We start from the raw sequence: 55,477 nt of genomic DNA, 5'->3' as shown, positions 1-55,477 counted from the left end.
TCCGATGCCACGCCGCGATGGTAATAGCGTGCCCCCTTCGAACCCAGCGTAACGATCAAATGCTCGACCTCTAGGTCGGTTACGGCCTGATTGGTCGCATCGCGTAGCTGCTCTGCCTCGATTTCATTGAGGATCAAGAAATCGAGATACGGTAGAACCGCTTGCACCGCTTCGGCCTGGAAGGGCGCAGCGGCATAGCAAACAGACAGTCCCAGCGCTCGGCCCATCTTAGCCGCTTCGACCTGTAAGTTGGTTTCGTTCTGCATCACCAGCAGATCACCTTGGGACGCCGAAGACAACGCTTGCCCCAATTGATCGTTCGATATGGCGTGGTTTGAACCGGGAAACAGGATGATGTTGTTCTCACCCTGCGCATCAACCGCGATGATTGCATGCCCAGTCGGCACATCGACTTCGGCAATATGACGAGTATCTACACCATATTCCGTCAGGCGATCCCTCGCCCAGCGTCCATCCGGCCCTACAGCACCGATGTGAGTCGTCCGCGCCCCGGCACGCGCCGAAGCGACAGACATATTCGCGCCTTTGCCGCCAAGAAACCGATCCAAACGATTTGCCGAGAGCGTTTCTCCCGGCCCCGGAAGATGCGGCACATCGTAGATCATGTCCGCATTAATCGAACCGAGATTCCAGATCGTCATGGTTTACCCGAGATATCGCAGGAGGCCAGAATGGCCATGTTCAGGATGTCATTAGCCGTGGAAACGGTCGAGCAGATCTGAATCGGCTTGTCGACACCAGAAAGGATCGGGCCAATAACGGTTGCTCCGCCCATCTCCTGCATCAGTTTGGTCGAAATCGATGCCGAGTGCCGCGCAGGTACAATAAGGATGTTCGCTGGTCCGGTCAGACGCTGGAACGGGTATCCCGCCTGCTGATCCACGTTTAGTGCAACATCCACTGTCATCTCGCCTTCGTACTCGAAGTCTACGCCACGCTTGTCCAGCACAGCCGGCGCGCGGTGCATTTTTTCTGCCCTTTCAGAGACCGGATAGCCGAAGGTTGAGAAGCTTACGAATGCAACACGAGGCTCCAAACCCATATGACGGGCCACAGCAGCAGACCGCTCGGCGATATTGGCCAAATCGTTCTCATCCGGCCATTCATGTACAAGTGTATCGCCAATCAGAACGATCCGCCCCTTATGCAGCAGTGCAGTTACACCCGCCGCGCCATGCGCTGCGTCGGCGTCGAATACGTGGTTGATCCGGTCGAGAACGTGTGCCGATTTACGCGTGGCCCCAGTCACCAGACCATCGCCATGACCATGCGCCAGCATTAGTGATGAGAACACATGCCGGTCGCGCGCAGCCAGCCGGTGAATGTCTTTACGATCAAACCCCCTACGCTGAAGGCGTTTGTAGAGAAAGTCGTTATAGGTATCGAGATGCGCGGTGTTGGCAGCATTGACCACTTCTAGCTCGCGAACCGCATCACCCAAGCCGGCCTCTTCCAGTTTTTGTTTCACGTCATCAGGACGGCCCACAACCAGTGCCTTGCCAAAACCAGAACGCTGATACGTAACCGCTGCACGCAACACGCGGGGATCGTCGCCCTCGGCAAAGATCATACGGCTTTGCGCCTGACGGGCACGCGCGTTCAGGCCGCGCAGGATGCTGGCGGTCGGATCCATGCGCGATTTGAGACTCAGCTCATAGGCTTCCATGTCGATGATCGGGCGGCGCGCAGCCCCGGTATCCATGCCAGCCTTGGCAACCGCCGGAGGGATACGGTGGATCAAACGCGGATCAAACGGCGTCGGGATGATGTAGTCGCGGCCGAACGTCAGTGATTTGCCGTAGGCCATAGCAACCTCATCCGGCACGTCCTCACGCGCCAGACGAGCCAGTGCGTGGGCGCAAGCGATCTTCATCTCGTCATTGATCGCACGGGCGTGGATGTCCAAAGCACCACGGAACAGATACGGGAAGCCCAGTACGTTGTTCACCTGGTTCGGATAGTCACTGCGCCCGGTGGCAACGATTGCATCAACACGAACCTCATGTGCCTCTTCCGGGGTGATCTCAGGATCCGGGTTGGCCATCGCGAAAATCACCGGATTATCTGCCATGCTGGCAACCATGTCCTGCGTAACAGCACCTTTGACCGACACGCCTAGGAATACGTCGGCACCCTTCATGGCATCTTCCAGCGTCCGCAAGTCCGTGGTGATCGCGTGGGCCGATTTCCACTGGTTCATGCCCTCGGTCCGGCCCTGATAGATCACGCCCTTGGTGTCGCAGACGATGCAGTTTTCATGCCGCGCACCCATCGCCTTGAGCAATTCGATACAGGCGATCCCCGCCGCGCCGGCACCATTTAGAACGATCTTCACGTCCTCGATTTTCTTGCCCGAGATATGCAGCGCGTTCAGCAAGCCGGCTGCACAGATCACTGCTGTGCCGTGCTGGTCATCGTGGAAGACGGGGATGTCCATCTCTTCCTTCAGGCGCTGTTCGATGATGAAGCATTCCGGCGCCTTGATGTCTTCGAGGTTGATACCACCAAAGGTCGGGCCCATCAGACGCACCGCGCGACAGAACTCATCCGGGTCTTCGGTATCCAGTTCGATATCGATCGAGTTCACATCGGCGAACCGTTTAAACAGAACGGATTTCCCCTCCATCACCGGTTTCGACCCCAGCGCGCCAAGATTGCCAAGACCCAGAACAGCTGTTCCGTTCGAGATTACTGCGACCAAATTACCCTTGTTGGTATAGTCATAGGCCGTCTCGGGCGCTTCGGCGATTGCTTCACATGGAACAGCAACACCAGGGCTGTAGGCCAGCGACAGATCGCGCTGGGTGGTCATTGGAACGGTGGCCTGCACCTCCCACTTGCCGGGGGTCGGGTCGAGGTGAAAGGCGAGAGCCTCTTCTTTTGTGATCTTCGTTTTGGGCATCTTAACGGTCGTTTCCATGACTTCAGGGCTGATGCGTCATAGCGCAGGAGGGGGCGCGCCTCAACGACAATACGTTTTCACCTTTCGTCGCGGGGGCCGGGTTTGTAAGGTCGCGCCCGGAATACGCCAGAAGGGGGCCGCTTTTGTCCACAGTCACGCCAATGATGGCGCAATATCTCGAGATCAAAGAGGCCCACGCAGATGCCCTGCTGTTTTATCGCATGGGTGATTTCTATGAGATGTTCTTCCAAGATGCTGTAAACGCGGCCGAGGCGCTGGATATCGCTTTGACCAAGCGCGGCAAGCACAATGGCGAGGACATCCCGATGTGCGGCGTGCCCGTACATTCGGCCGAGGGCTACCTTCTGACCCTTATCCGTAAAGGGTTCCGCGTGGCCGTCTGCGAACAGATGGAAAGCCCGGCTGAGGCAAAGAAAAGAGGCTCTAAATCTGTGGTTCGGCGCGATGTCGTGCGTTTGGTGACGCCTGGCACGTTGACCGAGGACGCGCTGTTGGAAGCTCGTCGCCACAACTTCCTCGCCGCATACTCTGAGGTTCGGGATGAGGCAGCGTTGGCCTGGGCCGATATCTCTACCGGTGCGTTTCACGTGATGCCTTTGACGTCGGTACGCCTCAGCCCTGAATTGGCACGGCTGGCTCCGTCCGAGTTGATCGTGGCCGACGGGATGGAACAGGCGTTGAATGAAACCACCCGCGATCTGGGCATATCGCTAACCCCCATCGGGCGCGCCAGCTTCGACAGCACGGCGGCGGAAAAACGCATCTGCGGATTGTTTCACGTAGGTGCTCTGGACGCCTTTGGTAATTTCGGCCGTGCCGAAGTTTCGGCCATGGGCGCGCTGATCGACTATCTTGAGATCACACAAAAGGGCAAACTGCCCCTTCTTCAAACGCCATTGAAGGAATCCGAAGACCGTGTGGTACAGATTGACGCCGCCACGCGCCGAAATTTGGAACTGACCAGATCCTTGTCCGGCGGGCGCGCTGGTTCTCTGCTTTCTGTGGTTGATCGCACCGTGACCCCGGGCGGCGCGCGTTTGTTGGAGCAACGCTTGTCCAGCCCGTCGCGCAATCTGGATGTGATCCACGCCCGGCTCGATGCTGTGAGTTTTGCCACTGAGGACAGCCTGATTGCCTCGGACCTGCGTGAAGCGCTGCGGAAAACGCCCGATTTGGACCGCGCCTTGTCGCGCCTTTCTCTGGAACGTGGCGGCCCCCGAGACCTGGCAGCCATTCGCAACGGTCTTTCGCAAGCAGTTGCTATTGCCGAGATTTGCGATGGCCAGGATCTGCCAGTCCTTTTGGCAACTGCCCTGCAGAACCTCGTTGGTTTTGACGACCTGCTGAACCTGCTGGACGAAGCGCTTGTCGCCGAGCCGCCCCTTCTGGCCCGTGACGGTGGTTTCATTGCCCCGGGTTTCGATTCCGAACTGGACGAGGCGCGCACCCTGCGGGATGAGGGCCGATCGGTGATTGCAGGATTTCAGCAGAAATACGCGGAACACACCGGCATCACCTCGTTGAAGATCAAGCACAACAATGTGCTGGGCTATTTCATCGAAACCACGGCCACCCATGCCGAGAAAATGCTGAACCCGCCGTTCTCGGAAACCTATATCCACCGCCAGACAACCGCCAATCAGGTCCGGTTCACGACGGTCGAACTCTCTGAGATCGAAACCCGTATTCTGAACGCCGGAAATCTGGCTTTGGAGATCGAAAAAAGGCTCTATAAAAGGCTTTCTGACGAAATTTTGGCCCTGGCGGCGCGTCTAAATCAGGCCGCCCGCGGACTGGCAGAGCTGGATCTGACCACCGCTCTGGCCGATCTGGCACGGGGTGAGAATTGGTGCCGCCCACAGGTAGATACCTCTCGCGCCTTCGATGTTCAGGGCGGGCGCCACCCGGTCGTGGAGCATGCACTGCGGCAGCAAAACGGGGATGCGTTCATCGCAAATGACTGTGACCTTAGTGCAGATGCTGGCGCGGCGATCTGGTTGCTGACCGGCCCCAACATGGCCGGTAAATCGACCTTCCTGCGCCAAAATGCCTTGATCGCGCTGCTAGCTCAAATGGGCAGCTACGTTCCCGCGGAACAGGCCCATGTTGGCGTGGTCAGCCAGTTGTTCAGCCGCGTAGGAGCCTCGGACGATCTGGCACGGGGCCGTTCGACCTTTATGGTCGAAATGGTCGAAACCGCTGCGATCCTGAATCAAGCCGATGACAGAGCCCTGGTTATTCTGGACGAAATCGGACGCGGCACTGCCACTTATGATGGTCTATCAATTGCTTGGGCCACTCTGGAACACCTGCATGCGGCCAATAAATGCCGCGCGCTGTTCGCCACGCATTACCACGAGTTGACGGCTTTGGCGGGCAATCTGGAGGGCGTCGACAATGCCACCGTTGCCGTCAAGGAATGGGAAGGTGAGGTGATCTTCCTGCACGAAGTCCACAAAGGCGCCGCCGACCGTTCTTACGGGGTGCAGGTAGCTCAATTGGCCGGTCTGCCGGCTTCGGTCGTCGACCGTGCGCGTGTGGTGTTGGATCAACTTGAGAAAACCGAACGCGAGGGCGGAAAACAAAAGGCGTTGATCGACGACCTTCCCCTGTTTTCGGCCGCTCCACCGCCGCCACCTCCGGCCCCGAAGGCCTCACCGGTTGCGGATATACTCGACGAGATCCTGCCCGACGAGCTGACCCCGCGCGAGGCTTTGGACCTGATCTACAAATTGAAAGAGGCGGCCAAATCCTGACCGCCTCAATTCATATTTGTTATTTCGCTACTTAGCTGGCAGGTGTCGACGAAACGCCGACCTGCGCCGGGCGCAGCAGACGATCGTGAAGCATGAAGCCTTCAGCCGAGACCTGAATGATGTCGCCAGCGCGGGTGCCTGGGACGGGTGCTTCGAACATCGCTTCGTGGATGTTCGGATCAAAGCGATCACCAACCTCGGGCGTGATTACCTCGATCCCGTGCTTTTGGAAAACGTCCTTCAGCGCGCGCATGGTCAGCTCGACGCCTTCCAGCAGACCGGCGGCAACTTCTTTTTGCTCATCAGTCGCCGCTTCGAGCGCGCGTTTCATGTTGTCGTAGACCGGCAGCATGTCGCGGGCCAGTTTCGACCCGCCATACTGCTCAGCATCACGGCGCGCTTTGTCGCCACGCTTACGCGCGTTCTCGGCATCGGCCAGAGCGCGCATAAACTTGTCCTTGTAATCATCACGCTCGGCGCGCAGCTCATCCAGCTCCAGCGCGTCATCGCTGAATTCCGCAATTTCTTCCGCCAGCTCTTCAGCCTCGGCCGTTGCGATATCGTCCAGAAAATCTTCGTTCTTGGGCTCTGCCATCTCTTACCCTCTAGCTCCGGTCGGATATCAGCTTGCCGACCAGTTGCGCCGTATAATCCACGATCGGCACGATCCGTCCATAATTCAGACGCGTGGGTCCGATAACCCCAACCGCACCGATTATCTTTCGATCAGCGTTCATATATGGAGACACCACCAAAGAGGAACCCGAAAGTGAGAAAAGTTTGTTCTCAGACCCGATAAAAATGCGCACACCCTCGCCTTCTTCGGTCAATTCAAGGAATTCCGCGATATCTCTTTTGCGTTCAAGATCGTCAAACAAGGTCCGAATTCGGTCCAATTCTTCGGTCTGACCCGGTTCATTCAGAAGATTCGCCCGCCCACGGACGATCAAACGGGCTGAGTCGCCTCCATCCCCATCCCATGCGGCCATACCGCTTTCAACCATCTCACGCGCCAGAACGTCGATCTCTTGCTTGCGGGCGTCGATCTGCTTCTGCATCTGACGACGCACTTCGCTCAGCGTGCGCCCCTCAATAAGCGCATTTAAGAAATTTGCGGCCTCGCGCATCGAACTGGGTGTCTGGCCCGGTGGCGGTGTGAAAAGGCGGTTTTCAACGTGGCCATCAGCAAACACCAAGACCACCAATGCGCGGTCATGGGCCAAAGAGACAAACTCAATATGCTTGATCTCAGACTCATGCTTTGGGGTCAAAACAAGCGACGCGCCGTGTGTCACGTGTGACAAAGCCGAGCCCACGCGATCCAGCATACCGCTGACATCGCCCGCGTTAGAGCCTAATGTTGCGTCCAGCTTCTGTCGATCATCTGCGCCGAGATCCCCGACCTCAAGCAACCCATCAACGAACATTCGCAGTCCCTGCTGCGTCGGAATCCGTCCCGCGCTGACATGAGGGCTGTCGAGCAGGCCCAAAAACTCCAGATCCTGCATCACGTTGCGTACGGTCGCCGCGCTGACTTTTTCCGATAAGGTACGCGTCAAGGTTCGGCTACCGACAGGCTCGCCGCTGTCCAAGTAACTCTCAACGATCAACCGGAACACCTCTCGTGACCGGTCATTCATCTCGTTCAGAATTTTACTTGCTTCACTCATCCGGGTTCCCCTGCTGGTTCGTCATTAAATAGCAGGCATATGAAAGGTCAATCGGGGTTGCATCGTAACGCCACGGGGCGTTATCCCCAACCCAGCAAACAAAGGATTTCCCATGCGACCCTCAGGACGTGATCTAAACGAAATGCGCCCAGTTTCAATCGAAACTGGCTTTACCAAACATGCCGAAGGTTCCTGCCTGATCAAAATGGGCGACACCCATGTACTGTGCACCGCCACAATCGAAGATCGTGTGCCACCGTTCATCAAGGGTTCGGGCCTGGGTTGGGTCACCGCTGAATACGGTATGCTGCCTCGCGCAACCAACACCCGGATGCGCCGAGAAGCCGCCAGCGGCAAACAAGGCGGCCGTACTGTTGAAATCCAGCGTCTGATCGGCCGTGCTCTGCGTGCCGGCGTGGACCGGGTTGCTCTGGGCGAGCGTCAAATCACAGTGGACTGCGATGTGATCCAGGCCGACGGTGGAACGCGCTGCGCCTCGATCACCGGTGGTTGGGTAGCCCTTCGCCTGGCGGTCAACAAACTGATGAAGACCGGTGACGTTATCTCTGACCCTCTGGTCGATCCTGTTGCCGCTGTTTCCTGCGGTATTTATGCAGGCCAGCCGGTTCTGGACCTCGACTACCCTGAAGACAGCGAAGCGGGCGTAGACGGCAACTTTATCATGACCGGATCGGGTAAGCTGATCGAAGTTCAGATGAGTGCCGAAGGTTCTGTCTTTAGCCGTGGTCAGATGGATCAACTGATGGATCTTGCCGAAAAGGGCGTTTCCGAGTTGGCTGCAGCCCAAAAGGCCGCCACCGCATGACCCGCAAGTTCGACAGCGACAAGCTGCTGGTGGCCACTCACAACAAAGGCAAGCTCGAGGAGATGGCGCATCTCCTCGCACCCTTTGGTGTGACGGTTGTTGGCGCGGCAGAGATGCACCTGCCCGAACCGGAAGAGACCGAGGATACTTTCGTCGGCAACGCCCGGATCAAGGCTCATGCCGCCGCGAAGGCCACCGGCCTGCCTGCCCTGTCGGACGATTCTGGGATCACTATCGATGCGCTGAACGGAGCACCCGGCGTTTACACCGCCGATTGGGCCGAAACTGGCAATGGTCGCGACTTCCTGATGGCAATGACGCGCGCGCATAACGAACTGGAGGCGAAAAACGCCCCTCATCCACGTACCGCTCAATTCCGCAGTACGTTGGTATTGGCCTGGCCCGATGGGCATGACGAGGTGTTTGAGGGTGTCGCCCCCGGCCATCTGGTGTGGCCAATCCGTGGCGAAGGTGGCTTTGGCTATGACCCAATGTTTGTACCCGAAGGCCATGACGTTACCTTTGCCGAGATGGATCGTTGGGAAAAGAACAAGATCAGCCATCGCGGCCGCGCGGTGGAGATGTTCGTGAAGGGCTGTTTTGGCGGATGATTGGCGCAACGGAGGCTTTGGCCTGTATGTGCATTGGCCTTTTTGCGAGGCCAAGTGCCCCTATTGCGATTTCAACAGCCATGTTTCACGTAATATCAATCAAAAACAATGGCTTAACTCGTATCTAAGTGAATTGCACCGCTCGGCCGCCGAAACACCTGACCGTGTTCTGAATACGATTTTCTTCGGAGGTGGCACCCCGTCCCTAATGGACCCTGACACCGTTGCTGCGGTCATCGACGAAGCCCGTGCTCTCTGGCGCCCTGCCAATGATATGGAAATCACGCTAGAGGCCAATCCGGGTTCAGTTGAGGCGGGCCGGTTTGCCGCTTATCGTGACGCAGGCGTCAATCGGATCTCAATGGGTGTTCAGGCACTTAATGATGAAGACCTGCGCCGACTGGGCCGCATCCACTCAGTAGCCGAAGCCCGAACAGCCTATGACATCGCTCGCACATGTTTCGACCGCGTGAGTTTCGATCTGATCTACGCCCGTCAGCATCAAACACTCGAAGCTTGGCAAGCTGAACTAACCGAAGCACTGTCGATGGCAATCGATCACTTATCTCTCTATCAATTGACGATCGAAGACGGCACCGCGTTCGGTGATCGCTACGCAGTCGGAAAGCTGCGCGGTCTGCCAGAGGATGACAGCGCAGCGGACATGTATCTGGCGACGCAAGAGATCTGTGAGGCGCACGGCCTGCCAGCCTATGAAGTTTCAAACCACGCCCGGCCCGGCGCGGAGTCGCAGCACAACCTGATCTATTGGCGCTATGGCGATTACGTCGGTATCGGGCCCGGTGCACATGGGCGCATCACACTAAACGGTCGAAAACTTGCCACGGAAACCTACTTGTCTCCCAATACTTGGCTGACGTCCGCTGAAAACGGATCCGGTGAGAAAGAACGGACACTGCTTTCATCGCAAGAACAGGCAAACGAGTACCTTATGATGGGGTTGCGTATCAAAGAGGGGCTAAATATTGACAGATACAATGCTCTCGCGGATCATCCTTTACCTCAAGACAGGCTTTCTGACCTGATGGAATTTGGCATGATCGAGCAAAACAATGATCGTCTGATTGCCACCAAGGATGGGCGTGCTGTCCTAAACGCAGTGATCCGAGAGTTACTGGGGTAGAGAATGCAATATGTCTGGGCCTTCTTGGGACTAATCTGTGTTGGGCTCGCTGTAGTTGGCGTTGTCCTACCTTTACTACCGACAGTGCCGTTTTTGCTTTTGGCCGCCTTCTTCTTTGCCCGGTCATCTTCACGCCTACACAACTGGCTGATCACGCATCGGTCGTTTGGGCCGATGATCGTGGATTGGCAAACCTCCGGTGCAATTCGACCAAACGCAAAAAAAGCGGCCACCATTTCGGTCGCCGCTGTGTTTGGATTGTCGATCCTTTTAGCCCTACCGCCTCACGTACTGATCATCCAGGCAGTGGTCTTGGGTTGTGTTATGGCCTTTATCTGGACCCGGCCTAACGGCTAAGCTTGGCGCAAAGATCGTCCAGTTGGTCCAGGTTTTCGTAAGTCAGAACCACCTGCCCCGTCTCGGTCCCCGCTTTGTGGTTGATCAAAACCTTCATCGCCAAAATCGCCGAAAGATCCTTTTCGAGGGCTCGCGTATCCGCGTCCTTGCCCGCGTTCAGGTCTCTGGAGCGCGGAGTTGCTTTCGTAGGATCAGCCTGCTGCTTTTTTACCAGCGCTTCAGTCGCTCGTACTGAAAGCCCGTCCCGAACGACGATCTTTGCCAATTCAGACGGGTTTTCAGCCGTTATAAGCGCCCTAGCATGACCTGCGGACAGCTTCCCTTCGATGACCAGCGTCTGAACGTCTATAGGCAAGGACAACAAACGCAGCAGATTGGCGATGTGGCTTCGGCTTTTACCAAGCGCTTCGGCCAATTTTTCCTGGGTGTGGCCAAAGCGATCCATGAGCTGTTTGTAACCAGCCGCCTCTTCAACGGCATTCAGGTCAGCGCGCTGAATGTTTTCAATGATGGCTACTTCCAACACCTCAGTGTCGTCGAATTGCCGAACGATAACCGGTATGTCATGCAGCTGCGCCATTTGGGCTGCACGCCAACGTCGTTCCCCGGCAACGATTTCATATTCGCCACCGCTGACTTCGCGCACGATCAGAGGCTGGATAATACCTTTTTCTTTAACTGAGGCTGCCAGTTCATCCAGTTGTTCGGGTAAGAATGTTCGCCGGGGCTGGTTTGGATTGGCGCGCAATTTTTCGATCGGCACCTTCATATCCGGCCGACGCGGTTCTGATGGTGCAAAACCTTCAGCTTCCTGTGTTACGTCTGCCATCAGGGCGGACAATCCCCGGCCCAAACCTCTTGGTTTTGTTTTTTTGGCGGCCACTGAGCCCTCCTCACTGCCGTCTAGGCGGCAATATTCTTATTCTTTTGAATGACTTCACGCGCTAAGTGTCGATATGCCATGGCTCCCAACGACCCTGAGTCATATTGCAGAACCGGCAAAGCGTATGACGGCGCCTCACTGACCCGTACATTTCTGGGTATCTTGGTTTTAAATACCATCTCACCCAGATTGTCACGCGCATCCTTTTCGACCTGACGGGACAAGTTGTTGCGGTTGTCATACATGGTCAACACAACACCTTCGATTCTAAGGTCAGGATTCGCTGTTTGACGAACCTCTCGGATTGTCAACATAAGCTGCGAAAGTCCCTCCAACGCAAAGAACTCGCTTTGTAGCGGAACCAGGACAGAATGGGCAGCCACCATCGCGTTTACGGTCAACAGGTTCAAAGAAGGGGGGCAATCTATCAGAACAAAATCCAGTTCAAACTTGTCGATTGCCGTTTGACGCAAAGCATCATGGAGCAGATAGCTTCGTTTTTCGTTTGAAATAAGTTCGATATCAGCAGAGCTGAGATCCACAGTTGCTGGAATTACAAGCAAACCATCTATTTCCGTCTCTTGAACGACGGCCTCCAAAGGAGAGTCATCCAAAATCAGGTCATAAGTCGTCCAATCCCGATCTTCGACCCCTAACCCGGTTGATGCATTACCCTGCGGATCGAGGTCCACGACCAAAACCCGACAACCAGCCTCTGCTAAACCAGCAGCAAGATTGATTGCTGTTGTCGTTTTTCCCACCCCACCCTTTTGATTGGCAACCGCAATAATCCGGGGCCCAGAGGGACGAGATAGATCAACCACGCGAAACTCCTTTGATCCTTAGGATAACTGCTTGGGGTTCAGTTAAACTTGTAATCGGCTCACAGTCGAATTTCCATTCCCCACGCGCCTCATCAAGCTCTTTTTTCCAATTTGCGCCTTTAGGCAACAGAGCAATACCAGCTTCACCTAAATGTCTGTCACAAAACGACATTAAGGTTTTCAGATCAGCCAAGGCCCTCGCAGAAAGGACATCTGAATTCAAGGGTTCAACGGATTCGATGCGTTTCGAGATCACAGTGCACTTTACACCACATTCCCTTGCAACATTACGAAGGAAAGCGGACTTTCTCTGGTCGCTTTCAACAAAAGTAAACTGTGCATCTGGCGCTTTTTCTACCGCCATAATTGCGCATACCATTCCCGGGAACCCCCCGCCACTTCCCAGGTCAGTCCAAGTCTTGAAATTCCCCGCACATCGGAAAACCTGGACGGAATCCAATATGTGACGTGTCCAAATTTCATTCAGGCTGTTCCGCGAAACCAGGTTAATCTTCGGATTCCAGCGTTTTACCAACTCAACATAGGTTTCCAATCGAGCCATTGTTTCACGTGAAACATCGAGCTCGTTGAAGATATCTTGGTTCATGCCTTCCGAACCTTCTGCTCACGCCTCAGCTTTGCAAGTAACAATGTTAAAGCTGCTGGTGTGACTCCTTCCACCCTACTCGCCTGAGCAATAGTAGACGGCCGCGCCTGAGAGAGCTTTTGCTTCATTTCAGATGAAAGGCCTTCCAACGTGAAATAGTCGAAATCACGTGGAATTTCATAAGCTTCATCACGTTTCATAGCTTCAACGTCTTTTTGCTGACGTGCGATGTAGTTTGCATACAGAGCATCCCGCTCGACCTGTAGCCGAGTACTTCTGTCCACATGATCCAAGTCTGGAATAAGGGGTACCAAATCGTCAAAACTCACATCTGGAAATGCAAGTATCGCCATACCATCGCGACGGTTTCCATCTTGATTGACGTTTATACCAACCGCTCGGACCTCTTTCGGAGTAAAAGTCCGTTCGGTTAACTTAGATTTCGCCGAATCCAGCCTTTTCATTTTTCCATCGAAGTGGATCTGACGTGTCTCTCCCACACATCCAAGCTCAACTCCAATCGGCGTCAATCTTTGATCTGCGTTATCCGCCCGCAAAGACAGCCTAAACTCGGCCCTCGATGTAAACATGCGATAGGGTTCGGCCACACCACGTGTTGTCAGATCATCAATCATCACCCCGATATAGCTGTCTGCCCGAGTGAAATGTATCGGTTCGCGTTCAAGAACATGCAATGCAGCGTTTAGTCCAGCAACTAAGCCCTGAGCAGCAGCTTCTTCGTATCCGGTAGTGCCGTTAATCTGACCGGCCAGATACAGCCCGGGAACCTCTGGTAAAGACAAGGAGGACGTCAGTACACGCGGATCTACATAGTCATACTCAATTGCATAACCTGGTTGTAAGATATCCGCTTTTTCCAACCCCTTGATCGATCGGACGTACTCCAATTGGACTTCTTGCGGCAACGAAGTTGAGATTCCATTGGGATAAATGGTGTGATCATTCACACCTTCGGGCTCAAGAAATATCTGGTGCGAATCCTTTTCAGCAAACCGAACAATCTTGTCTTCAATTGATGGGCAATATCTGGGGCCTACCCCATCGATATGGCCTCCATACATGGCAGATCGCGATAGGTTGTTTTGAATGATCTCATGCGTTTGCGCATTGGTATGTGTGATTCCGCAGGATATTTGGGGTGCGATGACCTTGTCAGAAAGAAAAGAGAACAGAGCTGGATCATCATCCCCATCCTGTTTTTCGAGATCTGACCAATCAATTGTACGCCCATCTAATCTAGGTGGTGTTCCTGTCTTTAGTCGGCCAAGTGGTAACTTAAAGCTATCTAGCCGCTCCGCCAACTTCACCGACGGACGGTCGCCCATTCGCCCACCCGGTTTAGAAACGTCACCGATGTGAATAACACCGCGCAGGAAGGTGCCAGAGGTCAATATCACTGCACGGGCGCGAATTTCACTCCCATCACTTAGCTTTACGCCCTGCACTGTCTGACCGGTCATCAAAAAGTCAGTCACTTCACCCACGACGACAGTCAAGCCTGACTGATCTCGTGTCTCCTTTTGCATAGCAGCGCGGTACAAAGCTCGGTCAGCTTGAGTTCTTGGGCCTTGCACGGCAGGCCCCTTGCGCCGATTCAATAGACGAAACTGAATTCCAGCCTGATCTGCGATACGCCCCATAACTCCATCTAGAGCGTCAATTTCCCGGACAAGATGACCTTTACCCAAACCACCTATTGCAGGGTTACAGGACATAACTCCGATATCCCCTTCGGATATTGTCACTAGCGCTGTTTTCACACCCATACGTGCAGCGGCATGTGCAGCTTCGGTCCCGGCATGTCCAGCACCAATTACAACGACATCAAAGTCTGAATGTTTCACGTGAAACACTCCCTATTTCCCGAGACAGAAGCTTGAGAAGATTTCGTCAAGCAGGTCTTCAACGCCAATTCTACCTACCAAAGCTTCAAGTGCTCGGATGGCAGTTCTTAACTCTTCCGCAGCGATATCATACAAGTCCGGCCCTGATTCCAGAACAGCCATTGCTGCGCCCAGAGAGTCTCGGGCGCTATTCAACGAAACTCTGTGCCGTTCACGGGTTGCGATACCATGACTTGTGGTTCTTTCCTTCAAAATACACGATATCTGGGCAATCAGTCTATCTATGCCCTGACCGGTTTTACCCGATATACCGCCCTCTGCACCTTCTCGAAGGTCGGATTTCGGGAGCAACTGAATGTCATCCAGCTCCTTGACCACGCCAAGCTCACTTGGATCTTCCGTCAGGAATACTCGTAAGTCCGCAGCCTCGGCCCGTTTCCGAGCCAGCTCGATACCCAAGCTTTCAACATGGTCCTCGGTTTCCCGCAAACCAGCGGTATCCAACAAGGTGACAGGCAAGCCACCAAGGTCCATACGAACTTCGATCACATCGCGCGTTGTACCCGCATATTCCGAAGTGATCGCAGCCTCTCGTCCAGCCAATGCATTCAGTAAGGTCGACTTTCCCGCATTTGGAAGGCCGACAATGGCAACCTCGAACCCCGTCCGGATACGCTCGGCAATTTTCACGCCTTCTGCCTCGCGCTGCAGATCCTTCATGACACCGGTCACCAATGAACGCACCTCGGGGGTAACATCCGTTGGAACCTCTTCATCCGCAAAGTCGATGACAGCTTCCAGCAGCGACGCAGCCCGAATAAGGTCTCGACGCCAGCGTTCAGCTAGCCCACCCAACTCACCGGCCAGAATAGTTTGTGCCTGTTTGCGCTGCGCTTCGGTTTCAGCATCAATCAGGTCAGCCAGCCCCTCGACCTGAGTAAGGTCCATCTTACCGTTCTCAAGGGCACGGCGGGTAAATTCACCTGGTTCGGCAAGTCGCAGGCCATTTACTTCGGACAAGCTGCGCATCACCGCGTTGACTGACGCCGTACTCCCATGAATTTGCAGCTCGGCCACATCCTCACCGGTGAAACTCGCCGGGGCCTGAAATGTCAGAACCAACCCATCATCAAGCCGCGATCCATCGTCGGCATACAAAGACCGAACCCGCATACCACGAGGTGGCAGCGGGCTTCCGGTTAAACCGGTCGCAGCTGAATGCGCTTGAGGACCAGAGAGGCGGATGACCGCCACCCCTGCTTTGCCTTGTGCGCTGGCCAAGGCGAATATCGTATCCATTCGAAGGCCTCGCGTGGTTTTAAGACCTGTATCAGGTGTTCATCGAGTCGAAGAACTCACCGTTCGTCTTGGTTTGCTTCAACTTGGACAACAGGAACTCGATCGCGTCGGTAGTGCCCATCGGGTTGAGGATACGGCGCAAGACAAATGTCTTAGCCAGGTCGCCCTTGTCGACCAGCAGATCCTCTTTCCGGGTACCAGACTTAAGAATGTCGATCGCTGGGAACACACGTTTATCAGCAATCTTACGATCCAGAACGATTTCCGAGTTACCGGTGCCTTTGAATTCCTCAAAGATCACTTCATCCATACGGCTACCAGTGTCGATAAGAGCGGTCGCAATAATGGTCAGCGAACCACCCTCTTCAATGTTCCGCGCGGCACCAAAGAAACGCTTGGGCCGTTGCAGCGCGTTTGCGTCCACACCACCGGTCAGAACTTTACCCGAGGACGGCACGACAGTGTTAAAGGCCCTACCAAGTCTTGTGATCGAATCGAGAAGAATAACAACATCTCGTTTATGCTCGACCAAACGCTTGGCTTTTTCGATGACCATTTCCGATACGGCCACGTGGCGTGTCGCTGGTTCGTCAAAGGTCGAGGACACAACCTCACCCTTCACCGACCGCTGCATGTCGGTCACCTCTTCAGGGCGTTCGTCGATCAGCAGAACGATCAGGTAACACTCCGGGTGGTTCTGTTCGATCGAGTGCGCAATGTTCTGCAGGATCACCGTCTTACCGGTCCGCGGCGGCGCCACGATCAACGAACGCTGACCTTTGCCGATCGGCGCAACGAGATCGATCACACGGGCCGATTTATCTTTGATGGTTGGATCCTCGATCTCCATCTTCAGACGCTCATCGGGGTACAGAGGCGTCAGGTTGTCGAACAGAATCTTGTGTTTAGCTTTCTCAGGCTCTTCAAAGTTGATTTTCGTCACTTTGATCAGAGCGAAATAGCGTTCGTTCTCGTCTGGTGCCTTGATCTCACCTTCGACGGTATCTCCGGTCCGCAGAGAGTGCTGACGGATCATGTCAGGCGAAACATAGATATCATCAGGACCCGGCAGATAGTTCGCTTCTGGCGAGCGCAAGAAGCCAAAGCCGTCTTGCAGCACTTCCAACACACCATCGCCGCCAACGGTCCAGCCCTCATCCGCGCGTTCACGCAGAATCTGGAACATCATCTCGCCTTTTCGCATGGTCGAGGCGTTTTCGATTTCCAGCTCTTCGGCCATCGCCAGAAGGTCTTTGGGGCTTTTGGCTTTTAGGTCGGCCAGATTCAGGGCTTCAGTTGTCATGATATATACCTTCACCGCTGACAGCGCGGCACGAAGTGGAATTTCAGTACGGAAGATACGCCGCCCGGACGGGCGTGTTGATCTCTACATAAGCGCGACAGCCGCCTGAGTCAAACAGGCCCTCAGAACTTCAGAATGACCGCGAGAACGATGGCAGCCATCAGAATGGTCGGAACCTCGTTCATCATGCGGTACTGCCGTCCAGTGAGCTTATTTTGGCCTTCTAGGAAGTCTTTACGGCGCGCCATAAGCCAATGATGAAACCAGGTCATTCCAATCACGGCTGCGCCTTTAACCCAAGGCCATGACCAATCCCAACCGACTATGCCTGGCGTAAAGACCATAATCAGTCCGCAGACCCACGCCACGATCATTGCAGGCCGCATGATTACACGCAGCAGTTTCTCTTCCATTTCAAAGAAGATGGTTTCAGCGCCGTCAACCGCTTGGGCTTTTTCTACGTGATAGACAAACAGTCTGGGCAGATAGAACAGGCCAGCCATCCACGAGATCACGGCCATGATATGCAAAGACTTCACCCACGGGTAAATCGTGAAAAGAAGATCAGTCATTCTGGCTCCGAACGTTGCTCGGAACTCTCCCTAATAAAAAAATAAGAAAAGAAAAAGGAAGATGGTTTTGTAGGGTGAACAAAATCCGTGGATTACTTTTTTACACATGTGTTTTCCCCAGGTGGACAGAATTCCACGATATTTGAATGATTCTGTGAGTTTAAAAATTTTTCGTTTTTAATCAATGTATTAGATTTGATCAAAGGTTTTGATCTTGGGGATAACTCTTTGGGTAATCCGGGAAATCAGGATTATCCCCCCTTTCCGACTTATCCTTGTCCCGGATGGACAGCGTTCGAGCGACTCATGGAAGTTTTTCGCGAAATTCCCGGGGTTGCGTGTCAATCTGAAAACCATACAAACCGTCCCAGAACGCTCAACGATTTGCACACGGGGTTTTCCACATGTCTGTCCCCATCATTCTGGCCTCGGGATCAACCATTCGCGCGCAATTGCTGGAAAACGCAGGAGTGCCGTTTTCCGTTCAGGTCGCGCGCGTGGACGAAGATACCATGAAACGCGCGCTTTTGGCCGAAGATGCGCCGCCTCGCGACATTGCCGATGCACTGGCCGAGATGAAGGCGCGCAAGATCAGCGACAAGGTGCCCGGAGCAATGGTTCTGGGCTGTGATCAGGTTTTGGACTTTGAAGGGCAGTTGCTGTCTAAGCCCAAAACACCTGAGGACGCATTGGCGCAACTCAAAGCCATGCGCGGCAAAAGGCACATGCTTTTGTCAGCGGCCGTGATCTATCAAAATGGCGAGCCGATCTGGCGACACGTCTGTCAGGTGCGCCTGCGGATGCGGATGAGCTCTGACGCTTATCTGCGCGACTATATCGACCGCAATTGGGATAGCATTCGTCATGCTGTCGGGGCTTATAAGCTAGAAGAGGAAGGCGTTCGCCTGTTCGCTACCATTGACGGCGACTATTTTAATGTCTTGGGTATGCCTCTGTTGGAGCTTCTCAATTATCTGGCCGTTAAAGGGGTGATCGACCAATGACGAAAAACCGTATTCCGCTGGCCGGGGTGATTGGGCATCCGATTGCGCATTCGAAATCGCCGCAACTGCACGGGCATTGGCTCAAGACTTACGGGTTGCCCGGGCACTATATTCCGATGGATGTCGCTCCGGACGACCTGCCAGAGGTTTTACGCACTTTGCCAAAGGCCGGTTTTGTTGGTGCAAATGTTACGGTTCCTCACAAAGAGGCGGCGCTGCGCCTGGCGGATTTCGTCTCAACGCGGGCCAAAACGATTGGCGCAGCAAATACACTTGCGTTTGGGGAGGACGGCAAAATTTATGCCGACAATACAGACGGCTATGGATTTATGGAAAATCTGCGCAACGGGGCACCGGACTGGACAGCGACCGATGGACCGGCGGTTGTCTTTGGTGCAGGTGGTGCGGCCCGGGCTGTATTGCAAGGTTTGCTTGAGGCGGGCGTGCCTCAGATCCTGCTGACCAACCGCACACGGGCCCGCGCGGATCAGTTGGAACAAGAATTCGGCGACCGCATTAAAGTGGTTGAGTGGGTGCAGGCAGGAAATGTCATTGAAGAAGCCGAGTTGGTTGTGAATACCACCTCTTTGGGGATGCAAGGTCAGCCGGAATTGCGCGTACCGCTGGATGGTTTACAGCCGGGCACAGTGGTTACCGATCTGGTTTACGCGCCGCTGCAAACACATCTTTTGAAAACTGCGGAAGAGGTTGGATGCACTACGGTCGACGGCCTGGGTATGCTGCTGCACCAAGCCGTGCCCGGCTTCGAACGTTGGTTTGGTACACGCCCCGAGGTGACTGATGACCTGCGTGCGGCGGTATTAGGATGAGCTTTGCGCTTGGCCTGACAGGCTCAATCGGGATGGGTAAAAGCACGACGGCGCAGATGTTCGTCGATGAAGGTTGCGCGCTGTGGGACGCGGACGCAGCCGTTCATAGGCTTTATTCAAAAGAAGGTGCTGCGATTGAACCGATGCGCGCGGTGTTTCCCGAAGCCATTGTTGAGGGCGGTGTCAGCCGAGACGCGCTGAAACAAATCATTGGGCGGGATCCAGCTGCGCTGAAAAGGATTGAGGCTATCGTACACCCGCTGGTCGCTGCCGATCGGGCAGCGTTCAAAGTGCAGGCAACGGCTGATATCTTGGTATTTGATATACCCCTGTTGTTTGAAACCGGGGGTGAGGCAGCAATGGATGCTGTCGCTTGTGTTTCGATCCCGGCCGATGAACAAAAACGCCGTGTGATGGAACGTGGCACAATGACCGAAGAGCAGTTTGAACAGATCCGCGCTAAACAAATGCCGAATGATGATAAGTGCGCACGGTCGGACTATGTGATTGTGACGGATACGCTGGACCACGCCCGCGAGCAGGTGCAGGATGTGGTCAGGCAAATACGGGCAGGTTTGGCAAATGCGTGAGATTGTACTCGATACCGAAACCACAGGGTTCGACCCAGAAAGCGGCGACCGGATTGTTGAAATCGGTGCAGTTGAGCTTTGGAACCACGTAGCAACGGGTGAGACATATCACGTCTATATCAATCCCGAACGATCGATGCCCGATGAGGCGTTTGGCGTGCACGGTATTGGCCCCGACCTGTTGGAAAACCCGCGTCCGCCGGAGAATGGTGAGGTGACGCTAAAGGATAAGCCGGTTTTTTCTAAGGTGGGTCAGGGCTTTCTTGATTTCATTCAGGATTCCAAACTGGTGATCCACAACGCGTCCTTCGACATGAAATTTCTGAATGCGGAACTCAGGTGGATGGGTCTACCGCAGATTCCGATGGATCAAGCGCTGGATACACTGGCGATCGCACGAAAACGGTTTCCTGGTTCTCCAGCGTCATTGGATGCGCTTTGCCGGCGGTTCAACATCGACAACACAAACCGTGTATTGCACGGGGCGTTGCTCGACTCGGAAATCCTGGCCGAGGTTTATCTCGAACTGATTGGCGGGCGGCAGCCGGACTTCGGTCTATCAACTACTGTGTCATCAGGCGCAGGTGGGCAAGAAGACTGGCGGCCCACAACGCGGCCAACCCCCCTTGCGTCAAAGATTACTGACGAAGAGTGTGCCGCGCATGAGGCTTTTGTAGAGAAATTAGGCGAAAACGCCTTGTGGTCCCGCGCCTGAGAAAATCCCGGCGCGGGTAAACCATTTAGGCTTCGGCGGTCTGGGCTTCGGCTTGGCGGCGCATCAGCTCGTTGCGGTAGAGGCTGACAAAGTCGATGTTGTCTAGGTTGACTGGCGGATAGCCACCGTCGCGCGTGATGTCGCTGACAATACGACGCAAGAACGGGAACAGCATCCGTGGGCATTCGATCAGCAGGAATGGGTGCAGTTGATCCTCGGCCACGCCTTCGATGTGGAACAGGCCACAATAATCGATCTCACACAGGAACAGAACATCTTCCAAGCCTTTGGCCTTGGAGGTCAGTTTCAGTTTGATCGAGACTTCGTATTGATGCTCAACCGAACGCTTTTTGGCGTCGAGGTTCACCTGAACCGCAATTTCGGGCTGAACGTCACCGGAAACGCCTTTTTGCGCCATCACATTTTCAAAGGACATATCGCGAATGAATTGTCCCAGAACACGCATCTGGACTTGCGGGGCGGCCTGTGCCGCGGTGTTTTCTGCAGGGCTTTCGTCAGCCATGGATCTACTCCGAAAATGAAATTCGTCACTGCTTAACAAGTTGGGCGCGTCACCTCAATGCTAGTGCGGCCCTTCAACCCATTTGGACGGTTTTGAGCGGTTTTCACGGGGGCGTACCTCGGTGAATTCACCATCAATCACATCATCCTGGTCAAACTGAGACGGTGCGCCACGGAATTGTGCCCCAGTACCCATTTGGAAATGTGTTATGGTGACTTTTGACTTCAGATAGCGGAATACGCCAACGCGAACGCCGGGGATGAGCAATGCGAAACCAACCGCGTCGGTAAAAAATCCAGGCGTAAGTAGCAAGACACCCGACAACAAGATCATAGCGCCATGAGCCAGAGGTTCGGTCGGATCATCCAATTCGGCAAAGGATCGCTGAAGATTTGCCAGCGCCATGCGACCTTGTGTCCTGACTAAAGCGGTGCCCAAAATTGCCGTTAAAACCACGATCGCAAGGGTTGGCCACAGGCCGATTAGGCCTCCAACCTGAATGAACAGGGCGATTTCGATGATTGGAACCAACAAAAATGCCAAGAACAGATACATTTGCGCTATCCTATACCAGAGGTCGGGCGGTGGACTTGCCACGAAGTGTCACCTACATAGTGGCATGAGGCTGCGTATACAAAGCCGCAGTCTGAAAAGAGGATGAAATGAACGAACCGATGATCCAGTTGCTGGTCCTGGCCGGAATTGCCGTTTTCCTGATCCTGCGCCTGAAAAGCGTGCTGGGCACGCGTGAAGGTTTTGAAAAACCTCCAGTTCAGCAGCAGCCTGATACACAGAGCGCTCGTCGAGACTTTGAGGTGATCGAAGGCGGCCCGGATCACGACATTACAGACCATGTCGCCGAAGACAGCGAACAGGCACAAACTCTGACCGCGATGAAGCGGGTTGAGCCGAGTTTTTCTGTCAGCGAGTTTGTGCAGGGCGCGCGTGGCGCCTACGAAATGATTGTCATGGGGTTCGAAAAAGGAAACCTGGATGAAATCCAGCCTTTCCTGTCCGAAGAAGTGTTCGACACCTTTGTTTCGGTAGTGGCCGATCGTGAAGATAAGGGCCTTACAATCGAAGCCGAGTTTATCGGGGTCCGCGAAACGTCGCTGGCAGATGTCAAATTCGACAAAGATACCAATCAGGCCGAGATCACCATGAAATTCGTGGGTGAACTGACTTCGGTTGTGCGGGATCGTGGTGGCGACATCATCGAAGGCAACCCGAATACCGTCAAACGCCAAAAGGACAGCTGGGCCTTTGCCCGTGTCATGGGCGCGGATGATCCGAACTGGCTGCTTGTTGCCACGGACGCATGATTGCCGCACTCCGGTCGCTCTTACTGGTGGGCGCGATGACCACCGCAAGCGCCGCCGGAGCCGAGGCGACGCGCTCTATTCTGTCGTTTGACGACCTCGAAGGTTGGGCCGCTGATGATCACGGGGCGGCCCTTTCCGTTTTTCTGAACACTTGTGGCGATCTCAACGATCCAGACTGGCGCGCCCTTTGCGGTGTCGCGAGGACTTATGAACCTGAAGCAGCACGATCGTTTTTCGAGCTGTTTTTTCGCCCGGTTCTTGTTGAAGACGGTGAGGATGCGTTGTTCACCGGGTATTTTGAGCCCGAGTTGGATGGATCACGAACACGGACTGACCGTTTCAAGTACCCGATCTACAAAATGCCACCTGAGGCACGTTCTGAAGGTCCGTGGCTGAGCCGTCGGGAAATCCTGACCGGGGATGCTATGACCGATCGGGGGCTGGAAATTGCATGGGTCGATGACCCGGTTGAACTGTTCTTTTTACAAATTCAGGGCTCGGGCCGTATTCGCTTGCCGAATGGCGGAGCGTTGCGGGTGGGGTATGGAGGAGCGAATGGGCATCCCTACCGCTCCATCGGAACTGAACTGATCCGGCAAGGCGCGTTGGGTGCACACGAGGTCAGTGCCCAGATGATCCGTGCATGGGTGCGCAAAAACCCTGAGGCAGGTGCCGAGCTCTTGTTTCACAACCCCTCATACGTGTTCTTTCGTGAGGTTACCCGCGTCGCACCTGAATTTGGGCCACTGGGCGCGATGAACCGATCGGTCACCACTATGCGCAGCATCGCCGCCGATCCGGCCTACACGCCGTTGGGGGTTCCGGTTTGGGTCGAAAAAGACGGCAAGACACCCCTACGCCGACTGATGATTGCGCAGGATACAGGCGCGGCCATCAAGGGTGCACAGCGAGCGGATATTTTCTTTGGCACTGGGGATGAGGCTGGTCAGGCTGCTGGACGGTTGAAAGACCCAGGGCGCATGGTGCTTTTGTTGCCAATTCAGCGCGCCTATGCCCTTGTGCCGGATGACTTCTGATGACACGGCGCAAACTGACAGAAGAAGAGATCGAGCTATGGCGCAAGGTCACGAAGCAAGCCGAACGCCTGCATCCTGATTTACCTCAGTCCGTGCATCCAACCACTTTGCCCAAGCCCAAACCCAACAAAGCACCGAAGCTCCGCGTTGAAGGGTTTGAGGTCGGTCAAAATGCCCAGTCAAAATCCGCCCGACACGCTTTGAAGCCCTCGGTGACGGATAGTTTGCGTGCAAGCCCGGTGCAAATGGACACCAAGGCATTCGGACGAATGAAGCGTGGCAAGCTAAAGCCAGAAGGTAAGCTGGATCTTCATGGTATGCGTGTCGATACGGCGCATCCGGCGTTGATCAGGTTCGTTCTTACATCACAGGCGCAGAGTAAACGATTGGTGCTGGTGGTGACCGGCAAAGGGAAGGACCGTGACGAACCCGGCCCAATTCCGACCCCCCGCGGGGTGTTGCGAAATCAGGTGCCGCATTGGCTATCGATACCGCCACTAGCGCAGGCTGTGTTGCAGGTTACACCCGCACATATCAGTCACGGTGGTGATGGGGCTTATTACGTCTATTTACGGCGCAATCGTTAAAGCGTGCGTTTGGCCCGGGCGATGCCTATCCAGGCTAATGCGCTGACCAGCAGGAAAAACACCCCGATCCATAGGAATTGTGTATTCAGGGAGACACCGCGGTCGATCAGCACGCCCGTCAACCCAGGGCCGATTGCCGACCCCAAAACCATCACGGCTGTCGCCAAGGCTTTGATCGCGCCAAGATGTTTGGTGCCATAGAACTCGGCCCAAAACGCACTTGGTAAGGTGTTGTTTGCCCCGACAGTCAGGCCAAGAAACGCCATTGCGATTAAGGCGCCACTGATTGAGCTTGTGACCGCGAGGAGTGCGAAACCAACGGCCATCGGCAGTTGATAATATGGCATCATTCTCGCCGTTCCCCACTTATCCAACCCCCAACCTGCCGCAAACATCGAAAGCAGAGATACGCCGGTATAGACCGGAAACAGGGCCACCAGCTCAATATGTTGCCAACTCTTGATGTCGGCCAAATGCACCTGATGAAAGAAGAAAGCAGTTATAAAAGCAGAAGGTCCAAGCAGCGCCGGGGCCATGAACCAGAATAACGGATGGAACAGCGTGTCTTTCCGGTTCCAGTGTTTGTCCTCCATACCGGTGGCAGAGTATTCGCTGGATAAACTTTGCGGTGTTCGTTCTTTCCTTAGTAACCGCAGTAATACAGGTATCCCCAGCAGGGTAACCAACGAAGCCGCAACCCATAGCCATCGCCAGCCGAAAACGGTCATGGCCGCCACAAAAATTAGCGGCAACAAGGCCTCACCAATGGCAAAGCCGATCGATGCGATCGACAGCGCCTTGCCACGCGTGGAGGTAAACCAACGTGCCATGGCAACCTGTGCCAGGTGAACGCTCATACCCTGCCCGAACAAGCGCAGCAGAAAGATCACTATCGGTAGCAAGACCAGCCAGTGGTTTACGGCCATCGCCAAGGCCGTCGCCGCAAGCCCGACCAGTACAACAGGGCCTATCACCCTTACGCGGAAGATGTCCGTCAATCCTCCGGCCCAGATCATTACGATGGCCGAAACCGTTGTCCCGAGTGAATACAGCGCACCCCATGAGCCGTGGCTCAAGCCAAATTCAGTGCGGATCTGGCCCGAAAAGATCGAGATAAAAAAGGTCTGCCCGAAACTTGATAAAAAGGTAAGAAGGGCACCTGCGCTTAGCCAGCTTGCGTTTCGGAGCAGATACCAACGCAGGCTGAAGGTTGTCACGGGGTGGTCACCTCGGCCTGTCCGGTTTCAGTTAGGACAATCTCGGTTGCGCCATCGGGGTTACGCTGATTGCGCGGTACCAGAACATCGATCCCTGCCCGTTCATTTGGCCCAAAGGTGTTATTTACCCGTCGGACCGAACTAAGGATTGCCAACAAAGCCGGAGAGGTGGCTGCCACGAAATGCGAGGATTCCGCATCGCTATTGAACGCCGTTGTGTCGATCACGTTGATGGGAAATTCCTCCAAGGACTCGACAGAGCTGATGTTACCTAACCGCTGGCCCTCGGCCGTTCCACGTAACCGTGCTGAGATATTCAGGATTTTGTCTTTCTGCGACACCATAACAATAAAGGGATCGGGCGGCGTATTGATCCGTTCCATTTGCGAGCGGAACAGATCCACATCCAGATCAGGCGATATCAAAACCACCCCTTCAATATTTCTGTTGGCCCAGCCGGGTTCTTGCAACTCGGCCTGCCGCATCATCTCCATCGACAACGCGCTACCCATGGAATGCGCTACAAGAAGGACGCGTTTGACACCCATGGATTTCAATTCGCGAATGGTTTGTTCTAACCCGTCGCGTGCAAACAGCATACTGTCCAGATCATAGGCATAGCCGTAACCCGTGGCACGGCTGGGCCACGAATAAACAAGGATTGATCCGGGTATACCAATATCGTGAGACAGTTGGGCTGCGCGGAAGATAGTTTCCGTCTGCGTCGAGTTGTAACCGTGGACAAAGATCGTCACGTCGTCTTGTCCACGCAGATGCGCCCGTAAATCCTGTGGCCCGTCCAATTCGGTTATGTCGGCCAGTACGAATTCTTTTTTTGGATTCGGATTCGCATAAGAGAATTTCAGCGTCCCCGGGGTGTGCGATGGAGGAATGGAAACCTTTGTTTCCAAAAACTTCAACGATTCACCGCGCTGGAAGCCGTATGAGCCGTCCGCTTCGCGGGCGCGGGTTGTGCTGGCAAACACGGTTTTGGGCGTTCCAATGGTCAGAGCCGTGGGAACGGTTTCCGTAATTGTCCTGTCCACACACGCGGTCAAAGACAAGGATGCAATCAGAATAATACAATAGCGAAGCACGGGCAGTCCTCAGAGCCTTTTGCGCTAAGCTATCGAATTCTGGCCCCACGTCCAGCGACATGGGGCGCGAGAAACGGCGAAAACCGGCTGGCCGTGTTACAGAACGTAACGGCTGAGGTCTGTCGATTTAGTCAGTTCGCCAAGATTGTCGTCCACGAATTGTGCATTCACAGTGATCTCGGCACCGGCCTGATCTGGTGCGGTGAAAGACAATTCTTCGAACACCCGCTCCATCACGGTGTAAAGTCGCCGCGCACCGATATTCTCGACCGACTGGTTCACATTCGCCGCGATGCGAGCGAGTGCAGCGATACCGTCATCAGTAAAACTTACGGTGACTTCTTCTGTGCCCATAAGGGCGGTGTACTGAAGCGTCAGCGCGTTGTCGGTCTCGGTCAGGATGCGTACGAAATCTTCTTCGGTCAGCGCGCGCAGCTCGACCCGGATCGGCAGGCGGCCCTGAAGTTCGGGCAACAGGTCTGACGGTTTGGCGATGTGGAACGCGCCCGATGCAATGAACAGGATGTGGTCGGTTTTCACTGGGCCGTGCTTGGTGGAAACAGTGGTTCCCTCGATCAATGGCAGCAGATCGCGCTGCACACCTTCGCGGCTGACATCGCCGCCGCGAGCATCTGAACGAGCGCAGACTTTGTCGATTTCATCCAAAAACACGATGCCGTTCTGTTCGACCGACTCCAATGCCACTCGGTTCACGGTTTCATCGTCCAGCAGCTTGTCAGCCTCTTCGCCTATCAGTGCATCATAGCTTTCGGCGACGGTCATGCGTTTCTTGACGGTGCGACCGCCAAACGCTTTGCCGAAGATATCGCCCAAATTCATCATTCCCATCTGACTGCCGGGCTGGCCAGGCACATCGAACATCGGCATCGGATTTGAGGTGTCGGACAGTTCCAACTCAATCACCGTGTCGTCCAGCTCTCCAGCTTTCAGTTTCTTGCGGAACATCTCGCGGGTGCCTTCGCGGGCGTCGGTGCCTGCGATGGCTTCGATCACACGGTCCTCGGCGGCTTGGTGCGCCTTGGCCTTCACATCCTCGCGCATGAATTCGCGGGTCTGGATAATGGCGGCGTCGGCCAGATCACGCACGATCTGTTCCACGTCACGGCCGACATAACCGACCTCGGTGAATTTTGTGGCCTCAACTTTGATAAAGGGCGCACGGGCCAGTTTGGCCAGGCGACGACTGATCTCGGTTTTACCGACGCCGGTGGGGCCGATCATCAGAATGTTCTTTGGGTACACCTCATCGCGGATGTCATCTGCCAGTTGTTTGCGGCGCCAGCGATTGCGCAGGGCCACAGCCACGGCACGTTTGGCATCTTTCTGGCCGATGATGAAACGGTCCAGTTCCGAGACAATCTCGCGCGGGGTCAGGTCGGTCAAAGCGCAATCCTTTCGGTCGGCATAGCAAAACTTGGGCTTAGGTAATCACGTGCACAGCGAAAACAACCAAGCCTTTTTCATTGGCTGCGTTGGTTAGCAATGCCCTACCGGGTTTGCAAATGCTTTCCATAGGTGAAATGCGCGCGCTCTGTTACAGTGTTTTCAAGGCGTTGAGGGTCAGGAGCGCGGACATGACAAAAATTGCCAAGATCACCCTGCTATTTGTTGTGTTTGTAGATCTGATTGGTCAGGGGCTTGTCTTTCCGATCATCAATTCGCTGCTCATGGAGACGAAATCCGGTTTCTTGCCCGAAAGCACACCGGATGGACGTCGCCATTTTTACTATGGGCTGGTGATCGGGTGCTTTTTCCTGTCGTGGTTCCTTGGTGTGGTCTACGTCTCGAAGGTCTCGGACTCCATCGGACGCAAAAATGCGTTATTGGTCTGTTTGGGCGGAGCGTTGGCAGGTTATGCCATCACCATCGTCTCGCTTTATATGGATAGCCTGCTGTTGTTGATCTTGGGGCGGTCGATCACCGGCTTTACTGCTGGCAATCAACCCATCGCTCAGGCGGCGATGATTGACGGCAGCACCGATGCTGCCGATCGGGACCGAAACATGGGGTATATCGTGACAGGGGTCAGTTTTGGCCTTGTGGGTGGCCCGATCATCGGGGCGGTTCTGTCGGATTCGGCGATTTTAGGCAGTTTCGCCACGCTGAAGATGCCGTTCTATGGCGCATTCGTTCTGGTGCTGATCGCCATCTTCCTTGTGCTGTTCTTCTTCAAAGACACGCGAACCGAACGCACGGCTTTCGTTTTTCGCCCACGCGACATCACCGACAGCCTGATTGCAGTGCGCGGGCATCCTTTGGTTCTGAAAATCCTGCCGGTCTATGCGTTCTTTATGATCGCCAACGTCACTTTCTATGTGTTCGTCGACAATTTCCTGACCAGCCGGTTTGGTTATGGCGTGATCGGCGGCAGCATGGCGATGGTTGTGATCGGATTTGCGCTGGCCTTTTCCAGTACTTTCCTTGTGAAACCCGCACAGGAGAGGTTCAGCAAGCACCAGATCGTTTATACTTCGCTGATCATCATGGTGATCTGCGGAATTGCCTTTGCTTTCAGCCCCAGTGGTGTTCTGAGCTATGTGCCGGTCTTCTTCTTCTATTTCTTCTTCGGTGTCTCGTACCCAACCCTGCTAGGGTTGTTCTCGTCGAGCGTCAGCGAGACGGATCAGGGTTGGGTTATGGGTGTGACCACAGCCGTATTTTGCCTCGCCGGAGGGGTAATGTCCCTGATCGGCGGTGGGTTGATGAGCATCGACATACGCGTGCCGTATTACATCGTGATCATCGCCGCGATCTTTGGCCTGATCGGGATGCACCGCCGTTGGAAAGGGAAAGAGATCAAGGCGCTGTTAGCCTGAGATCGTCTCAACCGTCAGATTGCCATTGGTGTAAACGCAGATATCAGCGGCAATTGCCATCGCCTCACGCGCAACCTGTTCGGCCTCTTTGTCGCTGTCCATCATCGCGCGTGCCGCTGCGAGGGCAAAGTTGCCTCCCGATCCGATGGCCGCCACGTTGTGTTCCGGTTCCAGCACATCCCCCGCCCCAGTGATCACCAGCAGGTCCTTGCCGTCAGTGACGATCAACATCGCCTCAAGCTTTTGCAGGTATTTGTCGGTGCGCCAATCCTTGGCGAGTTCGACCGAAGCGCGGGCAAGTTGACCTGGTGTGGCCTCTAGCTTGGCTTCCAGCCGTTCCAGCAGGGTGAACGCATCTGCTGTCGATCCGGCGAAACCAGCAACAACTTCGAACCCACCCGGAGACAAGCGGCGTACTTTGCGGGCGGTGCCCTTGATTACAGTCTGGCCCAGGCTGACCTGTCCGTCGCCGGCAATCACCACATGGCCATCTTTTTTGACGCCAATGATCGTTGTGCCATGCCAACCGGGAAAATCGCTGTCTGCCATCAGGGCCTCCGTTTTCAACTGGCATCTTATATGGGCCGGACCCGTCCGCAGCGCAACAGTTCACAAACTGCTCAAAAGATATGCAAGAATCGCAATTCGGGGTTACCGGACTAGCAATTGTGAGACTCAGCGCTTGGTACTAAATGAAACCTACAACCGACGAAGGGTCGGCTGTTTCAGTTTTAAGGAATGCGCAAATGGCAACCACCGCAAAAATCCATGCGCCGCTCGGAGCAGCTACCATCCTGCATGTAGTGGACGCTTTTACTTCAGCTTTCGAAAAAGCAGCTGAGTGGAATGGAAACCGCAAGACACGCAAAGCTCTGTCGGAACTGAGCGATGCACAGCTTGACGATATTGGCCTGTGCCGCGCGGATATCAAAAAGATCTGATCCGCGATCAGTACGACCGCAAAAAGATGAGCCGCTCGCCTGAGCGGCTTTTTCTTTTTCAGCTTTGTATGTATTTGCCGGACTGATCTGGCAAAAAGGCCTCGACCGCAGCCGTCGCTATAATGTGGCGAGTACCGGCCTCGCTGTCTTTTACGTCCAGACCGCCTTTGACGGCCCGAACCTCGGCGCGCCCACGGGGTAGATCGGCAGCGACGACATCACAATCCACACGGTTTGGCTCTTGTACGCCAATTGTTACTAAGACGCGCATCTCCGTATGGTCGATGCCCAGCTTGGAAAACAGGGTGATCGAAGAATGGTGCAGCGCGTCCTGCACAGCCCTTCGTGCGGCCTTGGTATAATCTTGCCCGTAAAGGTCGTTGCCGGTGCCCATCTCTAGAATGATGCGTTTTTCGGTCATGCTACGGCCTCCATGTCGAACGAAACGATTACAGCCGCATTCGCAATGACGGTGCACCCTTCGGTGTGAGGTTTTTCAATATCCAATCCGCCTTGAGTGACCGTGATATTTGGCTGACCGTAAGGAAAAATGGCCTCAAGCGCCCCGTGGTCCACCTTTTCAGGTTTTTGCACCCCGATTTCGGCATCAATGATCATCGCTTCTTTCGGAAACCCGAACAGCTCGGCCATGTTGACCGAATTGTGCCAGAGCGCATCCTTGATCGCACGTAGCGCGGCCTCGGTATAGTCTTCACGTCTTAGCGACGTGCCCATCCCGAATTCCACAAGAACCCTTGTTTTTGCCATCTGTGCCTCATCCGCTGTGTGCGATTTAACTTACCGGCCAAGGCAACCCGAAATCGCGCCGGCATTCAAACATAAAACGCATTGATTTCGCGGCGATCCGATTTGCGTCAGCGCACTGGATCGTGGGATTCCTTCATAGAAACCAAACAACACTGGTATTCCGCATCCTCACGTGACAAGACAAAGAGAATATATGGAATTTACCTTCGGCGGAGCTCGAATGCTGACCACGCCCGGACCTGACATGACGACCGCTGACCGACGTGTTTTTCTGGCTGAAGTCATCAGACCTTATGATCTGGGCTACAAACTTATCCGCGTCGGTGAGTTTGGGGACGGCGGGTATCTATTACCCAATGATCTGGAAGAGATCGTCGCTTGCTTCTCGCCAGGTGTTTCCCTGCAGTCCAGTTTTGAAATGGATTTGGCGAAACACGGAATTCCGTCATTCATGGCGGATGGTTCGGTTGATGAGCCGACGCTGAAAGTGCCGGGTTCGTCTTTTATCAAAAAACACCTGGCAGCCAAAACGGGACCAGATGTGATTTCACTTGAGGATTGGATGTCAGAATGCGCGCCACAAGAGGGCGACATGATCTTACAGATGGATATCGAGGCGTCTGAGTACCCTGTTCTTTCCACCCTGCCCCTCGAGCTTTTGAACAGATTTCGCATTGTCGTTCTCGAACTTCACCGCATTCCGTCAATCCTGATGAAACCCGGTGCATTCCAACGGGCCTACCCGGCCCTGGCCGCGATAAAAGAAGGTTTCGCCTGCGCTCATATCCACCCGAACAATGCCTCCGGCACTGTTGAGGTCGACGGTGAAACCTTTCCGCGCGTGATTGAGGCAACGTTTGTGCGGAAAGATCGTGTGAAGCAGTATGTTCCGGCGACGCAGTTTCCGCATCCGCTGGACCGACGTCACAGGCCGAACGGGCCGGTGTTGGAATTGCCTCAGGAATGGGTCCGTCCAGAATTGGACAAAGCCTAGTCAAACGAAAAACGGGCACCGCATTGCGATGCCCGTCTTCAGAATGTGATCAGATCAGATGGATTCGTCGATCCAGCTTTGCAGAGCAGCTTTAGGAGCGGCGCCTGCGCGGTTCGAAACAACCTGACCGTCCTTGAAGATGAACAGCGCTGGAATACCGCGCACGCCCATGGCGGCTGCAGCATTCGGGTTGCTGTCCACGTCTACTTTGGCGATTTTCACCTTGCCACCGTATTCAGCGGCCAGCTCTTCCAGAGCGGGGCCGATCTGTTTACAGGGGCCGCACCATTCGGCCCAGAAATCGACAACAACGGGGATGTCTGAATTCTTGACTTCGGCGTCAAAGGTGTCGTCGGTTACGGCTACGGTCGACATTTTCTGTCTCCTGAATGGGGTAAACTCGGGAACAGAACGTAGGGGCCGAGCATAGCAAGGTCAAGATATCTGGGTGCGGCTCAGTGCATCCGTCACAAGATCGTGTGGCAACCACATGAGGTCCGCGGTGCGCGTCCACAAGATGGCCGTGCGGATATCTCGGCCCGGATAGATCTGGGCCAGCGCCTGAGCATAAGCGCCCATTTGGCGTAACAATCCCTCGGGGCAGGCTTTAGGGTGGTCGGGTACGGTAGCATTTGATTTGAAATCAACCACATGCACCTCTGTATCGGTTACGATCAATCGATCTATTACACCATGCACGCGACGTCCGTTCAGGTCGGCCGACACCGAAACCTCGGCCAACGCGTGGTCTGCAAAAACAGATTGCAAGTGTTCTGCTGTTAGCACGGTTTTCGCCTCGGTCAGCAGTTCCAGACGTTCTGCTTCCTGCATATCGGGCAGAACCCGAGCGCAGAGCTGAGGCCAGCTTTCTTGCGCGATCGAGGGCAAATGCTCCAGCAGCAGGTGAATGCGCGTTCCACGCAGCTTGGCGGCTTCTTCATCCTGCCCGCTATCCCCCGGCAGGGCCTTTGCACCACCCAGGTCGGACGGGCTGAGAGTGTCTAGAGCGTGATCCGGTGTTGCGGCAGGGTTTTGGAACGTCTCTGGCAGCTGCGTTTTGGCAACCGCGGTTTCAACTTGTTCCACAAGCGGCAGCGCATCCCAATTCGCATGTGATAGCCGCAGGGTTTCGGAACCCTGCAATTGAGTGGCCCCTGCCCGTGCCATTGCGGCCTCAATCATCTGATACCAACTGGTTCCATCCTTGCCGACATCCCCTGCAGCACCAACAATCAACCACTTTTCGGCCCGTGTTAGAGCCACATATAACAGGCGAAGCCGTTCATTCTCTTCCCTTGCCCGCGCTTCGGCCCGCGCTTGTACAATCAGGCTCGGAGACGCATCTGCCGGTACTTTCCAAAGAGGTGTGCCATCACCGACCATGATTTCAGCATCGCGCGGAGCTTGTCGCTTGCCAGTATCGGGCAGGATCACGATCGGCGCTTCCAACCCCTTTGAGCCGTGTACCGTCATCACTCGGATCATGTTACCAACGCCGCTCATTTGGCGTTTGATTTCCAGATCATCCGTCTGCATCCAAACCAAAAACCCTGTCAGGCTCGGGATGTCTGTTCGCTCATAAGCTAAAGCCTGCGAAAGCAGCGCATTTATACCGTCTTCTGCCTCAGCCCCTAACCTACCCAGCAGTTTTCGCCGCCCGTCATGACGGGTGAGGATACGTTCGATCAAGTCATAGGGGCGCAAAAAATCGATCTGACCACGCAAGTCGTTGAGAATTTCCATCGTTTCTGGAAATTCTTCAGCCCGATGGCGTAGTGCAGCCCAAAGGAACTGTTCCTGTCGGCGGTGGGCTAGATCGAAGAGCTGTTGTTCCGTCCAGCCAAACAAAGGTGACTTCAAGACGGTCGCAAGGGAAAGGCTGTCTTCGGGTGTTGCCAAAAAGCTTAGCAATGCTGCGAGGTCTTTGACCGCCAACTCCGCGCCGACCTTCAAGCGGTCCGCTCCAGCGATAGGCAACCCCTCAGCCTTGCAGGCGCGGATTATCTCGGCAAACAAGTCCGAACGGCGTTGAACGAGAATAAGGAAATCACCCGGCTGCACCTTGCGCCGCACGAAGCTACCGGGTGTTTTGCCATCTTCGGGGATCGTTTCGCCGGTTTCGATCATAGTTCTGATCGACCGGGCCACCTTTTCAGCCAGAATTACGGTGTGATGCCGTGCGCCGGGGCGATCAACCGGATCGGTCCAATCGCCCTCGCTGTCCTCATCTACCTTCTCAACCACTGGCCACAGATCGACACGGCCGGGTAGGTCAGCCTTAAATGCGCGGTGTTGGCTTTCCTTGTGGAACCCGGCCTCAGCTTGGTTTTCGAACAGAATATCGACTAAGGAAAGGATCGCGCTGGAGGAACGGAAAGAGTACTCTAGCGTAGAATCCCACAATTTAGAGCCTGATTCCGCCAGTCTGCGTCCAAATTCCTGCTGCATCCGATCAAAGGCCTGAGGATCAGCACCCTGGAAGGAATAGATCGACTGTTTCTTGTCGCCGACTACGAAAATCGTGCGCTCGACCCCGGATCGGGCCCCTTCCCCACTGGTGAATTCCTGCGCCAGTTTCTCGACTACGTCCCATTGGTCGGGGCTGGTATCCTGTGCTTCGTCCACCAGAATGTGGTCGATACCGCCGTCCAAACGGTAAAGCACCCACTCCGCAACTGCTGGGTCGTTCAATACTTGTCGGGCGCGCAGGATAAGGTCGTCGAAATCGAGCCAGCCGCGCCTCTGTTTACGACGTTCATATTCGGGCAGAAAAGCGGTGACAAAACGGTGCAGAACATGAGTTTTGCGAGCAGCGATTAACGCCAACCTGTGCTCGCGCGCAGCTTCGAGCCGTAACATGAAGGCTTCGAGCTGAGGTATTTGGCCAGCCAGTGCGCCTTCACGCAGAGCTTTGGTGGGAAAGCTGTTAGTTTTCGCTACAAAGGGTTCTTTAGCCGACTTTCCAGTCAGAAAGACGCCTTCTAATAGAGGTAAGCTACTGATCCGGGCTTCAGTAAACGCCGACAGCTTGGCGGCGGCTTTCGCATTGTTACCGCCACTTTCGGTTAACGCGGGCAGGATCGAGCGTATCAGATCGACCTCACCGCCCAAAAAGACGCGCTCTAGCAAGGCGTCCTCGTTAAACCCCTCGGGTAAATCGAAACGGTGCAATAGGTCGGGCCAAGACAGCGGCTGAGCAAACAGGTTGCGCTTATGGGTTATCGCGGCCGTCAGATTGTCGAAACCTGTATCAGTGACGAACCGTGCCACGTCTTCGATCAATGTGGCTTGCGGGCCTTCGGCAAAGCTTTCCACGATTTCTTCGCGCAACAATGCAGCAGCCCGGTCTTCCATCTCGGAAAACTGAGGGCTGACCCCGGCCTCCAGAGGAAAGCGCCGCAACAATGAGGCGCAGAATGAGTGGATTGTCTGAATCTTCAACCCGCCGGGCGTTTCAATCGCGCGGGCAAACAAAGTGCGTGCCTGCGCGAGCCTGTCAGGGTCGATCACGCCCGGTACGCCCAGATCAGTCAGCTGCGCCAGCAGAGCGTCATCCCCCAGCATCGCCCATTCACCCAGTCGTTTGAACAGGCGATTCTGCATCTCACTGGCCGCGGCCTTGGTGTAAGTCAGGCAAAGGATATGCTGCGGTTGAACCCCGTCCAGCAACAAGCGCGCCACCCGATCAGTCAGGACCCGGGTTTTGCCCGATCCGGCATTTGCCGCCAGCCAGGTCGAGGCATCGGGCCGTGCGGCTTGTACTTGCCGCTCGGTAGCGTCGTTGCGGGCGTTCATTTCAGCACCTCTGGGTCGGTTTCATCGGTACGATCCCATTCGCCGAAACGTGCCAGATGATCATAGTCGCCAATATCAGTGTCCTTGTGCAGCATCCGGCGGGATGTGAACCCCTGATCAGGCTCTAAATAGGTTGAAATCAGCTTTTTTAGCTCTGAAAGAACCTTTTCGGGCGGTTCCTTGGCAAGTGGAGCTGCCACCTCTTTGTATGTGCCCCCCATGCCGATAAAGACGGCCTCAGCCACTGAGATCGGGTCGATACCTTCGATGCCGCCCTGCTCTGCAATCGCGGCTTCGATCAACAGCTGTTTATCGAATTTTGACTGTTGGCTTTCGGTTGGAGGCGCACCGGTTTTATAATCCACAATCCTCAGCGCTCCTCGGCTGTTGTGGTCAATACGATCCGCCCGCCCTGCGATAGTGAAGTCTAATGGTGACAGCACCAGTTTCATTGCGGCTTCAAAGGCTACGGGTCCTCCATCGCCGCGTCGCGCAATTTCGGCACTCAGGAAGTCGTCGGCAATTCGTTCTAATCGAGCTAGCCAAAGCTTTCGTGCGGTGGGCCAAGCGACGTGGTGATCCAAAAGGCTTTCTGCCCGTTTCAGGAAATTGTCACGGTTCAGCAAAGCTGTATCCAAAACACTGTCTTTGACAAAGTGTTCAAGTATCTCGTGGATGACGATCCCTCGTAGCAATGCGTCCGGCGCCTGTACCAGTGGGTTCAGCGGCCGCAACCGCAGCACATGTTTGGCGTAGATCGCATACGGATCTCGGATCAGGCGTTTGATTTCGGTAACGCTCAGCTTGCGTGGCCGTGCGGTAACTGGCGGGCGAGGAGACGGTCGCGGGGCAGGTTCGATCCGTGGCGCGTTTTCCAGTTCCTCGGACCAACGCAGGTACTGTTGTCCTCGGGCGCGCATTGCGGAAAGCGCCTCGGGACCACCCTGCTCTGGCAATCCCTGTAATAGGTTCGTCATCCGGTTTAACCACCGCGATGGAACGGTTTCAGCGTCATCAGACCGCGTTGCACGCGTCAACCAGACTTCGGGCGCGCCGACGGCCTGTTGAAAGTCATGCGCCGATAGACCAATGCGGCGTTCAGGCAGCAGCAATCCGGCTTTGTCGCGCATCTGGCGATTCAGCCATGGGTCGGGTGCTGCGGCTTCGGGCCAACTGCCTTCGTTCAGGCCGCCGAGAATTAGCAGATCAGCCCCCTGTACGCGCGCCTCGAGTGTACCCCAGATCATGATATGGGGATGAGGCGCGTCGCGGTCCCGAACTTCCTCGCCGGCCAGCAGAGCCCCTAGCAGATCGGCAAAATCATGAGCGGTCATTGGGCCGCCATATTGCGCCTCATCTTCCAGTGCTGTCAGAACCGAATGAGCTTTTTGACCGGCGTTCTTGTCCCATAGCGTGCCGGTTTCACCCTCGCTGCCAGCTGAAATCGCCTCGGCCAGAGCACGTAGGCGAGATACCCAATCCGACAACGCCAACTCACCCGTTACATGTTGATCGCAGAAATGGGTCGTGAGCCAATGCATCCAGCCCTCGGGTACTTCTTCGCGAATGGCGAAGGCTGTGAGGCTGGCGCTATCTGGAAAAGGAGGGCCGTAGCACCTCAGATCCAACTCTAGGTCTCGGCTATGCAGCAAATGTGCACCGCGATCCCCACCACCGTGGCAAAGCGGGTGTTTCAGCAGGGTCAGAAGCGCTTCGCCCTCTAGCCGGCGTGAAAACAGGCCCGCCACATGGCGCAGAAACCGACCGGGAGGAGACAGCTGCAACGGCAAACCCGCACTGTCATCTGGTAGAATGTTCCACCGATCCAGCGCGGCGCTAACCTGGCGGGTCAGCATTCTGTCCGGGGTAATCAACGCAGCGGTTTGACCGGTCTCAGCCGCTTCTCGCAATCGCAAAGCGATGGCTAGTGCCTCGGCCCGAGGAGATTGTGCTTCGACAAGTGTCAGGTCTTTGGTGGCACCGTCCAGATCGGTCAAACGCGGACCTTCAGACATCCAGGCATCGGTAATCGGCGCGGGTCGCAAGGCTAGTGAAATCAATTTGTTACGCGCAGGTGAGGGCGCTTGATCATCTGTCCAACGGTGAACTTGGTCAGGCTTCATTTCCAGCCGGTTCAATAACTTACGGAACCGATATTGCGGATGATCTTCCGAGGTCAGCGCATCGTCTAGGCCCATCCAGACGTGAACCGGCTGATCGAAATCATAGCCCGGCAGAATCAAAGCACCCTGAGGTAGTTGCGCCACAGCTTCCATCAGCATCAGAGTGGTACCGCGCGATCCGGTCGAACCTGCGAGTATCACAGGGTGTTGGGGTGGATTCACCTTCCATCGGTTAATCAGATTTTCCACAACGCGCCGTTGCCGAGCCTGAGCATCGAGCGCGTCAGGGCCAGAGTCGATAAAGTGATCAGCAATTCCGATAAATGCCTGCGCACGCGCCCAGTGGCCGGACATATCACTTACATCCAACTGGCGGATCGCATCGGGTGAAACACCTTCGCCCTGCATCTCGTCGATCAGGGCAGCCAAGCTGTCGGACAAATCAAAAAGCGATGAACGGGCCGCGAGATCAGGTTGTTGTTCCAGTAGCTTGGCGATCAGTTGCGTCAGCTCTAACCGGCGTCGCAGAGGTGGGATAGCGGGTGGAATCCGCGCCAGATCAACACTTTCACCCAGGTCTGTCACCAGAGATAAGCGTGGCAACAGGCAGGCCGATCCTTGGTCGAACAGATCACGCACTCGACGTGCCATCCGGCGGGTGTTCACGACCAGTTGCACCTGGGCCATAACCTCGGGCGGATGATCGGCGCAGCGCTGCTGCAGTCCTTCAACTAACGCTTTGGGAAAATCCGAACCGGGCGGAACTGCAAATACACGTGGCGTGGCGCTGGGCTTAAACATCTGCAATTAGCGCTTCGGCCAAAGCGATCCCTTCGGGGCGTCCGACATCACACCATCGGCCGGGATATGTGGTCGCAAAAAGCCGGCCGTCACTATGCATCTGGTCCCACAACAGATTTAACGAAAAAGCTTTGTCCGAAATTGCGTGCAGACCACTGGTCTTCAGAATCTGAACTCCACCATAAACCAGACCAGGTCCGCGGGTGATCCGCCCATCATCATCAGCGGTGAAGTCACCTTTGCCTGCATGTCCAATAGTTTGATCGATTGGCACGCACATCAGCAAGGCATCCATCCGATCCGGATCCCATGCCTCGCGCAGCAGGGTCAAAGGGTTTGGCCCGGACCAAATCGCATCAGTGTTCAAAGTAAAAACCGGGCCCGATCCTAGCAGCGGCAAGGCAGCACGCAGACCACCTCCTGTTTCAAGAATCTCGGGCTCTTCACGCGATAGCAAAACACCTTTGGGTGCTAGATGGGCCTCAAGCTGATCAGGCAGGTAATGTAGGTTTGCCACAACCCGGTCCGTGCCCAAATCGCTAACCAAGTCCAACGCGTGGTCGATTAGGGGGCGACCTGCGACCTCAATCATCGGTTTGGGACGATCTTGTGTCAGGGTGCCCATGCGAGTGCCGAACCCGGCAGCAAACAGCATGACGGCCTCAGGGTTTGGGCTCATGATTGCGTAAGCCTGCTCAGGTTCTCGGGCGTCGGCGATGGTAGCGACTGGCGTATCAGGTCAGCGATGGTCACCAGCGAGGGGTGTTCCAGATCGCGCATTAGGTGTGCCCATGTGACCGGAATTAGATCGACATATTGCGGCTTGCCATACTCGGTAGCTAGGCGTGCAAAAACACCCAAAATACGCAGGTTACGCTGCGCACCAAGTACGGCGTAAGCGGTACGGAAGTCATGGTCATTCATGCCTGTAGCGGCGACGTAGCGGCTGATCATCTGCATTTCGGTGCCCGGGCTCACATCGCGACGCACATCCTGCAACATCGAAACTAGGTCATAGGCTGGGTGGCCCAGCATGGCTGTTTGGAAATCCAGTAGCCCGACCCTTGCCACTCCGTCTCGGTCGGGCAACCAAATCATGTTTTCGGCGTGATAATCGCGTTGAACGACGACTTTGGTACCGGAAGTTTCCTTATGCAGGATGTCTGAAAAGCGAAGTTCGAACCGCTCGCGGATGTCCGGGTCATACTGACCCAAAATAGCCTGCGCGTATTTGGTAAAAGACAACGCTGCCATTTCAGTCATCAGGGTGGGGTCGTAAGACGGCAGCGAAAGCGTCGGAGCATCGTGCAGTGTGACCAACACGTCTGTGGCGGCCTCGTACAATTCACGCTCTTTTTCAGGGTGCTTTTTCAGGACGCGGGCGAACAGGTCATCGCCCAAATCTTCCAGCAGCAGAAACCCGTATTCGGTGTCTTCGGCATAGATTTCAGGAGCGCTGAGACCAATGGATCTCAGGTAATTTGCCACCCGCACAAAGGCCTCGATTGGTTCGTTCTTCTCGGGGGGAGAATCCATAAGAACTGCTGTTCGCCCTGTTTTCGGATCGATCAGGCGCTCATACCGTCTGTCTGACGCGTCGCCAGCCAGCGGTTCCCGCGTGGCGTTGGCCCAAGGTGTCTGCGCAATTAGTGCGTCGGCCAAAACTGCCCGGTTTGTCATACGGCGCTCTCCAACTTTTGGTGCCATCGTGGATCAGACCAGGATAGGGTCAAAGTACGTGTTTCCATCGTATCAGGGTCTGTTTCAAAGATTAGTTTCAGGGCGCTGTCGGGTGTCAGCGGACCCAGTTTCCCTGGCCATTCGATCAGACAAATGGCGTTGTCGAACGCTTCGATCAGGCCAAGTTCTTCAACTTCTTCAACGGCCGTCAGGCGATAAAGGTCACAATGCCAGACTTCCCCGGCTTCTGTGTCATAGGCCTGAACCAGAGTGAAGGTTGGTGAGGGGACGTCTTCGCGCACATTCATCAGCGATTGAATAAGGCTGCGCGAAAAATGGGTCTTGCCGGCGCCGATCTCGCCTTCAAGCAGCAAAATGTCCCCAGGCTTTAACTCCGCGCCCAGTCTGGTCGCAAAGGCAGCGGTTTCCTCGGGGGAATTCAGATTGATCGAACGGGCGTGCAACGTCATGGCGCCACAATGACTGCGCGCCCGACTGGCTGCAACCCGGTTCAGGCGCTGATTTGCCGTATCTTTTGAGTTGTATGTTCGCGTTCGACGACTTCAAAGCGAACTATTGTTGCGCTGTTCTGCAAAGGACAGACTGTGCACGCCAATTCGGTGCCATTCCGCATGCGAAGATCGGCTGACCATTCAGCGCGATTTTCCCTCATTTCAACAAAGTCGCGGATCTCACCCAGAATTGGCGTGGCAGCGCAAAGTTCCTGCCAATTTCGCGTCACTTCTAGTACGGAGTCTGGTTCGAACCCGGTTTCATCAGTGTCGCCCCACAGCCTCTGATACGCAGTGTTCGTCAAGGCCAGCGTGCCATCATCACCGAAAACGGCAATCGCGTCCGCCAACTTGTCCAATACGGATTGCATCAGGTCCATTTCTGATCGGAATCGGCGGGTCAAGGTGATTTCGGCGGTGATATCCTCGAACAGAAAAGCGACAGCTCCGTCAGGATGGGGGCGACCGCTGACCGAATAAACGGAACCTGAAGGAAGAGACCATGTTTCCTGATAATTCCCGTCTTCTGCAGCTTCGAGCAGATCGTTCATTTGATTGCGCCAGCCGCGGTAGTTCTTAGGTTCCGGCATCATTTGTTGGTCGCGCAGCCTGTCAAAAAAACTCGATAGGCTGGGACGGCAGCTCAGGAAATCTGGGGGCAGGGTGGTCAGATCAATCAGCGCAGGGTTGAACAATGCGAGTTGGCGGTTGCGATCAAAAATAGCCAGACCAATAGAGAGCTGTGCAAAGGTCTTTGTCATGGTCTGCACGAATTTGCGTTGTGTTGTTTCCGCGGCAACGATCGCATGGATATCGACCGCGTAGCATAGGTGACCTTCGGCGTGGTCGACCAGCGTTAGGTCGAACCAGAGTTTGCTTTCGCTACTTTCAGATGAGATCGAGACACGGGTCTTGACGCTTAACCTCGTGTCATCGCCCAGGTCCGGAAACAGGGGTGCCGTCAAATCGGTATCTTGCCCCCGAACCTTACGCACCAGCGCCACGTATGCCGCATTGCACCAACGAACGTTATTCTGGTGGTCCAAAAGCCAAACCGGGTAGGGCGCCTGTTCCATTGCAAGGCGGATAGGGTCGTTTGCAGCGCGCTGAACCGCCGGCTGGTAACCTGCGCTTTGACGCAACTGAACCCTAACAATGCCGTCGATCCATTCGCACAGGACGTCATTTTCAACCGAGCAATCTATGGCAGGAATGACGCTATTGCCTGTTTGCCGCACAAGGTCGGGTGTTTCTGGAAAGGTTGGGAAATCACGTTGTAGCAGGCGATGCAGATCCCGCCAGTTGCGCACAGCTTCGAACCCTTCCAACGCGATGTCAGAATGACTGATCAGCCTGTCGCCATCAAAAAGAAACACCGCATCATACAAGGATGCAGGTGAAGACAAGCCAAAGTTGTCACCCTGTTGCCGTCGGCGGGGCAAAAGCCATTGAATTGCAAGGCTGGCAGACATCAGGCTGATGGCGGCCAGAATGATCCAGTTGACCATGCGCTCTCCGGTACTGAAACCACAAAAAGGGACTATGCATTGAATTGGTTAACGGGGTCTTAACCGGAACTCGCGAAGGGGTCGCAGCCTTAAACCTCGATATGTTTGTTTGCTCCCGATGGAACGGGGGTATCCCCGGTTTGTGCATCCACCAGCTTCCTTGGCCATGACACCCGTACAATTGCCCCCCTTCGCTCGGGGTTGTCAGACAGCGTCTGATATGGGTCCATTCCGTTTGCAAAGTCCAACTGACCGCCGCTGCGTTCCAGCAAGGTTTTGGCGATAAACAGGCCTAAACCCATACCTTCGTATTCCGGTCTGGTACGGTCAGTTTCACTCCGCCTACGCCGAACAAACGGGTCACCAATGCGCCCAAACATATGAGGTGGAAAGCCGCGCCCGTCATCCATGATTTGGATAGTGATCCTGTCTGTAGTCCATTCTGCCGACACCCAGACGTTGCCACGCGCGAAATCAACAGCGTTTTGAATCAGATTGCGCAGGCCGTGAATAATTTCGGGTTTGCGCAGTATTGACGGTTGCTGAACATCCCCATCCCCAACAGGGCCTTCGTCAAAATGAAGCCGCTTTCCCCTGTTGATATGAGGTTCGGCTGCTTCGTGAATAACACTGGACAAGGGGGCCTGGCGTAGATGAAGGTCGTCTTTGCCTGCTCGTCCCATATCGCGCAGGATGTCACGGCACCGATTGGCTTGTTCTCGGATCAGGGCGGCGTCTTCTTTTAGATCTGGCCGGTCTTCCAATTCTTCGATCAGTTCCGAGCTTGTAAGTTTAATCGTGGCCAGCGGTGTACCAAGTTCATGCGCTGCGGCTGCGACGACGCCACCCAGGTCAGTCAGCTTTTGCTCGCGCGCCAGTGCCATATGTGTCGCCGAGAGCGCCTCGGACATCGATTGCACTTCTGAGCTGACGCGATGGGAATAGGCACCCAGGAACACAATGGCGATTACAATAGCGGCCCAGTTGCCAAAGAGAAGAATGTCTGGGATTTCCAGAACGACCCCTTGATCGGTGCGCAACGGCAAGTGAAATTCTGCCAGCAAGGTGGTCAGGACTATGGCAACGCCTCCTACGATCAAAGTTGATCGGGTGCTCATCACGCTGGCTGAGATTGTCACCGGGCCGACCAGAAGCAACGCAAACGGGTTGTTTAATCCGCCAGTCAGGTACAACAGGAATGACAGCTGCAGCAGGTCAAACAGAACCATAAGAAAGTTCTCGAATTCGGACAGCCGTTTGTTCTCTGGAAACAGCAGAATCGCGGTCACGTTGCCTGCGACGGATACACCGATTGCGAGGTAACAAAGCCCCAATTCCAGCTGCACGCCATAGGTTTTCTGCGCCACTGTTATGGCGGTGATCTGGCCAATGATGGCCACCCAGCGCAGTAGGATCAGCGTACGCAGGCGAATCCAGCTGCTGCGTTCCTGGCCGCGCCATAGACTGGTATTGGAATTTGCCATTGGTCGATTATGTCCTGTTGCACCGGCTGGGTATCTTGATAGGTGTCCGCGCTGAAACGATCAACATCCTCTGCTGCAGGTGACACCATGACCCGCCTTTATGCCATTCTTGCAATCGTCGTTCTGGCCATTGGCCTTGGGGCTATGTGGTTGCTGACGCAGGGCGCGGGTTCGGATGACAAGTTTGCACAGTGCCGGTCCAGTCAGATCGCTGGGGGCACCGCAACAATCGGAGGGCCTTTCGAACTGGTCAACGGTAAGGGTGAGACGGTCACAGACAAGGATGTGATTACCGAACCAACACTGGTTTACTTTGGCTACACATTCTGCCCCGATGTCTGCCCGTTTGACATGTCCCGAAATGCTGAGGCCGTCGACATCATGGCCGAACGCGGTCAGTCGGTTACCCCATTGTTCATCTCGATCGACCCTGACCGTGATACGCCTCAGGTGGTGGACGATTTTGCCTTTAACCTCGGTGGTAAGACCATTGCGTTAACCGGTTCACCCGCGCAGGTGAAGGCCGCCAGTCAGGCCTACAAGACCTACTACAACGCTCATGACAAAAGCGATGAGTACTATTTGGTGGACCATTCGACCTTTACCTACCTTGTAACGCCCGAAGATGGGTTCATCGAGTTCTTCGACCGCAACGATACGGCTGAACAGATGGCGGATAAGGTCGGGTGTTTTCTGGATAAAATCTAGGGACGCAACAGTCCGTTTGACCTTTGGAACGGCGCTGCTATTACTCATGGTTAGGCCAAAGGCGTGAAATAGCGGAAAGAATAGAATATGGCAGACAGCTCTGACCTCGACATCGGCCCCGATAAATCACTGTTGTTGGTGGATGATGACGAACCGTTTTTGAGACGTCTCGCCAAAGCCATGGAGAAACGTGGCTTTGAGGTTGAAACCGCAGGCTCTGTCGCCGCTGGCCGCGCCATTTCAACTGCACGTCCTCCAGCTTATGCGGTCGTTGACTTGCGTCTTGAGGACGGTAACGGTTTGGATGTCGTCGAAGTGTTGCGAGAGAAACGCCCGGACAGCCGGGTTGTTGTTCTGACCGGATATGGCGCGATTGCGACGGCTGTTGCAGCGGTCAAGATCGGAGCGACCGACTATCTTTCCAAACCGGCTGACGCGACTGACATCACAAATGCTCTGCTTGCCAAAGGCGACGAGCTTCCCCCGCCACCGGAAAACCCCATGAGCGCGGACCGCGTGCGCTGGGAGCATATCCAGCGGGTCTATGAACTGTGCGACCGGAACGTCTCGGAAACCGCGCGTCGCCTGAACATGCATCGCCGGACGTTGCAACGGATTTTGGCGAAACGCAGCCCGCGGTAACCCGCGAATGTGACAAAGAGCGAAGTCTCGGGTCGCTCTTGATGTGAAATCGAAGAAAAGCGGGCTATTTTCGAACGTGTTGGCGCGATGCGTCAGCACGTTTTCTTTTGTATGCCTTGGCGAGGAGTCCCACCCATGTCCGCACTGACTTTTTCACATATCGGAATAACCGTGCCAGATCTGGAAAAAGCGGTTGAGTTCTACTCAAAAGCCTTTGGGTTATACGTTCTCATGGAGCCTACAGAAGTCAAACAGGACGACAGCGCCATCGGACAGATGTGTGATGATGTGTTCGGGGAAGGCTGGGGGTCTTTCCGCATTGCTCACCTCTCTATGGGGGATGGGACCGGTATCGAACTTTTCGAGTTTCCCAATACCGTAGAAGAAGAAAGGCCATTCGAATATTGGCGCCGTGGCCTGTTTCATTTCTGTGTGCAGGATGACAACCTTGAAGAAAGGGTCAAGATCATCGAAAAGCTGGGTGGAAAGCAGCGAATGAAGCAGGTTCGCAAATACTACCCCGGGGAAAAACCTTATCGGATGGTCTATATGGAAGACCCGTTTGGAAATGTATTTGAGCTATATAGCCACTCGTACGAGTTGACATATTCGGCGGGCGCTTACGTCTGAACTGGCTGACGACTGATCCGCTTCCCAGTTATTGCCGTGTTAAATAACGAGAAATAGTGATATGTGAATGTCGTCTAATTGCGGAGGATGGCATGAATAATCTTTCGACAGCACTACGGCGGGCTCTTTCAAACTACGCCAATTTCACCGGGCGTGCAGCGCGCCCGGCGTTTTGGTGGTGGGTGCTGGCCGTGTTTCTCATTCTTGTCGTGACCCGGATAATCGATGGTGCGCTGATTGCGCCGATGCTTGGGTTTAACGCGTTCGAGCCGACCGCAGGCCAACCGCTTTCAGTTCTGGTCTCACTTGCGCTTTTCCTGCCTAACTTGGCTGTCGGAGTTCGGCGTTTGCACGACATCGGACGAACAGGTTGGTGGCTATTGATTGGCTTGATCCCGATCATCGGAACCTTGGTTCTGATTTATTTCTACATTCAGCCAAGTGACAGCGGCCCGAACCAGTTCGGAGAACCAGACGCCTTCCCCTGAGGCGTAGAACAAGACAGGTGGTTTAGAGCTACAATTCGCTAAGCAGCGCCTCGTGCCGGTGGGTGTAAGCCTCGCGTACTTCGACCGGCGGGCGCAGCTTGATCTCCAAACCGTCCATCACCGCTTTGTCCGGGCGACCAAAAAACTTGGTGGCCTCTGCTTCAGAGAAACCCGCGATCTGGGTGGCTTCCATCCAAGCGCTGATTTTGTCAGCCTTTTTGATCTGACGTTTCACCGTTTTCGGTACGGCAGCGGGCAGACCAAAGCGGATGTGGATCGCTGCTGCCAGACGGTCATCCAGTGCGCCGTAGTCGGGGCCGACGGCGGATTTGACGGGTGAGATCATATCTCCGATCACATATTCCGGCGCATCATGTAACAAAGCCGCGAGCCGCCATTTCACCGGCGCTTTGGGCGCAATTCGGCCAAAAAGCTCTTCGACCAATAGAGAGTGTTCGGCAACAGAATAAGCGAAATCGCCCGCAGTTTGGCCGTTCCAGCGGGCCACAAACGCCAGACCATGCGCGATATCTTCTATTTCTATATCCACGGGGGTCGGGTCCAGCAGGTCCAGCCTGCGCCCCGACAACATTCTCTGCCATGCTCGTGCTTGTGTTGCCATTCTGCCATGCCTTGTGAAGTTGGACACGTATAACTCGTGTTTTTGTGGTATGATGTACCTGTCGATATCACCAGCTGCCAACTTTTTCTTGAGCATTCGTGCTTTGAATCGAAACCTGCTGATACCGACATCTGTGCTGAGGGGGGCGCATGCTCCTCCCTGTGTGCCCCTCTCGGAACGTAACGCGTATCGAAAGGAGCCCGCTATGTTTAAGCGACTGTTTGGACTTACCCTGGCCTTTGGGATGGCCGCTACTGCCCCTCCCGTTTTTGCCCAAAGTTGTGCCGAGCGCGAGCATGTGATCGCCAAGCTACAGGACAGCTATTCAGAAGAGCTGGTCTTTGGTGGATTGCAGAAAACGCGCGGTGCACAGGCGATTATGGAGGTTTGGACCTCGAAGAAAACCGGAAGCTACACGGTTCTGGTAACACAGGCGAACGGCATTAGTTGTATTGTCGCCGTTGGCACCGATTTTTTTGAAGCGATCCCAAAGATAGAACTCAAGGGTGAACCAAGCTGAATTTAACAGCAGAGTAACCCGTTTCCGGCCATCCTCGTTGCCACCTGCCCCAAGGGATGTTAGGGGCAGCCCGGACTGTGATTTACCGGAATGGAGCATCTGATGGCCGGGGACTATATCGTCAAAGACATTTCGCTGGCCGGGTTTGGCCGCAAGGAACTGGATATCGCCGAAACCGAGATGCCAGGCCTGATGGCGCTGCGTGCCGAATATGGCGAAAGCAAACCTCTGGCAGGTGCACGGATTGTCGGGTCGCTGCACATGACCATCCAGACCGCCGTTCTGATTGAAACGCTGGTGGCGCTGGGCGCGGATGTGCGCTGGGCGTCGTGCAACATCTTCTCGACCCAGGATCACGCCGCCGCCGCGATTGCCGAAGCTGGCATCCCCGTCTTCGCCATCAAGGGCCAGACGCTGGAAGAGCATTGGGATTACCTGGACAAGTCTTTCCTGTTCGACGAAGGCCCGAACATGATCCTTGATGATGGCGGCGACGCCACGCTGTATATCCTGCTGGGCGCACGCGCCGAAGCGGGTGAGGACATCATCCCTGTTCCGGGTTCGGAAGAGGAAGAGGTGATCAAGAAACAGATCGCCAAGCGTATGGCCGCGTCCCCGGGTTGGTTCACCAAGATGCGTGATCAGATCCAGGGTGTGTCTGAGGAAACCACCACCGGCGTGAACCGCCTGTACCAATTGGTGAAAGACGGCCACCTGCCGTTCCCGGCAATCAACGTGAATGACTCGGTTACCAAGTCGAAATTCGACAACAAATACGGCTGTAAGGAATCGCTGGTCGACGGTATCCGCCGCGCCACCGACACCATGATGGCCGGCAAGGTTGCTGTGGTTTGCGGGTATGGCGACGTGGGCAAGGGCTCGGCAGCTTCGCTGCGCGGCGCTGGTGCCCGTGTGAAAGTGACCGAAGTTGACCCGATCTGCGCCCTGCAGGCCGCAATGGACGGGTTCGAAGTGACCCTGCTGGAAGACGAAGTCGCCAGCGCGGATATCTTCATCACCACCACCGGCAACAAGGACGTGATCCGCATCGAGCATATGCGCGAGATGAAGGACATGGCCATCGTCGGCAACATCGGCCACTTCGACAATGAAATTCAGGTGGCCAACCTAAAGAACCACAAGTGGACGAACATCAAGGAACAGGTAGACATGATCGAGATGCCTTCGGGTAGCCGTATCATCCTGTTGTCCGAAGGCCGTTTGCTGAACCTCGGCAACGCCACCGGTCACCCGTCCTTCGTCATGTCAGCGTCCTTCACCAACCAGGTTCTGGCACAGATCGAATTGTTCACCAAAGGTGACCAATACGAAAACAAGGTCTACATCCTGCCCAAGCATTTGGATGAAAAAGTAGCTCGTCTGCACCTGGATCGTATCGGTGTGAAACTGACCAAGATGGACAGCGAACAAGCGGCATACATCGGCGTAAAACCCGAGGGCCCTTACAAACCTGAGCATTACCGCTACTGATCGCGGATCGGGTATGACAAAACGCACAGGACGCCGCCGGATATTGTATCTGGTGGCGTCTTTTCTTTTTACCTGCTTCGTTTTGCTGATCCTTGTAGGCGGCGGCAGTTGGTTGTTGATGTCTCACCCGAAAACACCGCTTCCTGCGCATTGGAATCCGCTGCGGGATTTGTCGGTGTTGGCCCCTGTGACTCCGGTCACCAGATATCAGTTGAACAGGGCTCTTGCGGATGACACGCAATGCCGTGCCGCATTGTCAGAGGCTGGTGTTCAGTTCGCACCGATGGAAGATTTGGTCGTGGATGATAACTGCGGAATTACGGGACGGGGCGAACTGTCCCAACTGGGCATTGCTCGGCTTGCGCCAGTTGAAACGCGTTGCGCGACTGCTTTACGGTTGGTGATGTGGGAACACCATGTTGTCCAGCCCGCCGCACGGGACTTATTGGCAACCAAGGTCCAGCGCATTCGCCATCTAGGCAGCTACAATTGCCGCCGAATGCGCACGGCTCAGGGTGAAAACAACGGTTGGAGCAGCCACGCGACGGCGGATTCGATCGATATTATTGGCGTCGAGCTGGAGGATGGGCGAAAGCTCAGCTTGCTACAGGATTGGTCAGCGCCGGGACCTGAAGCTGATTTTCTCCATCGGATTGGAAAGGGCGCCTGTGATTGGTTCAGAGTTGTTTTGAGTCCCAATTTCAATCGTTTGCACTCTGACCATTTTCACCTGCAAGGCCCTGGGTGGGGTTACTGTCGATAGACAATAAACCAGCAATTCGCCCCCAAAATGGACGCTAAGGGGGAGAAACAGCCGATTTTTATCCTTTTGAGATCATCGCAGTCGCGGCTAATCTTTCCGGCAACGGTGGAGTGAACCGTGGCAACGGATATTTAGGAGACTGGGACATGGGAAAACGCGACGATCTGATCGCCAAATACGCAGAAGACCTGAAGGACAAATGCGGGATGGACCCCGATATGGACCTGTTGACGAAGGTTACCATCGGTTGCGGTCCGGCGATCTACGACGCCGACGCGTCTACCGTGGCTGCCACGCAGGAAGGTGAGCTTGAGACAGTTAAAAACAACTTCCTGGTCAAAAAGCTGGGCCTGTCTGATGGACCCGAGCTGATGGAAGCAATCAACAAAGCTCTTGCGACCTATGGCATGTCCGAGCGCAACAAGTACCGCGCTGTTGTTTACTACATGCTGACCAAGCATTTCGGCAAAGAGTCGGTTTATAGCTGATTGTTGAGCCTGTTGGCGCCCGTCTGGTATTTGGCGGGCGTCTTCAATTTTAAGCACTTGGCATTTGTGCCGACCGCCGGGTATCGGCTAATGTCTGCGTGTGACCAGGACGGTCAGAGCCAAAGATTTCTATACGCGTGTGGTGAGTAGGGAGCACGCGGGGTAGGGAAGGTTCTGCATCTGTCAGGGCCTTCCCTTTTGGCGTTTTCCACAGCTCAATTGAAATCGACGGGATCGCTCGTTACGGTTTTGTTATTATCTAAACCGTTGATCAAAGCTGCATATGACCCATTCTGATAGGACAAAGGGCAATTCTGCCGCAATACAGCTGAAAGACGTCGGCAGCTTTTTTGCAGGCGGGTATAAGGTGGCGCTAACCGGACAGCCGGTGCGGCAACTACACGTATCTCAGAACGCTCCTGCCCGGACCGTTGATATGAACGGCGACTATGTGACTGGCCAGTGCTATGTTCAGTTTCTCCGGCAAGTTTCCCCACAATTTGATGCGCCATTGATGTTCTGGCACGGAGGCAGCATGACTGGCGCCACTTGGGAAACCACGCCAGATGGACGCTCAGGTTGGCATAGTTTTTTTCTGAAATCTGGATTCGACACCTATGTCTGTGATGCTGTTGAGCGCGGTCGGGCAGGGTGGTCACCGTATCCGCAAATCTACACCGAAGGCCCGGTTTTCCGCACTATGAACGATGTCTGGACCATGTTCCGGTTCGGGCCTCATGCTGGGTATGCCATCAATAAAGGCGGGCGCCGTCCTTTCGCCGGTATTCGCTTTCCGTTGGAGGCTTTGGATACGTTTGGCGCGCAATTCGTCCCACGCTGGACAACTCACGCGGAAATCACGCTAGACGCATACTACGATGCCTTGCAGCGCGTTGGTCCCGTTTGGCTGATTGCCCACAGTCAGGGTGGGCATCTGGCGCTGGATGCGGTTGCGGCCCACCCCGAGTATTTCAAAGGCGTTGTGCTTCTTGAACCCGCATCCGTTCCGGTCACTACTGGCAAGGCCGCGCAAGTTCCGCATTTGTTTGTCTGGGGGGACAACCTCAAAGAGCATGCGCTATGGACGACTTACCGATCCATGGCAGATCAGTATGTTGAAAAGCTACGTTCCGAAGGCTGCGCGGCCGATACCCTCGACCTTCCGGCAGAGGGTATTGGTGGGAACACGCATGCGATGATGATGGACGACAATTCAGACCAGATCGCCTCGATGATCCTTGAATGGATCAAAAGAGCTGCCTAGTTCGCCGATGTTTCACCCAAGGCACAGATCAACTGCCATTCTGACTCGCTGACGGGCTGCACCGAAAGGCGCGAGTTTTTCACCAAAACCATTTCGGCCAGCCGCTCATCTGCTTTGATCTGGTCCAGCGTCACTGGTTTGGCAAACGGCTGTACCGCTTTTATATCCACGCACTCCCAACGATCGTCATCCGTGGTGCTGTCAGGATGGGCCTCGGCGCAAACCTCGACGATACCAACGACCGCCTTTTCCTTTTGCGAGTGGTAAAAGAACCCGCGGTCTCCAACCGCCATCTGTCGCATGAAATTGCGCGCCTGATAGTTACGCACGCCGTCCCATTCTTCGCCCGCATCCCCTTTGGCAACCTGCTGGTCCCAGCTCCAGGTCGATGGCTCGGATTTGAACAGCCAATACGCCATCAGCCTATGACCTTCTTCCATGGGATCAATTCAACGGATGCGAACAACCCTGCCTTTGCATAGGGGTCGTTGTCGGCCCAAGCTTGAGCAGAGGCCATATCTTCAACTTCGAGAACCACGAGCGACCCGATCATGGCATCGCCGTCCAGCAAGGGACCAGCCTGTGATACAACGCCAGTTTCCTCGATATAGGCCAAGTGAGCCGAGCGGTTGTCCAGCCTAGTTTGCAGGGCGCCGTCCTTGTCACGGGCGATGAGGGCGATCAGCATGTTATTCCTCCTTGAGGGGTCGGTTAAGCAAGGTTTCGATGGCCTGCGCCACACTGTAGGCGCCGTGGCTTATGTCTGCCACGGTGGCGCTGATGGGCATATCCAGGCCTTCGTTCGCGGCGATCTCAGACATCGCGCGCGCGGTCGCAACACCTTCGACAGTTGTATATTTGTCAAAGGGACGATTTAGACCCAAACTAAGGCCAAAACGGTAGTTTCGGGACAATTCGGACGAACAGGTCAGCACCAGGTCGCCCAAACCGGACAACCCCATCAAAGTATCCGGCTGAGCGCCGCGCATCAGGGCAAAGCGCTGCATTTCGGCAAAACCTCGAGTCATCAAAGCAGCGCGGGCACTGTCGCCTAGACCCGCACCAATTGCTGCCCCGCAGGCGATCGCCATCACGTTTTTCAATGCCCCGCCCAATTCTGCACCTATCACGTCAGTCGTGCGATACAGGCGCAGGTTTGCCGTGGTCAATTCGTGCTGCAGGCTCTGGCTCAGGCTGTCATCGGCACAGGCCAACGTTAGTGCCGTGGGCAATCCACGCGCGATATCATCGGCAAAGCTGGGCCCGGTCAAAAGGGCCGGTCGAGCATCTGGAATGGTTTCGCGGATAACTGAAATCGGTCCGAGGCCTGAGGACAGCTCAATACCCTTGCAGCAGGCCACCAACGTTTTGTTGGCCAAAGCGGATGCGTGCTCGGTCAAAGCGCTGCGGAGCTGCTGCATCGGAACCGCGACCAGCAGGATGTCATGCGCAGCGGCCATTTCCATGTCAGACGTGATAGTAATGGCATCGGGCAGTTTTACGTTCGGCAGGCGGGCCGCATTAGTCCGGCTGTCTTGCATAGATCGGGCGTGTTCTGTGCTGCGAGACCAAAGCGTCACTGGGCCGTTTCTGGCCAGAGAAATGGCCAGCGCTGTGCCGAATGCACCCGATCCAAGCACAGAAACGCTCATGCTTTGGCGCCTTTCTTACCACTGCCCAGCATGGCGGGGCTGGTTTGATCCAGCGGCCAGCGTGGACGAGCGGTCAGGTCCAGGCCGTCACGGGCACCGGTACGGAACCGCTCCATCCCAGCATATGCGATCATAGCGGCATTATCGGTACATAGGGACAATGGTGGGGCCGTGAAACGAGCCCCCTTTTCATCACAAACAGTCTCTAACGCTGCACGAATGGCGGAATTGGCAGCAACGCCGCCCGCCACAGCAATAACGGGTTCACGCGGATTTTCCTCTAGGTACCGATCCATTGCCCGGCGGGTTTTTTCAGCCAGGGTATCCACTACGGCTTGTTGAAAGCCGGCACACAGATCAGCGCGGTCCTGTCGGGTCAGGCCGCCCTTTTCAGCCACAATCTGATCTCGCATCCGCATCAGCGCCGTTTTGAGCCCTGAGAAAGACAGATCACAACCAGGCCGATCTAACAGCGGCCGGGGAAAGCGGAACCGTTTGGGATCGCCTGCACGTGCCTCGGCCTCGACTGAGGGACCGCCGGGTTGGGGCAGAGCCAACAGACGGGCGGTCTTGTCAAAAGCTTCACCGGGAGCATCGTCGATGGTTCCACCGAGGCGGGTGAATTGTTCTGGGCCGTGGGCAATCAGGTATTGGCAATGCCCGCCAGATACCAACAACATTAGGTAAGGAAACGCGACCCCGTCGGTCAGCCGTGGCGTCAACGCATGGCCAGCCAAATGGTTGACCCCGATCAGCGGCAGACCAGTGGCGGCGCTCAGACCCTTGGCGCACATGACACCGGACATGACCCCTCCGATAAGGCCCGGTCCGGCGGTGACGGCGATGGCATCCATGTCGGATAGGGTAAGACCAGCGGCCTCGAGCGCCTGAACAACGCAAGTGTCCAGTTTTTCTGCGTGCGCCCGCGCTGCAATTTCTGGCACCACGCCTCCGAATTCGCTGTGTAACTCAGTTTGACCTTGCACAATTGAAGATAGCACTTCAGCCCCGGCACCATCTGTTTGGCGCACGACCGCAGCGGCTGTATCGTCACAGCTGCTTTCTAGTCCGAGGACGGTAAGTGTTTGCACCATTGGCTTGTTCCGTTGCATCATGATGTTCAAGCGGGGTATCACCCTGCGCGGACGCAAACAATCCCAAGGCCGAAGGCGCCGACTGTTGTATTTGTTGATGACCCGCCCTCGCGCTGCCTCTGAGAGGTTCGTCGCGCAGCTTCCAACCCGCATACAATCTCGGGTTCATGTCATCTATTCACCCATTCTCGAAATTAAGCCACTGCCGGTTCAAGCAGAGATCGCAGGGTTCAAAGGGCTGATTTTTACGTCAGCGAATGCGGTAAATGCCGCCGCATCGATGGGGGTAACCAGAGATTTTCCCGCTTTCTGCGTTGGTCCAACCACAACGGAGACCGCCAAAGTGGCGGGGTGGAACGCGCAGATGGTGGGTGCGACGGCCGAAGAGTTGGTGGCCCACCTTTTAAAACACAGGCCTGAGAGCCCTTTGTTGCATCTGCGAGGGGAGCATAGCAGGGGCAACATTGCACAGCGCCTGACCGAATCCGGGCTAACGGTCGGCGAACAGCCTGTTTATCAACAGCGTCTGTTACCGCTTTCATCCGAAGCACAGGCGGTTTCAGATGGAAATTCACCTGTGATTGCCCCCGTATTTTCGCCCAGAACGGCGCGACATTTTGCCAACATCTGGGCCGGATCTGCCCCTCTGTGGCTGGCTGCAATCAGCCAGGCAACGGCTGAACCCCTTTATTCGTTGGACTACGCGCGCCTACGGATCGCTAAAGAGCCGACGCCTAAGAAAATGCGGAAAGCCGTTAAAAAACTTGTGAAACATGCGATGCGGGTTGAGGGCAGCGAGGCCACCGATTAACTTGGAGTGGTCTGTTATTGATGTGATTTTGGATTCGATAAGGGGAAAGTTGCGGTGGCTGGTAAGAAGAAAACCGATCAAAAGCCGGTGGAAGACCCCAAGTCGGAAGACATGGACCAAACCACATCGACACGCGAAGACACAGCTCTTGACGCCGAAGAGGTGGTAGAAGAAGCGCTTTCCGAAGCCGAAGCCGAAGCCGAAGCCGAAGCCGAAGCCGAAGCCGAAGCCGAAGCCGAAGCCGAAGCCGAAGCCGAAGCCGAAGCCGAAGCCGAAGC

56 protein-coding genes and 2 pseudogenes (1 of these 58 cut by a window edge) are annotated in these 55,477 nt (G+C 55.2%); 26 read left to right on the top strand and 32 right to left on the bottom strand.

The annotated features are described in order from the left end of the window. Both ACR0EO_RS11190 and ACR0EO_RS11185 read right to left on the bottom strand, forming a co-directional pair. A protein-coding gene (locus ACR0EO_RS11190) for a ribokinase (protein ID WP_480689880.1) crosses the window boundary here: on the bottom strand, positions 1–662 show its 5' portion. It extends 208 nt beyond the left edge of the window; 662 of the gene's 870 nt are visible here — the first part of the coding sequence; the start codon lies at positions 660–662; its stop codon lies beyond the left edge, outside the window. Next, complete coding sequence (locus ACR0EO_RS11185) at positions 659–2,923, bottom strand: NADP-dependent malic enzyme (RefSeq protein ID WP_480689878.1); 2,265 nt, start codon at positions 2,921–2,923, stop codon at positions 659–661. The genes ACR0EO_RS11190 and ACR0EO_RS11185 overlap by 4 nt, the downstream gene beginning before the upstream one ends. Positions 2,924–3,084: 161 nt before the next feature. Here ACR0EO_RS11185 and mutS point away from each other — a divergent pair, with 161 nt between their 5' ends. Continuing rightward, entirely contained in the window at positions 3,085–5,700 is a 2,616-nt protein-coding gene (mutS, locus tag ACR0EO_RS11180) for a DNA mismatch repair protein MutS (RefSeq protein ID WP_480690432.1), read from the top strand. A gap of 31 nt (positions 5,701–5,731) precedes the next feature. Here mutS and ACR0EO_RS11175 read toward each other — a convergent pair whose 3' ends face one another. Together ACR0EO_RS11175 and hrcA are read right to left on the bottom strand one after the other, a co-directional pair. Beyond that, the gene (locus ACR0EO_RS11175; protein WP_480689876.1) at positions 5,732–6,295 is read right to left on the bottom strand and encodes a nucleotide exchange factor GrpE; all 564 of its coding nucleotides are present in this window, start codon (positions 6,293–6,295) and stop codon (positions 5,732–5,734) included. Between the two features lie 10 nt (positions 6,296–6,305). Beyond that, positions 6,306–7,370, bottom strand: a complete 1,065-nt coding sequence (gene hrcA, locus ACR0EO_RS11170; RefSeq protein WP_480689874.1) for a heat-inducible transcriptional repressor HrcA — start codon at positions 7,368–7,370, stop codon at positions 6,306–6,308. A 112-nt stretch (positions 7,371–7,482) separates the two neighbouring features. Here hrcA and rph point away from each other — a divergent pair, with 112 nt between their 5' ends. From rph to ACR0EO_RS11150, 4 genes are read left to right on the top strand one after another with little or no spacing between them, the layout of a single operon-like run. Further along, positions 7,483–8,196 carry a ribonuclease PH gene (gene rph / locus ACR0EO_RS11165; RefSeq protein ID WP_480689872.1) on the top strand — a complete coding sequence of 238 codons (714 nt, stop codon included), beginning with the start codon at positions 7,483–7,485 and terminating at the stop codon, positions 8,194–8,196. Then, positions 8,193–8,807: an RdgB/HAM1 family non-canonical purine NTP pyrophosphatase gene (gene rdgB, locus ACR0EO_RS11160; protein WP_480689869.1), complete on the top strand. Its 615-nt coding sequence runs from the start codon at positions 8,193–8,195 to the stop codon at positions 8,805–8,807. Before rph ends, rdgB begins: the two co-directional genes overlap by 4 nt. Then, positions 8,797–9,951 carry a radical SAM family heme chaperone HemW gene (hemW, locus tag ACR0EO_RS11155; protein ID WP_480689867.1) on the top strand — a complete coding sequence of 385 codons (1,155 nt, stop codon included), beginning with the start codon at positions 8,797–8,799 and terminating at the stop codon, positions 9,949–9,951. Before rdgB ends, hemW begins: the two co-directional genes overlap by 11 nt. 3 nt (positions 9,952–9,954) lie before the next feature. Then, positions 9,955–10,308 (top strand): YbaN family protein, encoded by a 354-nt coding sequence (locus ACR0EO_RS11150; RefSeq protein ID WP_480689865.1) that lies wholly within the window; start codon positions 9,955–9,957, stop codon positions 10,306–10,308. Here ACR0EO_RS11150 and ACR0EO_RS11145 read toward each other — a convergent pair. From ACR0EO_RS11145 to ACR0EO_RS11115, 7 genes are all read right to left on the bottom strand, one after another. Next, on the bottom strand, positions 10,298–11,191 hold the full coding sequence (locus ACR0EO_RS11145; RefSeq protein WP_480689864.1) for a ParB/RepB/Spo0J family partition protein: 894 nt from the start codon (positions 11,189–11,191) through the stop codon (positions 10,298–10,300). The two genes, ACR0EO_RS11150 and ACR0EO_RS11145, sit on opposite strands and share 11 nt — an antisense overlap. Before the next feature lie 20 nt (positions 11,192–11,211). Continuing rightward, positions 11,212–12,015 (bottom strand): ParA family protein, encoded by an 804-nt coding sequence (locus ACR0EO_RS11140; protein WP_480689862.1) that lies wholly within the window; start codon positions 12,013–12,015, stop codon positions 11,212–11,214. Beyond that, entirely contained in the window at positions 12,008–12,622 is a 615-nt protein-coding gene (gene rsmG / locus ACR0EO_RS11135) for a 16S rRNA (guanine(527)-N(7))-methyltransferase RsmG (RefSeq protein ID WP_480689860.1), read from the bottom strand. Before rsmG ends, ACR0EO_RS11140 begins: the two co-directional genes overlap by 8 nt. After that, entirely contained in the window at positions 12,619–14,487 is a 1,869-nt protein-coding gene (mnmG, locus tag ACR0EO_RS11130) for a tRNA uridine-5-carboxymethylaminomethyl(34) synthesis enzyme MnmG (RefSeq protein ID WP_480689857.1), read from the bottom strand. The genes rsmG and mnmG overlap by 4 nt, the downstream gene beginning before the upstream one ends. A 12-nt stretch (positions 14,488–14,499) precedes the next feature. Continuing rightward, complete coding sequence (gene mnmE, locus ACR0EO_RS11125) at positions 14,500–15,786, bottom strand: tRNA uridine-5-carboxymethylaminomethyl(34) synthesis GTPase MnmE (protein WP_480689855.1); 1,287 nt, start codon at positions 15,784–15,786, stop codon at positions 14,500–14,502. A 31-nt stretch (positions 15,787–15,817) separates the two neighbouring features. Then, positions 15,818–17,089 (bottom strand): transcription termination factor Rho, encoded by a 1,272-nt coding sequence (rho, locus tag ACR0EO_RS11120; RefSeq protein ID WP_480689853.1) that lies wholly within the window; start codon positions 17,087–17,089, stop codon positions 15,818–15,820. 122 nt (positions 17,090–17,211) lie between these two features. Next, on the bottom strand, positions 17,212–17,661 hold the full coding sequence (locus ACR0EO_RS11115) for a CopD family protein (RefSeq protein WP_480689851.1): 450 nt from the start codon (positions 17,659–17,661) through the stop codon (positions 17,212–17,214). A gap of 404 nt (positions 17,662–18,065) precedes the next feature. Here ACR0EO_RS11115 and ACR0EO_RS11110 point away from each other — a divergent pair, with 404 nt between their 5' ends. From ACR0EO_RS11110 to dnaQ, 4 genes are read left to right on the top strand one after another with little or no spacing between them, the layout of a single operon-like run. Continuing rightward, positions 18,066–18,665: a Maf family protein gene (locus ACR0EO_RS11110; protein ID WP_480689849.1), complete on the top strand. Its 600-nt coding sequence runs from the start codon at positions 18,066–18,068 to the stop codon at positions 18,663–18,665. Continuing rightward, positions 18,662–19,495, top strand: a complete 834-nt coding sequence (locus ACR0EO_RS11105; protein WP_480689847.1) for a shikimate dehydrogenase — start codon at positions 18,662–18,664, stop codon at positions 19,493–19,495. Before ACR0EO_RS11110 ends, ACR0EO_RS11105 begins: the two co-directional genes overlap by 4 nt. After that, on the top strand, positions 19,492–20,085 hold the full coding sequence (gene coaE, locus ACR0EO_RS11100; protein WP_480689845.1) for a dephospho-CoA kinase: 594 nt from the start codon (positions 19,492–19,494) through the stop codon (positions 20,083–20,085). Before ACR0EO_RS11105 ends, coaE begins: the two co-directional genes overlap by 4 nt. After that, complete coding sequence (dnaQ, locus tag ACR0EO_RS11095; RefSeq protein WP_480689843.1) at positions 20,078–20,800, top strand: DNA polymerase III subunit epsilon; 723 nt, start codon at positions 20,078–20,080, stop codon at positions 20,798–20,800. The genes coaE and dnaQ overlap by 8 nt, the downstream gene beginning before the upstream one ends. A 25-nt stretch (positions 20,801–20,825) precedes the next feature. Here dnaQ and secB read toward each other — a convergent pair whose 3' ends face one another. Together secB and ACR0EO_RS11085 are read right to left on the bottom strand one after the other, a co-directional pair. Continuing rightward, complete coding sequence (gene secB, locus ACR0EO_RS11090; RefSeq protein ID WP_480689840.1) at positions 20,826–21,323, bottom strand: protein-export chaperone SecB; 498 nt, start codon at positions 21,321–21,323, stop codon at positions 20,826–20,828. 60 nt (positions 21,324–21,383) lie between these two features. After that, positions 21,384–21,878, bottom strand: a complete 495-nt coding sequence (locus ACR0EO_RS11085; protein WP_480689838.1) for an FxsA family protein — start codon at positions 21,876–21,878, stop codon at positions 21,384–21,386. 107 nt (positions 21,879–21,985) lie between these two features. Between ACR0EO_RS11085 and ACR0EO_RS11080 the strand changes: the two genes are divergently transcribed. From ACR0EO_RS11080 to ACR0EO_RS11070, 3 genes are read left to right on the top strand one after another with little or no spacing between them, the layout of a single operon-like run. Further along, a complete protein-coding gene (locus tag ACR0EO_RS11080) occupies positions 21,986–22,645 on the top strand; it encodes a Tim44/TimA family putative adaptor protein (RefSeq protein ID WP_480689837.1) in 660 nt (219 codons plus the stop codon). Beyond that, positions 22,642–23,682 (top strand): murein transglycosylase A, encoded by a 1,041-nt coding sequence (gene mltA / locus ACR0EO_RS11075; protein WP_480689835.1) that lies wholly within the window; start codon positions 22,642–22,644, stop codon positions 23,680–23,682. Before ACR0EO_RS11080 ends, mltA begins: the two co-directional genes overlap by 4 nt. Next, positions 23,682–24,269, top strand: a complete 588-nt coding sequence (locus ACR0EO_RS11070) for a Smr/MutS family protein (protein WP_480689833.1) — start codon at positions 23,682–23,684, stop codon at positions 24,267–24,269. Before mltA ends, ACR0EO_RS11070 begins: the two co-directional genes overlap by 1 nt. On the opposite strand, the gene ACR0EO_RS11065 is transcribed toward ACR0EO_RS11070, so the two are convergent. The 3 genes from ACR0EO_RS11065 to hslU all read right to left on the bottom strand — a co-directional run bounded on the left by ACR0EO_RS11065 (position 24,266) and on the right by hslU (position 27,987). Further along, positions 24,266–25,486, bottom strand: a complete 1,221-nt coding sequence (locus ACR0EO_RS11065; protein ID WP_480689831.1) for an MFS transporter — start codon at positions 25,484–25,486, stop codon at positions 24,266–24,268. The genes ACR0EO_RS11070 and ACR0EO_RS11065 overlap by 4 nt on opposite strands. Beyond that, entirely contained in the window at positions 25,483–26,583 is a 1,101-nt protein-coding gene (locus ACR0EO_RS11060; protein ID WP_480689829.1) for an alpha/beta hydrolase, read from the bottom strand. The genes ACR0EO_RS11065 and ACR0EO_RS11060 overlap by 4 nt, the downstream gene beginning before the upstream one ends. A gap of 96 nt (positions 26,584–26,679) precedes the next feature. After that, positions 26,680–27,987, bottom strand: coding sequence for an ATP-dependent protease ATPase subunit HslU (hslU, locus tag ACR0EO_RS11055; RefSeq protein WP_480689827.1), 1,308 nt, complete (start codon positions 27,985–27,987; stop codon positions 26,680–26,682). Positions 27,988–28,178: 191 nt separating this feature from the next. Here hslU and ACR0EO_RS11050 point away from each other — a divergent pair, with 191 nt between their 5' ends. Then, complete coding sequence (locus tag ACR0EO_RS11050) at positions 28,179–29,420, top strand: MFS transporter (RefSeq protein WP_480689825.1); 1,242 nt, start codon at positions 28,179–28,181, stop codon at positions 29,418–29,420. Here the strand turns inward: ACR0EO_RS11050 and hslV are convergent. Continuing rightward, positions 29,412–29,969, bottom strand: a complete 558-nt coding sequence (hslV, locus tag ACR0EO_RS11045; RefSeq protein WP_480689823.1) for an ATP-dependent protease subunit HslV — start codon at positions 29,967–29,969, stop codon at positions 29,412–29,414. The genes ACR0EO_RS11050 and hslV overlap by 9 nt on opposite strands. 197 nt (positions 29,970–30,166) lie before the next feature. On the opposite strand from hslV, the gene ACR0EO_RS11040 reads away from it, so the two are divergent. Then, on the top strand, positions 30,167–30,361 hold the full coding sequence (locus tag ACR0EO_RS11040; protein WP_480689821.1) for a DUF1127 domain-containing protein: 195 nt from the start codon (positions 30,167–30,169) through the stop codon (positions 30,359–30,361). 58 nt (positions 30,362–30,419) lie between these two features. On the opposite strand, the gene ACR0EO_RS11035 is transcribed toward ACR0EO_RS11040, so the two are convergent. Together ACR0EO_RS11035 and ACR0EO_RS11030 are read right to left on the bottom strand one after the other, a co-directional pair. Next, a complete protein-coding gene (locus tag ACR0EO_RS11035) occupies positions 30,420–30,782 on the bottom strand; it encodes a Lin0512 family protein (protein ID WP_480689819.1) in 363 nt (120 codons plus the stop codon). Next, on the bottom strand, positions 30,779–31,129 hold the full coding sequence (locus ACR0EO_RS11030) for a Lin0512 family protein (RefSeq protein ID WP_480689817.1): 351 nt from the start codon (positions 31,127–31,129) through the stop codon (positions 30,779–30,781). Before ACR0EO_RS11030 ends, ACR0EO_RS11035 begins: the two co-directional genes overlap by 4 nt. 193 nt (positions 31,130–31,322) lie before the next feature. Here ACR0EO_RS11030 and ACR0EO_RS11025 point away from each other — a divergent pair, with 193 nt between their 5' ends. Beyond that, entirely contained in the window at positions 31,323–32,123 is an 801-nt protein-coding gene (locus ACR0EO_RS11025) for a class I SAM-dependent methyltransferase (RefSeq protein ID WP_480689815.1), read from the top strand. Between the two features lie 54 nt (positions 32,124–32,177). Here ACR0EO_RS11025 and trxA read toward each other — a convergent pair. The 8 genes and pseudogenes from trxA to regB all read right to left on the bottom strand — a co-directional run. After that, positions 32,178–32,516: pseudogene (trxA, locus tag ACR0EO_RS11020) on the bottom strand (thioredoxin); the annotation flags it as partial. 42 nt (positions 32,517–32,558) lie between these two features. Next, the gene (addA, locus tag ACR0EO_RS11015; RefSeq protein ID WP_480689813.1) at positions 32,559–35,918 is read right to left on the bottom strand and encodes a double-strand break repair helicase AddA; all 3,360 of its coding nucleotides are present in this window, start codon (positions 35,916–35,918) and stop codon (positions 32,559–32,561) included. Further along, on the bottom strand, positions 35,915–38,842 hold the full coding sequence (addB, locus tag ACR0EO_RS11010) for a double-strand break repair protein AddB (protein WP_480689811.1): 2,928 nt from the start codon (positions 38,840–38,842) through the stop codon (positions 35,915–35,917). The genes addA and addB overlap by 4 nt, the downstream gene beginning before the upstream one ends. Next, positions 38,835–39,521 (bottom strand): nucleotidyltransferase family protein, encoded by a 687-nt coding sequence (locus ACR0EO_RS11005; protein WP_480689809.1) that lies wholly within the window; start codon positions 39,519–39,521, stop codon positions 38,835–38,837. Before ACR0EO_RS11005 ends, addB begins: the two co-directional genes overlap by 8 nt. Then, positions 39,518–40,522 (bottom strand): aminoglycoside phosphotransferase family protein, encoded by a 1,005-nt coding sequence (locus tag ACR0EO_RS11000; protein WP_480689807.1) that lies wholly within the window; start codon positions 40,520–40,522, stop codon positions 39,518–39,520. The genes ACR0EO_RS11005 and ACR0EO_RS11000 overlap by 4 nt, the downstream gene beginning before the upstream one ends. Then, positions 40,519–40,992: a tRNA (adenosine(37)-N6)-threonylcarbamoyltransferase complex ATPase subunit type 1 TsaE gene (tsaE, locus tag ACR0EO_RS10995; protein ID WP_480689805.1), complete on the bottom strand. Its 474-nt coding sequence runs from the start codon at positions 40,990–40,992 to the stop codon at positions 40,519–40,521. The genes ACR0EO_RS11000 and tsaE overlap by 4 nt, the downstream gene beginning before the upstream one ends. Positions 40,993–41,033: 41 nt before the next feature. Then, positions 41,034–42,542, bottom strand: a complete 1,509-nt coding sequence (locus tag ACR0EO_RS10990) for a PAS-domain containing protein (protein ID WP_480689803.1) — start codon at positions 42,540–42,542, stop codon at positions 41,034–41,036. A gap of 89 nt (positions 42,543–42,631) precedes the next feature. After that, complete coding sequence (gene regB / locus ACR0EO_RS10985) at positions 42,632–44,026, bottom strand: sensor histidine kinase RegB (RefSeq protein ID WP_480689801.1); 1,395 nt, start codon at positions 44,024–44,026, stop codon at positions 42,632–42,634. An 87-nt stretch (positions 44,027–44,113) separates the two neighbouring features. Here regB and ACR0EO_RS10980 point away from each other — a divergent pair, with 87 nt between their 5' ends. From ACR0EO_RS10980 to ACR0EO_RS10965, 4 genes are all read left to right on the top strand, one after another. Further along, a complete protein-coding gene (locus ACR0EO_RS10980) occupies positions 44,114–44,734 on the top strand; it encodes an SCO family protein (RefSeq protein WP_480689799.1) in 621 nt (206 codons plus the stop codon). A gap of 87 nt (positions 44,735–44,821) precedes the next feature. Then, a complete protein-coding gene (locus tag ACR0EO_RS10975) occupies positions 44,822–45,376 on the top strand; it encodes an ActR/PrrA/RegA family redox response regulator transcription factor (protein WP_142637470.1) in 555 nt (184 codons plus the stop codon). Positions 45,377–45,511: 135 nt separating this feature from the next. Beyond that, positions 45,512–46,006: a lactoylglutathione lyase family protein gene (locus ACR0EO_RS10970; protein WP_480689797.1), complete on the top strand. Its 495-nt coding sequence runs from the start codon at positions 45,512–45,514 to the stop codon at positions 46,004–46,006. 92 nt (positions 46,007–46,098) lie between these two features. Further along, the gene (locus tag ACR0EO_RS10965; RefSeq protein ID WP_480689795.1) at positions 46,099–46,494 is read left to right on the top strand and encodes a DUF805 domain-containing protein; all 396 of its coding nucleotides are present in this window, start codon (positions 46,099–46,101) and stop codon (positions 46,492–46,494) included. 28 nt (positions 46,495–46,522) lie between these two features. Here ACR0EO_RS10965 and ACR0EO_RS10960 read toward each other — a convergent pair whose 3' ends face one another. Then, positions 46,523–47,116, bottom strand: coding sequence for an HD domain-containing protein (locus ACR0EO_RS10960; protein WP_480689793.1), 594 nt, complete (start codon positions 47,114–47,116; stop codon positions 46,523–46,525). 205 nt (positions 47,117–47,321) lie between these two features. Between ACR0EO_RS10960 and ACR0EO_RS10955 the strand changes: the two genes are divergently transcribed. From ACR0EO_RS10955 to ACR0EO_RS10935, 5 genes are all read left to right on the top strand, one after another. Beyond that, on the top strand, positions 47,322–47,636 hold the full coding sequence (locus ACR0EO_RS10955; RefSeq protein ID WP_480689791.1) for a hypothetical protein: 315 nt from the start codon (positions 47,322–47,324) through the stop codon (positions 47,634–47,636). Between the two features lie 102 nt (positions 47,637–47,738). Continuing rightward, on the top strand, positions 47,739–49,127 hold the full coding sequence (ahcY, locus tag ACR0EO_RS10950; RefSeq protein ID WP_480689789.1) for an adenosylhomocysteinase: 1,389 nt from the start codon (positions 47,739–47,741) through the stop codon (positions 49,125–49,127). A 13-nt stretch (positions 49,128–49,140) separates the two neighbouring features. Next, positions 49,141–49,890 (top strand): extensin-like domain-containing protein, encoded by a 750-nt coding sequence (locus tag ACR0EO_RS10945; protein ID WP_480689787.1) that lies wholly within the window; start codon positions 49,141–49,143, stop codon positions 49,888–49,890. 146 nt (positions 49,891–50,036) lie between these two features. Further along, the gene (locus ACR0EO_RS10940; protein WP_480689785.1) at positions 50,037–50,378 is read left to right on the top strand and encodes a DUF2853 family protein; all 342 of its coding nucleotides are present in this window, start codon (positions 50,037–50,039) and stop codon (positions 50,376–50,378) included. Between the two features lie 283 nt (positions 50,379–50,661). Further along, entirely contained in the window at positions 50,662–51,642 is a 981-nt protein-coding gene (locus ACR0EO_RS10935) for an alpha/beta hydrolase (RefSeq protein WP_480689783.1), read from the top strand. On the opposite strand, the gene ACR0EO_RS10930 is transcribed toward ACR0EO_RS10935, so the two are convergent. The 4 genes from ACR0EO_RS10930 to tsaD are packed head-to-tail and all read right to left on the bottom strand — an operon-like array spanning position 51,639 to position 54,388. Then, positions 51,639–52,061, bottom strand: a complete 423-nt coding sequence (locus ACR0EO_RS10930) for an EVE domain-containing protein (protein WP_480689781.1) — start codon at positions 52,059–52,061, stop codon at positions 51,639–51,641. The genes ACR0EO_RS10935 and ACR0EO_RS10930 overlap by 4 nt on opposite strands. Then, positions 52,061–52,330 (bottom strand): YciI family protein, encoded by a 270-nt coding sequence (locus ACR0EO_RS10925; protein ID WP_480689779.1) that lies wholly within the window; start codon positions 52,328–52,330, stop codon positions 52,061–52,063. The genes ACR0EO_RS10930 and ACR0EO_RS10925 overlap by 1 nt, the downstream gene beginning before the upstream one ends. A 1-nt stretch (position 52,331) precedes the next feature. Further along, positions 52,332–53,294 (bottom strand): NAD(P)H-dependent glycerol-3-phosphate dehydrogenase, encoded by a 963-nt coding sequence (locus ACR0EO_RS10920; protein WP_480689777.1) that lies wholly within the window; start codon positions 53,292–53,294, stop codon positions 52,332–52,334. After that, positions 53,291–54,388, bottom strand: coding sequence for a tRNA (adenosine(37)-N6)-threonylcarbamoyltransferase complex transferase subunit TsaD (tsaD, locus tag ACR0EO_RS10915; RefSeq protein WP_480689775.1), 1,098 nt, complete (start codon positions 54,386–54,388; stop codon positions 53,291–53,293). Before tsaD ends, ACR0EO_RS10920 begins: the two co-directional genes overlap by 4 nt. A 97-nt stretch (positions 54,389–54,485) precedes the next feature. On the opposite strand from tsaD, the gene ACR0EO_RS10910 reads away from it, so the two are divergent. Then, the gene (locus ACR0EO_RS10910) at positions 54,486–55,199 is read left to right on the top strand and encodes a uroporphyrinogen-III synthase (protein ID WP_480689774.1); all 714 of its coding nucleotides are present in this window, start codon (positions 54,486–54,488) and stop codon (positions 55,197–55,199) included. Positions 55,200–55,253: 54 nt separating this feature from the next. Then, positions 55,254–55,477 (top strand): annotated as a pseudogene (locus tag ACR0EO_RS10905) (hypothetical protein); the annotation flags it as partial.

Source organism: Ruegeria sp. BE9 (assembly GCF_056538765.1).
Note: the sequence above shows the minus strand (reverse complement) of the source record. Positions and strands in the feature narration are given on the sequence as shown.

What these genes read in the sequence shown, in the direction of transcription:
- ACR0EO_RS11185 (WP_480689878.1), bottom strand. Translation starts at nt 2,923, where the DNA reads ATGCCCAAAACGAAGATCACAAAAGAAGAGGCTCTCGCCTTTCACCTC.
- mutS (WP_480690432.1), top strand. Translation starts at nt 3,085, where the DNA reads ATGATGGCGCAATATCTCGAGATCAAAGAGGCCCACGCAGATGCCCTG.
- ACR0EO_RS11175 (WP_480689876.1), bottom strand. Translation starts at nt 6,295, where the DNA reads ATGGCAGAGCCCAAGAACGAAGATTTTCTGGACGATATCGCAACGGCC.
- hrcA (WP_480689874.1), bottom strand. Translation starts at nt 7,370, where the DNA reads ATGAGTGAAGCAAGTAAAATTCTGAACGAGATGAATGACCGGTCACGA.
- rph (WP_480689872.1), top strand. Translation starts at nt 7,483, where the DNA reads ATGCGACCCTCAGGACGTGATCTAAACGAAATGCGCCCAGTTTCAATC.
- rdgB (WP_480689869.1), top strand. Translation starts at nt 8,193, where the DNA reads ATGACCCGCAAGTTCGACAGCGACAAGCTGCTGGTGGCCACTCACAAC.
- ACR0EO_RS11150 (WP_480689865.1), top strand. Translation starts at nt 9,955, where the DNA reads ATGCAATATGTCTGGGCCTTCTTGGGACTAATCTGTGTTGGGCTCGCT.
- rsmG (WP_480689860.1), bottom strand. Translation starts at nt 12,622, where the DNA reads ATGAACCAAGATATCTTCAACGAGCTCGATGTTTCACGTGAAACAATG.
- mnmE (WP_480689855.1), bottom strand. Translation starts at nt 15,786, where the DNA reads ATGGATACGATATTCGCCTTGGCCAGCGCACAAGGCAAAGCAGGGGTG.
- rho (WP_480689853.1), bottom strand. Translation starts at nt 17,089, where the DNA reads ATGACAACTGAAGCCCTGAATCTGGCCGACCTAAAAGCCAAAAGCCCC.
- ACR0EO_RS11115 (WP_480689851.1), bottom strand. Translation starts at nt 17,661, where the DNA reads ATGACTGATCTTCTTTTCACGATTTACCCGTGGGTGAAGTCTTTGCAT.
- ACR0EO_RS11110 (WP_480689849.1), top strand. Translation starts at nt 18,066, where the DNA reads ATGTCTGTCCCCATCATTCTGGCCTCGGGATCAACCATTCGCGCGCAA.
- ACR0EO_RS11105 (WP_480689847.1), top strand. Translation starts at nt 18,662, where the DNA reads ATGACGAAAAACCGTATTCCGCTGGCCGGGGTGATTGGGCATCCGATT.
- coaE (WP_480689845.1), top strand. Translation starts at nt 19,492, where the DNA reads ATGAGCTTTGCGCTTGGCCTGACAGGCTCAATCGGGATGGGTAAAAGC.
- dnaQ (WP_480689843.1), top strand. Translation starts at nt 20,078, where the DNA reads ATGCGTGAGATTGTACTCGATACCGAAACCACAGGGTTCGACCCAGAA.
- secB (WP_480689840.1), bottom strand. Translation starts at nt 21,323, where the DNA reads ATGGCTGACGAAAGCCCTGCAGAAAACACCGCGGCACAGGCCGCCCCG.
- ACR0EO_RS11085 (WP_480689838.1), bottom strand. Translation starts at nt 21,878, where the DNA reads ATGTATCTGTTCTTGGCATTTTTGTTGGTTCCAATCATCGAAATCGCC.
- ACR0EO_RS11080 (WP_480689837.1), top strand. Translation starts at nt 21,986, where the DNA reads ATGAACGAACCGATGATCCAGTTGCTGGTCCTGGCCGGAATTGCCGTT.
- mltA (WP_480689835.1), top strand. Translation starts at nt 22,642, where the DNA reads ATGATTGCCGCACTCCGGTCGCTCTTACTGGTGGGCGCGATGACCACC.
- ACR0EO_RS11070 (WP_480689833.1), top strand. Translation starts at nt 23,682, where the DNA reads ATGACACGGCGCAAACTGACAGAAGAAGAGATCGAGCTATGGCGCAAG.
- ACR0EO_RS11050 (WP_480689825.1), top strand. Translation starts at nt 28,179, where the DNA reads ATGACAAAAATTGCCAAGATCACCCTGCTATTTGTTGTGTTTGTAGAT.
- hslV (WP_480689823.1), bottom strand. Translation starts at nt 29,969, where the DNA reads ATGGCAGACAGCGATTTTCCCGGTTGGCATGGCACAACGATCATTGGC.
- ACR0EO_RS11040 (WP_480689821.1), top strand. Translation starts at nt 30,167, where the DNA reads ATGGCAACCACCGCAAAAATCCATGCGCCGCTCGGAGCAGCTACCATC.
- ACR0EO_RS11035 (WP_480689819.1), bottom strand. Translation starts at nt 30,782, where the DNA reads ATGACCGAAAAACGCATCATTCTAGAGATGGGCACCGGCAACGACCTT.
- ACR0EO_RS11030 (WP_480689817.1), bottom strand. Translation starts at nt 31,129, where the DNA reads ATGGCAAAAACAAGGGTTCTTGTGGAATTCGGGATGGGCACGTCGCTA.
- ACR0EO_RS11025 (WP_480689815.1), top strand. Translation starts at nt 31,323, where the DNA reads ATGGAATTTACCTTCGGCGGAGCTCGAATGCTGACCACGCCCGGACCT.
- addA (WP_480689813.1), bottom strand. Translation starts at nt 35,918, where the DNA reads ATGAACGCCCGCAACGACGCTACCGAGCGGCAAGTACAAGCCGCACGG.
- addB (WP_480689811.1), bottom strand. Translation starts at nt 38,842, where the DNA reads ATGTTTAAGCCCAGCGCCACGCCACGTGTATTTGCAGTTCCGCCCGGT.
- ACR0EO_RS11005 (WP_480689809.1), bottom strand. Translation starts at nt 39,521, where the DNA reads ATGAGCCCAAACCCTGAGGCCGTCATGCTGTTTGCTGCCGGGTTCGGC.
- ACR0EO_RS11000 (WP_480689807.1), bottom strand. Translation starts at nt 40,522, where the DNA reads ATGACAAACCGGGCAGTTTTGGCCGACGCACTAATTGCGCAGACACCT.
- tsaE (WP_480689805.1), bottom strand. Translation starts at nt 40,992, where the DNA reads ATGACGTTGCACGCCCGTTCGATCAATCTGAATTCCCCCGAGGAAACC.
- ACR0EO_RS10990 (WP_480689803.1), bottom strand. Translation starts at nt 42,542, where the DNA reads ATGGTCAACTGGATCATTCTGGCCGCCATCAGCCTGATGTCTGCCAGC.
- regB (WP_480689801.1), bottom strand. Translation starts at nt 44,026, where the DNA reads ATGGCAAATTCCAATACCAGTCTATGGCGCGGCCAGGAACGCAGCAGC.
- ACR0EO_RS10980 (WP_480689799.1), top strand. Translation starts at nt 44,114, where the DNA reads ATGACCCGCCTTTATGCCATTCTTGCAATCGTCGTTCTGGCCATTGGC.
- ACR0EO_RS10975 (WP_142637470.1), top strand. Translation starts at nt 44,822, where the DNA reads ATGGCAGACAGCTCTGACCTCGACATCGGCCCCGATAAATCACTGTTG.
- ACR0EO_RS10970 (WP_480689797.1), top strand. Translation starts at nt 45,512, where the DNA reads ATGTCCGCACTGACTTTTTCACATATCGGAATAACCGTGCCAGATCTG.
- ACR0EO_RS10965 (WP_480689795.1), top strand. Translation starts at nt 46,099, where the DNA reads ATGAATAATCTTTCGACAGCACTACGGCGGGCTCTTTCAAACTACGCC.
- ACR0EO_RS10960 (WP_480689793.1), bottom strand. Translation starts at nt 47,116, where the DNA reads ATGGCAACACAAGCACGAGCATGGCAGAGAATGTTGTCGGGGCGCAGG.
- ACR0EO_RS10955 (WP_480689791.1), top strand. Translation starts at nt 47,322, where the DNA reads ATGTTTAAGCGACTGTTTGGACTTACCCTGGCCTTTGGGATGGCCGCT.
- ahcY (WP_480689789.1), top strand. Translation starts at nt 47,739, where the DNA reads ATGGCCGGGGACTATATCGTCAAAGACATTTCGCTGGCCGGGTTTGGC.
- ACR0EO_RS10945 (WP_480689787.1), top strand. Translation starts at nt 49,141, where the DNA reads ATGACAAAACGCACAGGACGCCGCCGGATATTGTATCTGGTGGCGTCT.
- ACR0EO_RS10940 (WP_480689785.1), top strand. Translation starts at nt 50,037, where the DNA reads ATGGGAAAACGCGACGATCTGATCGCCAAATACGCAGAAGACCTGAAG.
- ACR0EO_RS10935 (WP_480689783.1), top strand. Translation starts at nt 50,662, where the DNA reads ATGACCCATTCTGATAGGACAAAGGGCAATTCTGCCGCAATACAGCTG.
- ACR0EO_RS10930 (WP_480689781.1), bottom strand. Translation starts at nt 52,061, where the DNA reads ATGGCGTATTGGCTGTTCAAATCCGAGCCATCGACCTGGAGCTGGGAC.
- ACR0EO_RS10925 (WP_480689779.1), bottom strand. Translation starts at nt 52,330, where the DNA reads ATGCTGATCGCCCTCATCGCCCGTGACAAGGACGGCGCCCTGCAAACT.
- ACR0EO_RS10920 (WP_480689777.1), bottom strand. Translation starts at nt 53,294, where the DNA reads ATGAGCGTTTCTGTGCTTGGATCGGGTGCATTCGGCACAGCGCTGGCC.
- tsaD (WP_480689775.1), bottom strand. Translation starts at nt 54,388, where the DNA reads ATGGTGCAAACACTTACCGTCCTCGGACTAGAAAGCAGCTGTGACGAT.
- ACR0EO_RS10910 (WP_480689774.1), top strand. Translation starts at nt 54,486, where the DNA reads ATGACCCGCCCTCGCGCTGCCTCTGAGAGGTTCGTCGCGCAGCTTCCA.